Here is a 57,671-nt window from a genome sequence, read left to right on the forward strand (position 1 = left end):
GCGCGACCTGGAACAGATAGCCATCGATATTCTCGATCGTTCCGGTCGCACGGCGGGTCTGCATGCGCAGCGCAACGTCCTGGACGAGGTCGTCGACTTCGCCGATCGGTGCGCGCTTCATCAGGAAACGGCGGACCGCGCCCAGATGCCGTGACAAATCGAACGGTTGAGTCTCTGAAATAGGCAATGACATGCGTGAAGTCTGCATGGCCGTGTCTTGTCCCCCGTCCGAACCCCCGAGCCCCGCGCGACACCCTCTTCCAAATTATCCGCTGTTTTTATAATATTGCTACAATCGATCATGTTGCCAGTCGGCCGTCAAGTAGACAGTGTAGCAAAACCGTCATCAGAACGGAGGGGAGGCCACACGCCGATTGGGGGCTAATCGAAGCGTTTCATGTATGTCCGCGCCGTTCTGACCCGAATGATGGCGATCGCCGCTGCCTGTAGTGCGGGTGAAGAGGCCCTGGCGGCGAACGCTCCGCAAGATCGGATGGTGCTCGCAATACCGGCAGGACGGCTCGATATCGCGCTGCGCCAGTTTGCGATGCAGACCGGCCAGCAGATAGTGTTCGATCCGGCGATAGTCGGTCATCGCACCGTGGCTGCGTTGCATGGCCCGATCGATGCCGAGCGCGCGCTCAAGATGTTGCTCAGCGGCTCGGGGCTGGTCGCCAGACACTTGCGTCCGGGCGTGATCATCATCGTCGTCGCGCCGCCCGCGCGCCCTTCGAACGTTCCAACCGTGATCGTCCCTGCCGCTGCCCCCGATATCGTCGTGACGGCGCTCAAACGACCGACCGCTCTGGGTGACACCGAAGTCAGCATGGATGCGGTGACCGGCGCCCAGGTATCGATGCGCGGTGCCTTTGACCTGCGCAGCGCGGCCGCCCTGTTGCCGGGGCTCGTCCCGATCGCGACCGCGCCGTTGCAGCAACGGATCGCGATCCGCGGCGTGACTGGTACCGGCGAGGCGACCGTTGGCGTTTATTATGGGGAAACGCCGATCAGCGGGCCCTCGGGCACGACGTTCGATTCAGCCGCGAGTACGCCTGACATCGACTTGGTCGACGTCGAGCGGATCGAACTGCTGCGCGGACCGCAGGGTACGCTGTACGGGGCGAGTTCGATGGGCGGGACGTTGCGCGTCCTGTTCAATCAGCCCGACGCGACGCGGTGGACGGGGCATGTCGATGCCGGGCTGTCGGCAGTGCAGGGCGGCGGAATGGGGGGCAATATCGCCGCCGTTCTCAACGCGCCGATCGTGCGGGACACGCTCGCCGCGCGCATCGTCGTGCACCGCCGGACGATCGGGGGCTATGTGGACAATGATCGTCTGGGAATTGCCAACACCGGCGGTATCGTACGCGAGGGCATTCGCCTGGGCGTGGGCTGGACCCCATCGTCGAGGCTGCGGATCGATGCGCTGGCGTTGCACCAGGATACGCGGATCGACGATGCCGGGTTCTGGTATCCCGATCTCGGCCGCTACCGCAACGACCAGCCGGTACGCACGCCCAACCGCGAGCGGCTCGACCTGGCGAGCGTCACCGCGCACTGGACTCCGGGCGACGTGGCCGTCGTGGCGACCGGATCGCATTATCGCTGGACGATCGTGAAGGAAGGCGACTTCACGCAGGTGCTGGCGCGTCAGGCGACAAGCGAAGCGAGTTGCCAACGCTTTGCGATGCTGATCAGTCCCACGAACTGCACCCCAGACCAGCGCAGCGCGTTTCAGGCGTATCTTCAGACGCGCTTGCCGGGCATCCTGTACCAGCCGTTTCGGGTCGAAAGTTCGACCGCCGAACTGCGACTGTCGTCCGCCGGCTCGGGTACGCTCGCCTGGACGATCGGCGCGTTCGTCGAGCGACGGCGTGATACCGCCGAAAGCTATACGGTGCGCGCCGATGCGACGAGCGGGCGCAAGGTGGAGCCGTTCGACATCACAGGTCTGCGGTTGCTTGCCAGCGCGCTCGACCAACAAGCGCTGTTCGCCGAAACCACCTGGACGGCGACGCCGCGGCTGTCCGGAACCCTTGGCTTGCGGTATTTCCATTACGCACGGACCGCGTCGGGATCGGTGCCGATCCCCAATATCATCACCGGCACGGGCGCCGTCGGAACCGGGCGGTACCGCCGTGCGGACGACGGCACCAACCTGAAGGCCGAACTGGCCTATCGCCTGCCCGACGAGACGCTCGTCTATGTCATCGCCTCTGAAGGATTCCGCCCGGGTGGCGTCAACATCACCCCCGATCTGACCGAGCAGGAACGAAGCTACGACGCCGATCATGTCTGGAGCTACGAACTGGGTGCCAAGACCAAGGTCGCGGGCGGACGGCTCGGCCTGGAGGGCGCGGTGTACCATATCGACTGGTCGGACACGGTCTACGCAGCGTCGAGCGCGAATGGCGCGTTTGTCTACAATACCAATATCGGTGCGGTGCGGATCGACGGGCTGGAGGTGAAAGCCAGCCTTACCCTTGGCGGCATACGGCTGACGGGCTCGGCGAATTATACGGATGCGCGGCTGAGCAAAGACCAGCTGCTCAGTACCACGGACGGCGCCGGCAAGCGCGGCGATCCGTTACCTAACGTACCCCGGCTTGCTTATGCCCTCGGCGCGCAGACCAGCGTTGTCGTCGCGGGCGGCAAGGTCGCGACGTTCGGCGTGGACGCGGTGGGCGCGACGCGGACGCCGACTGCGTTCAACGATCTCGCCACCTATTACGAGGAAACATCGGCCCGGTTCGTGATCGATGCAAACGCCGACATCCGGCTGGCGCAGTGGCGCGCTGGCATCGGCATACGCAATGTGCTGAACGCGGTCGGCGCGACCCGACTGACGTCGAGCGCGTTCGGGGAGCGCCAACTCTATAGCAGTGCACCGCGCACGCTCATGCTATCAATCGACCGGGATTTCTGAGGCATCGGCGCGCCGAGGCTGAGGGGACGGCGGTCGCTTGCGTCTTGATAGGGCAGGGTGACGTGCCCGGGTTTCCAACGATGGGTGTAAAGATGACTAAGACCATGCTGGGCCTGCTCGCGGGCTGTACGATGATAATGACGACGGGCGCGGCGTGGGCTGACCCGGCCGCTGACCGGACCGCGATCGATGCGCAGATCGAACGGAATTATGCGGGTCTCGATGCGCTCTACCGCGACATCCATGCGCATCCGGAGATCGGCATGCAGGAGACGCGGACCGCAGCCCTGTTGGCGAGCAGGATGAAGGCTATGGGCTTCACGGTTACCGAGAAGGTCGGCGGTACGGGCCTAGTCGCGATCTACAAGAACGGTGCGGGGCCGACCGTGATGGTGCGCACCGAGCTCGATGGTCTGCCGATGGAGGAGAAGACCAGGCTTCCCTATGCGAGCCGCGCGCAGACCGAGTTCGAAGGCAAGACGACCTTCGTCGCGCAAAGCTGTGGCCACGACGTGCACATGGCAGCCTGGATCGGCACGGCGCAGGCTTTGCTGGCGATGAAGACGCAGTGGAAGGGCACGCTGATGTTCATCGCGCAGCCCGCCGAGGAGCAGCTGAAAGGCGCGAAGGCGATGCTCGACGCCGGACTGTTCACGAAGTTCGCCAAGCCGGATTACGGGTTTGCGGCGCATGTGGGATCCGGCGAGGCGGGGACGGTTCTGGTCAAGGACGGCGTCACCAGTTCCAATTCGGACAGCCTGCAAGTGACGTTCAAGGGGCGCGGCGGGCACGGGTCGATGCCCAGCGCCACGATCGATCCGATCGTGATGGGCGCACATTTCGTCACCGACGTGCAGGCGGTGATCAGCCGCCAGAAGGATGCGAACGCGTTCGGCGTGGTTACGGTCGGCGCGTTCCAGGCCGGGACGGTCGGCAACATCATCCCCGATACAGCCGTGCTGAAGTTGAGCCTGCGCTCGTTCGACAAGGACGTGCGGCAGGTGTTGCTCGACGGGGTCAAGCACACCGCGGATGCAGCGGCGGCGATGTCGATGGCGCCGGCGCCCGAGGTGAAGTGGCTCTACGGTACGGCAGCGGTGATGAACGACCATGACCTGGCCGTGCGTGCGGCCGCGAACCTGAAGGCTGCGGGCGGCGACCGGGTGACCTATCTGCCCGCGACGGCGCCGGGCTGGTCGGCGAGTGAAGACTGGTCGGCATTCGTCGATACAGGCATACCGTCGGTGTATTTCACGATCGGCGGCTACGATGCCAAGACGCTCGCGGCGTACAAGGCGAAGGGGGAGCCCGTGCCCAGCAACCATTCGCCGTTCTTCGCGCCCGATCACGATCAGGCGATCCGTACCGGCATCCGCACCCTGAGCCTGGCCGTGCTGATGGTGACCGAGGCGAAGTGAGTTCCGCTGCTCCCGGTACGATGGAGCAGGCCCGGCGGCTGAAGGCGGCTGGCGACGTGCGCGGCGCGGCGGCGCTGTACGCACGTGCCGCGGTCGAGCGACCGGAAAGCGTGGTGGCGGAGCATAACCTGGCCTCGGCACTCGGCGATCTCGGGGACTTCGCTGGTGCGTTGGCGGCATCGCGCCGCGCGATCGCCAAGGGATCGACTGCGCCGGAAACGTGGTTGGTGCAGGCGCGGGCGTTGCAAGGCGTCGGCGATCTCGATGCGGCGGAGGCGGCGTTCCTGCAGGCCATCCGCGATCGCGTCGATTATGCGACGGCGCACCGGGATTTGGCGCAACTGCGCTGGATGCGGACGGCCGATGTCGACGCGGCGCTCGCATCGGTGGATACGGCCGGCGTGCCCGCGCTCGCATCGGTAGAGGCGCTGGTGCTGCTGAGTGCAGGCGAGCCCGCGCGTGCTGCGGTGGTGCTCGACCGCGCGATCGCCGGGGCACCCGATGCCGGGCTGCACCTGCTCGCGGCGAATGCATGGGCAGCGTCGGGGAATGCCGATCGGCATCTGGCGCATGCTGCTGCCGCGCTGCGGCTGAGCCCGTCTTCCACCGAGGCCGCCAAGGCCGTCGCCGAGGCATTGCTCCACGTCGGGCGACCGGCGGAGGCCGCGGCAATGCTGGAAAGGATCGTGACTGCCGCACCCGAGGATCAGGGCGTGATCGCGTTGCAGACTATCGCATGGCGGCTGCTCGGCGATCCGCGTGTGGCCGTGATCGCCGACGATCCGTCGCTGATATCGGCGCGCGCCATAGCGTCACCGCCGGGATGGGCTACGCTCGATCTGTTCCTCGCAGATCTCGCCCAGACCCTGCGTGAGCGACATGCGTGGCGGACGCATCCGCTCGACCAGTCGCTGCGCCACGGCAGTCAGACGCAGGACGATCTGTCCCAGGTGGAGCATCCCGTGTTGCGCGCGCTGTTCTCCGCGCTGGACGCACCGATCCGCGCGCACTTGGCGCAACTGGGGGCGGGGGGCGATCCCGTTCGGCGTCGGAACACTGGACGATATCGGTTCGCCGGAGCGTGGTCGGTGCTGTTGCGGCCCGGCGGCTATCACACCGACCACGTCCATCCGCGCGGGTGGTTGTCCTCGGCCTTCCATGTGGAACTGCCCGATGCGGTGGCGCAGGCGCCGCAGGGGTGGCTGGCCTTCGGACGGCCCGGCGTGCCGACCCAGCCGGCACTGCCGCCGATGCGGCATGTTCGTCCGGTTCCGGGGCACCTCGTCTTATTCCCCTCCTATCTTTGGCATGGGACCGAGCCGTTCACCGGCACCGCGCCACGCCTGACGCTGGCCTTCGACCTGTTGCCGGCCTGATTTATTGCGGCAGGTCGCTGAGGGACCGGTATGCGTTCGCGTCTATAGCAATACGGGGCCGGCAACGTCCGGCGGCACAAGGGGGATATCACGATGTCGAAGACCATGTTGCTGTTGGGTGCGGGACTGCTCGCGCTCGCCGGGGCCGCTACCGCGCAGCCGATCTCGCCCAAGGTCGGTGCCATCACGTCGCCCGCGGAAGCGTTCGCGCAGGAGCCGGGCAGCGATTACTTCCTTGCCAATTACGACGCGTACGAGGCCTATCTGAAGACGCTCGCGAACCAGTCGGACCGGATGAAGCTCGTCGATATCGGCAAGTCGGCGGAAGGCCGAACGATGTGGGTCGCGATCGTCAGCTCGCCCGCCAATCTCGCCAAACTGGGTCGCTACCAGGAGATCGCGCGCAAGCTTGCCAAGGCCGAGGTGAAGACCGAAGCCGAGGCGCAGGCACTCGCGAACGAGGGCAAGGCGATCGTCTGGATCGACGCCGGCATGCACGCGACCGAGACGGTGACGACGCAGAGCCAGATCCACGTCCTGTACCGCATGCTCACCGGCACCGATCACGAGACGATGCGGGTACTCAACGACGACATCGTGCTGTTCGGTCAGGACAATCCCGACGGCCTGCAACTCGTCGCCGACTGGTATATGCGCAACGCGGACAAGAAGGATCGCGAGTTCCGGACGATCCCGCGCCTGTACCAGAAGTATATCGGCCACGATAACAACCGCGACAGCTTCATGGTGCAGATGCCGGAGACCGAAGCGGTCAACGACATGCTGTTTCGCCAATGGTTTCCGCAGATCGTGTTCAACCAGCACCAGACCGGCCCGGCGGGCATGGTGGTGTTCGTGCCGCCGTTCCGCGACCCGTTCAACTACAATTATTCGCCGATCGTGATGACCGAGCTCCAGGAAGTCGGTTCGGCGATGCACAGCCGCCTCGTCTCGGAGGAGAAGGGCGGCGCGGGGATGCGTAGCGCGGCACCCTATTCGACCTGGCACAACGGCATGGAGCGGTCCGTCGCGTATTTTCACAACTCGATCGGGCTGCTGACCGAAATCATCGGCGGGCCGACGCCGGAGAAGATTCCGCTGATCGCCGATACGCAACTCGCGCGCAGCGACGAACCGCTACCGATCGCGCCGGGCGACTGGCATCTGAAGGACAGCCTGGAATATCAATGGTCTCTCGATCGCGCGGTCATGGATTACGCCTCGCGAAACCGCGAGCGCCTGCTGATGAACATCTGGCGGATGGGCGCGCAGGGCATCGCGCGCGGCAATATGGATAGCTGGACGACAACGCCGAAGCGCGTCGATGCGCTGAAGGACGCGGGCAAGAATGCCAAGGCCGACGAGGGCTATGTCGGGTATAACAGCCGCGCAAAGGAGGGCATGGTCGCCTCGTCGCTATACGCCAAGATATTGCAGGACCCGGCGAAACGCGATCCGCGCGGCTACGTGCTCGGTCCGGACCAGCGCGACATGCCGACCACGATCGCGTTCCTGAACGCCTTGATCAAGAACGGTGTCGACGTCGATCGCGCGACGGCCCCGTTCACCGCGGGCGGCAAGCGTTATCCGGCGGGATCCTATGTCGTGAAGACCGCGCAGGCCTATCGCCCGCACGTCATCGACATGTTCGAGCCACAGGATCACCCGCACGATGCAGAGTATCCCGGCGGTCCGCCCAAGGCGCCCTACGATATCACGGGCTACACGCTCGCCTACCAGATGGGCGTGAGTTTCGACCGTGTGCTCGACGGGTTCGACGGATCGTTCGAACGTGTCCCCGACCTGCTGGTGGTCGCACCGGGTCGCGTGATCGGCTCGGGCAAGGCAGGGTGGATCATCGGGCATGAGGCGAACAACAGCTTCATGCTGACCAACCGCCTGTTGAAGGCGGGCGTTCCCGTTTCGTGGGTCGAGACCGCAACGAGGGCTGGCGGCAAGGATCTGGCGCCCGGCGCGATCTGGGTTCCGGCGTCGTCGGTCGCGGGCGGCATCCTCGCCAGTTCGGTGAAGCAGCTCGGCATCGACGCCTTTGCCGCGGCGAAGGTGCCGGCGGGGACGAAGCTGGCGTTGAAGCCGGTTCGGGTCGGGCTCGTCGATCGCTATGGCGGAGTCATTCCCGCCGGCTGGACGCGCTGGTTGCTGGAGCAATATGAGTTCCCGTTCAGCGTCGTCTATCCGCAGGAACTCGACGCGGGAAACCTCAATGCGAAATACGACGTCCTGCTGTTCGCCGACGGTACGGTGCCAGCGACGCCGGGTGGGCCCTATCCGGGGGGGTATCGTTTCAACTTGCCTGACCCCAAGGATATTCCGGCAGAGTATCGCGGTTGGCTGGGCGAGGTGACGCCCGAAAAGACGCTGCCCGCCGTCGCTGCGTTCGCCAAGGCGGGCGGCACCGTGTTGACGGTCGGCAGCGCGAACCGATTGGCGACGCTGCTTGATCCACAGATCCAGCCAGCACTGGTGACGAAGAAGGCGGACGGGTCGCTGGCGGCACTCGACAAGAAACAGTTCTATATTCCCGGTGCGATCCTGTCCGCCAAGGTAGATACCCGCCAGCCGCTGGCGTACGGCATGACGTCGACGGTCGATATCTTCTTCGACGAGAGCCAGCCGTTCACCTTGTCCGGTACGGCGGCGAAGAAGATCGCCTGGTTCGAGGGAGCGACACCACTGCGCAGCGGCTGGGCGGTCGGGCAGGAAAAGCTGAACGGTACGGTGGCGGTCGCGGAGGTCGATCTGGGCAAGGGCAAGCTCTTCGCGATGGGGCCGGAGGTGACCCAGCGCGCGCAGCCCTATGCCACCTTCAAGCTGTTGTTCAACGGATTGCTCTATGGCCCGTCGGTCGCGGCCGCGCGGTAGGCGACGCCAACCGGCGGTATAGTGGACTTACCTTTCAGGGGGCGGCTGGCAATAGCCGCCCTTTTTTGCAACTTTTTTGCTGGTCGCGAGTGAGGGGGCTCGTTCCGTCCACGTCTTGGAGAGTGAGGCCGCCAACGATGTGGCCGATCCAAGGGGGACATCGATATGGTTGCACGGGGTATTACGCGCGCGTTCTTGATCGGGGGCTGTGCTTCCATTGCCCTGATCGCGGGTGCGGCACATGCGCAGAGCACGGTGCCCACCGCGCCGCCAGCCAGCGAAGACCCTGAACAGGCGCAGGTTGCTCCGGTCGAAGAAATCACCGTCACCGGATCGCGTATCGCACGGTCCGACTATGTCGCGAACAGCCCGATCGTTTCGCTGTCGAGCGATACGCTCGAGAATACCGGGCGCGTTACGGTCGAGAGCGCGCTGTCGCAGATGCCGCAATTCGCGGGCGCCTTCGGTCAGGGGAATACCGGCAGCACGAGCACCGGGCTGAACGGGGGGCAGGCCAATGCCAGTCTTCGCGGCCTGGGGTCGAAGCGCACGTTGATCCTGATGGACGGGCGTCGCCTGCAGCCATCCAGCCCCGACGGTTCGGTCGATCTGAACACGATCGCCGAGGCGCTGATCGAGAATATCGAGGTCATCACCGGCGGTGCCTCGACCACCTATGGTTCCGACGCGACCGCCGGTGTGGTCAATTTCCGCCTGCGCCGCAACTTCAAGGGGCTGGAACTGAACGGACAGACCGGCGTCAGCGATTACGGCGACGGCAACACCTATCGCATCACCGCGACCGCGGGTTCGGCGTTCGCGGACAATCGCGGCCACGGCGTATTGTCGTTCGACTATACCCGGCGTGACCGCGCGCAGCAGAGCGAGCGCGATTACTTCACGTTTCGCACATCGACGCCGGGCCTCGCCACCATTCCGCAGGGCAACGCGATTTTCGGTGCAAACCTGCCTACTCTGGCGGCGGTCAATTCGGTTTTCGTCGGGCAATATGGCACCCGGGCGCTGACCGGCAACGCGGCGGGCCGTTATACTGGGCAGATCGGCTTCAACACCGACCAGACGTTGTTCAGCACGTCGGGCGTACCGGTACTCAACTACCGCGATCCGCAGACCGACGAAGCCTATATCGTCAACAGCGGCACCAACAGCCAGCAGGTCAATTTCGGCTATAACGGCAGCTCGATCCAGGCCGATCTCGATCGCTATTCGGTATTCGGCAAGGTCGATTACGACGTCACCGACACCATCAAGGCATTCGGCCAGTTCAGCTATACGACCTACAGCTCGGTCGGTATCACCAATCCAACGCTGGCGTCGAACGTGTACGGCCTGACCGTGCCGACGACCAACCCGTTCATCACGCCTGCCTTCCGATCGATCCTGGCATCGCGCCCGAGCCCCAATGCGCCGTTCACGTTCTACAAGGCGCTGAACATTCTCGGACCGCGCGTGCAGTCGTACAACTACGACGTGTACCAGATCACCGCGGGCTTATCCGGCAAGATCGGCGTACGCGACTGGACCTGGGAGATCTACGCCAACACCAGTCGCGCGAAGTTCGAGAACGGCCAGACGGGCGGTGCCAGCGCGAGCGCGACCGCGCGACTGCTGAACAGCCCGACCGGCGGCACCGAATTGTGCGCAGGCGGCTTCAATCCGTTCGGCAACGTCACGCCGTCGCAGGGCTGCATCGACTACATCTCGCGCCGTACGCTCAACACCAACGAACTCAAGCAGCGGACCGTCGAGGGCAACATCCAGGGCGGCATCGCGACCTTGCCGGCGGGCGAACTGCGCTTCGCACTTGGCGCCGACTACCGCGAGAACTCCTACGACTTCCAGCCGGACTCACAGCTGTCCTTGCCCGACGGCACGAGCGATATCCTCGGTTACAGCGTCCTTCGCGCGGCTGGCGGGAAGATCAAGGCGGGTGAAGCGTATGGCGAGCTGCTGGTGCCGCTGCTCCACGATATTCCGTTGATCAAGCAGTTCGATCTCGATCTCGGCTATCGCTATTCGAACTATAATTCGGTCGGCGGCGTGCATGCGTACAAGGCCGATGCCAATTGGCAGGTGTTCACCGCGCTGCGCCTGCGCGGCGGATATAACCGTGCGATCCGTGCGCCGAGTGTTGGCGAACTCTACGCTCCCGTCTCGACGGGCAGCGTCGCGATCGGCAGCCCGACTGCGACCACCTCGACCGGCGATCCGTGCGACGTCCGTTCGTCGTACCGTCTGGGCGCGAACGGCGGCCAGGTGCGCGCGCTCTGCCTTTCCCAGGGCATCCCGACCGCGATCATCGACAGCTATCAGCTGGGCACCGCGCAGGTGTTCGCGTTGACCGGCGGCAACCCCGATCTCCAAGAGGAAATCGCCGATACCTATTCGGCGGGTGGCGTCATCCAGTCGCCATTCTCGTCACCCGTGTTCCGCAACATGTCGTTGTCGATCGATTACTACCGCATCGACATCAAGGACGCGGTCGGCCCGCTCTCGATCGCGCAGGCGTTTCAGTTCTGCTTCAATTCGGGTGGCAACAATCCGCAATACGCCGCGAACAACTATTACTGCTCGCTGATATCGCGGAACTCGGCCAACGGCGTGCCGGTGAACCCACTGCAGCCGCTGCTTAACCTGGGGACGTTCAAGGTCCGCGGCGTCGACGTGCAGTTCGATTGGAAGGTGAACCTGACCGATGTCGGGCTTGGCGCCAACGCAGGCACGATCGCGCTGAATACGGCCGTCAGCTATCTGGAATCGTTCAAGATCCAGGCCCTGCCGGGTGCTCCGAGCTATGACTATGCAGGCAGCATCGGCACCGGCGTCGAGACCACGGCCGGTCTTGCGCATCCCGAATGGAAATCGGTGACGTCCTTCACCTATTCGCTGGGCGGCGCGAGCCTTGGCCTGCGGTGGCGCTACATCGACAGCATGATCTCATCGGCGAAGGTGGTGAACCCGGCGAGTACCACGCGCGGTGTGAAGGCCTACAACGTCTTCGATCTCAACGCGCGGTTCGAAGCCGGAGATACCACAGAATTCCGTATGGGCGTTACCAACCTCTTCAACAAGAAACCGCCCCAGGTCGGGGACACCGAGGCTAACTACGACGCGCAGAATTATGACGTGATCGGCCGCTACTTCTTTCTCGGCGTCACGAAGAAGTTCTGATCCGCCCCCAAACCCTTTTGCGAAAGTCACACATATGAAGACGATGATGCTCTGGGCGGCGCTGATGACGTCCGCTGCCACCCCTGCCGTCGCGCAGGAGCTTGCCGCGGCGGACCGTACCGCACTGATCGGTGCGGTCGACGCGAACGCGAAGCCGATTTCGGATACGGCGTTGCAGATCTGGAAATATGCCGAGATGGGCTATCTCGAAACGCAGAGTTCGGCGCTGTTGCAGGCGCGGCTGAAATCCGCCGGGTTCGCGGTGAAGGCCGGCGTCGCGGGCGAGCCCACGGCGTTCGTGGCGAGCTTCAAGAATGGCGCCGGCCCGGTCATCGGCGTGCTGGCCGAATATGACGCCTTGCCAGGATTGTCGCAGGCCGCCGTGCCGGTACGCACGCCTCTCGGCGGCGATGCGGGCCATGGGTGCGGCCACAATCTCTTTGGCACGGCCTCCACCTACGCGGCGATCGCGGTCAAGGAATGGATGGTGAAAAACAAGGTGCAGGGCGAGATCCGCGTCTATGGCACCCCGGCCGAGGAAGGCGGATCGGGCAAGGTCTACATGGTCCGCGACGGCTTGTTCAACGACGTCAATACCGTGCTGCACTGGCATCCGGGCAATACGAATTCCGCGTCGCAAGCACCATCGCTGGCGAACATCAGCGGCAAGTTTCGCTTCCACGGCATCTCGTCGCACGCTTCGGGGGCACCGGAGAAGGGCCGTTCGGCGCTCGACGCGGTCGAGGCGATGGACGCGATGGTCAACATGATGCGCGAACACGTCCCCGATCACACGCGCATCCACTATGTCATCACCAATGGTGGCAAGGCGCCGAACGTCGTGCCCGACGAGGCCGAGGTGTATTACTACGTCCGTGACCAGGATCCCGAGATCGTCAAATCGGTCATGGCACGCGTCAGGAAAGCGGCCGAAGGGGCCGCCATGGGCACCGAGACAACTGTCGATTTCGAACAGACCGGCGGCGTGTACAGCTTGCTCTCCAACGAAGTGCTGATGAAGGCAATGGACCGTGGACTGCACGCGGCTGGGGGTATCACCTGGACACCGGAAGAGACGGCGTTCGCTACCAAGCTGCAGGCATCGATGTCGGCAGGCGCACCTTCGCTGGCCAGCGTTGGCGAGATCCAGCCTGCCCGGCTCGAAACCAAGGCGATCGGCGGGTCCACCGACGTATCGGACGTGAGCTGGGTTACGCCGACGGTGGGGTTGTCGACTGCCACGTTCGTGCCCGGATCGGCGGGACATAGCTGGCAGAACGTCGCCGCGGCGGGTTCGAGCATCGGTGTAAAGGGAGCGATCGTCGCCACCAAGACACTGGCGCTGACGGCCGCGGAGCTCTTCCGGAACCCGGCCGAGATCGCGTCCGCAAAGGCGGAGTTCGAGACGCGGAGGGGACCGAACTTCACCTACAAGGCCATGCTCGGCGATCGAAAGCCGCCGCTCGATTATCGTAAGAATAAATCCGAGTAGGAGTGATCGGAGATATTCGGCGAACTGACAGCGAATGCGCGTGGTTCACCGAAGCTCATGATGTGCCTTAGCTGGACATCGCATAGCCCAGGGACAGGAAGGATGCGTTCCAGAGCAGACCGCTGAGAAAGGTTGCAACTAGGAACGGCGTTACGCCGATGCCAACGGTCCCCGCCGATACCGGCGTGATGTTCCGCGTGCCGGGAACCAACTGCCCGAGCAATGTCACTACGAAGTGACGTCGACGATAACTCGTTAAAAGCTCGTCGTAGCGTTCGACCGACAAGAGCATGTACCGGCCATAGCGCACGGCGAGCGCCCGCATCTTGCTCTCGTTGATGCGCCGTCCGAGGATGAAGAGGGCCAAGGCTCCTAGCGTCGAGCCGATCGTGACGGCCGCCAGCGACAATCCGACCCCGCCGGATTCGCCTCCCCCGAACATCCCAACGAAAATCAGGAACGGAAAGGATGGGAGGACCGGCAGGATCTTCTCGATGAACGCGTAGATCGCCAATCCTGACAGGCCAAAGGCCACGGCGCCGGCAAAAAGTGAGGCCTCCATGACGGGCTCCCTCTACAGTCAGATAAGGCGAACCAGATCGTCCGTCAGGGACGTTGATATCAGAACAAGGAAGCGGCGATTTTCAAGTAATATTTAGATTTATTGCGATCGACGGGGGCCTGTTCGTTTTACTACGCAAAACTGCGCTTGCTGAACAAGCGCACGATATAGCCGCTGGATAGGTCCGTGACCGAATGTTACTCGGAACTTGGACCCGTGGTGCTGGGAGATGGTTGCAGTATCGCTGCGGGCGAAGGTTCCGCACGATGACCGCCGCCGTGCAGCGCATCGATTTCGGCTTGTCTCGTGCGCAGATAGTCCGCGCGGACGGTCGAATACGGGTCGACCGCGCCGTCGAGCAGCTTGTGCATCCCCTCGTCCGCCTCGGCACGCTCGTCGATCAACCGCGCTGCGGTAGTTGGTATGGAAAACAGGGGGTCACTGAAGGGCGTCCCGACGGCGAGCGGGAGCACCGACACGTCGGCGATCCGGCCAACGAGATCACGCACCGTGGTAGGGCCCATCAGCGGGAGGTAGAGGTACGCGCCCGGCTTTACGCCGTAATAGCCGAGCGTATTGCCGAACCCGTTCATGCGGCGCGGCAGCTTGAACGGGCGCTTCTTGGCCACATCGAACAGACCGGCCGCACCGACCGTGGAGTTGATCGCAAACCGCCCCACGGTTTCGGCGCTCTTGCCGGGCTTGAGTTGCAGCAGATAGTTCACGGCCACGACGGGCTCGAACAGGTTGCTCAGGAAGTTCCGCAAGCCGCTCCGCACGGGAGACGGAATGGTTTTCCTGTAGGCGAGTGCGACCGGGCCCGTGACCGCTTCATCGATCGATTGCACGACGGCATAGGAGTGGACGTTGAGCCCTTGCAGCGGGTCGCCAGGCGCGTGGCGCGCCCGCCCCGTCACCACGATATCATTTTCTCGCCGCGTTGGCCGGGACGGCGTCGTCGTCTGCGCAGCCGGCGTAGCGTCGGTTACGCGCGCGGGTATGGCCTCCTGTTCCGCCGGCACCCGCGCGTCTTTATCTATCGCCGAGGGGCCTGACATAGCCTGATCGAGACTATTCAGTGCTAACGCTTGCTCTGTTGAGACCGGGCGTTCCGGATCGGCGGGGTGGCCCGTTCCGGCGCCTGCCTGGACGGCGATCAACTGCGCGGCGAACAGAAATACAGCAATAGCCAAGGGACCGAACCTTCCGACATGGAGCTTTGCGCCAGACGACGCCAACCGCTCGCCAATCAGAGGAACGCTACCCGCAAACAGGTCCGGTATTTCTCAAGTGATGTTAAGAGATGTTGCCTGTCAGAACTGGCCGCGCGCCATGCGACGCTCCGCCCGCAACGGTCTCGACCTTCGGCTGTACCGGGGCTGCGGCGAGCGGAGGAAGATCGACACTGACGATGAGCCCCTTCGGATCGCCGTCGAGCAGCCGGACCGTTCCCCCGTGATTGTGGACCACGTCATTAACGATCGACAGCCCGAGGCCGAACCCGCCACTCCCATTGATTGGACGCGCCGCATTCCCCTTGAAGAACGGCTCCATCACCTTGCGGCGCATCTCTGCCGGGATACCTGGTCCGTCGTCTTCGACACGGATCTGAGCCGATTCGTCCTCGTCGACAACAAGCCGGGCCGTTACCTTGCCGGCAAACTTCGTTCCGTTATCGATCAGGTTGGAGATCGCCCGCGCCATAGCCTGCGGCTTGCAGAGATAGGCGAAGCGATCCGGTCCCTCGTAATCCACCTCAAAACCCATATCCGCGAAATCGGCGCAGATGGTCTGGAGGAGGCTCGGAAGATCCACCGGCACTCGCTCCTCGCTTGAGGCATCCTTGTTGAGGAAGGTCAGCGTTTCTCGGATCATCTCATCCAGGCGCGTGATGTCTCGCAGCATGGCGACGCGTAGCTCGGGTTCGGCAGACCGCTCCGCCTTGAGCCGCAGTCTGGTTAGCGGGGTTCGCAGGTCATGGCTGATCGCGCGGACCATGCTGGTGCGGGCCGTCAGCATATCGTGAACCCGGGCGCGCATGTCGTTGAGAGAGGCGGCGAGTGTACGCATCTCCAGCGAGCCACCATCCGGAAACAGCGTGTCGGCGCCTTCATTGGGATCCATCGAATGCACCGCATCGGCAAAGCGCTTCAACGGAGCCGTAATCAGCCAGCCGGCATAGATCGATGACAATACTACCAGCAGGATGGCGATCACCGCCTTCACCAGAATGGTTACCTGCCTATCCCGGATCAGCGCATCGGGACCAGCGAGCGGGGGCGCAAACGCCAGCGCCATATGGCTGTTCACGCGTACGACTATGACGTTGGAAAGCGTGCCGCTCCGTGTCCTGTCGCGCAGGACGGCGTGGAAGGACGTGGGCAGATGTTGGCTTACGAGATCGCGTATGTCGCCGGAGGCCTGTGAGGCCTGTGAGGCCTGTGAGGCCTGTGAGGCCTGTGAGGTCTGCGGTGGGCCGCGCAGCTCGTCCGGCGATACGATCTCGACGCGAAGGCCGGCTTTGCTCGCTGCGGTCAGGGTTGCCGCAACTTGACCGTCTGGATCGTCTGCGCCTCGAGGACTGGTTCGATTGACCGCGCTTAATATCGCGTCGATCTGGCCGGGCGCACTCGCAGCCCTGACCTGTTCGACAATCGTTTCGATCTTGATTTGGGTCCTTTCCGCGTGTGACGTGCTTTCGTAGATTCCGGGTGTCAACGGCTGGGTCAGGACCGCAAGCACCGCCACAAGGATGACGGGGCAGATGGCGAGGCCGGTGATCTGCCATCTGATAGACCGCGAGGGAAACCACCCGCGCATCAGGCCGGCTCCACGTCGGGCGTAAAGACGTAGCCGCCGAGGCGGACCGTCTTGATCAGGGTCGGCTCACGCACGTTGGGCTCGATTTTCTGACGGACGCGGCTGATATGGACGTCGATGCTGCGCTCTACGGGCCCCGCAAGGCCGGCGTGGGTGAGGCCGAGCAACTGGTCGCGGGTCAGTACGCGCCCTGGATTTTGACAAAACGCCAGAAGCACATCGAACTCGGCGGTCGTCATGGTGACACGCACATTGTTAGGATCGCGCAATTGCCGCGAAACCGGATCTATCCGCCAGCCTGCAAACATCATTGGCTCGCGACGCTCACGATGCTCGGCTCCGTAGGAGGCACGACGCAACAACCCGCGAATGCGCGCGACGACTTCGCGCGAATTGAACGGCTTTGTAATGTAATCGTCGGCGCCAAGCTCGATTCCCACGATCCGGTCGACATCCTCGCCAAGCGCGGTCAGCATGATGATCGGCGTCGACGATGCCGACCGCAGACGGCGGCAAATGCTGAAGCCATCCTCCCCCGGGAGCATGGCATCGAGAATGATCAGGTTGAACGATTGGCGGCGCAGGATCGTGTCCATTTCAGTCGCTGATCCTACAGCGGCCGCCTGGAACCCGTTCTCCCGGAGCGTCTGCGCCAGCATGGCGGCGATCTCGGTATCGTCTTCGACCAGAAGCACGCGGCTTGAAGCGTCGTTGGCGGCAGATTGCGGAGAGATACTCAACGAAGCCATTCCTTTGCCAGCGCTGTCACTGAAATCGAGCCTTTGTTCATGCGATCGAACGGACCTGCCATTTCGCCTGCAGGAGCCCGCTGCGGGCCTGCGATCAAGAGGGACTCATGCGGATCAGGAGCCGATCCTTGTCCCAGAACTGATGTTTCAGCGCCGCCAGGATATGCACGATTACCAGGATTTTGAGAATTCTGAACAGCGTCCCGTGGATGCCCCCGGGCCATGTCCCGAAATCCGGCATGAAAGCGATCGGGACGAGACCGAACAACTTTACTTGCCCGACATCCGAATGACTTGCTGCGAAAGCGCCAAAGGCCAACAGGCCTGTAACCGGCACAGCGATCAACAACGCATACAACGCCCAATGCACGATATGCGAGGCTGTCGTTTGCCAGCGCGAGACCGTCCGGGAAAGCGCGGGCGGAGGATTGCCCACTCGCCAGGACAAGCGAGCGACCGCGAGCAGCAGGATCAGTATGCCGGCCGTAACGTGGGCCGAAGGACCGAAGCCCGCCAACGATCCGCCGCGCGGCACGTGCATGTAGCCCTGCCCTATGAACAGCATGAACATCATCAGCGGCACGGTTACCCAGTGCAGCAGGATGGCGGTTCGGGAGTAGCGCGATATCTCGGGCATGATGCATGCTCACAACGGTCTGGAGGGGCACAGCTCGGACGCGAGATGGTCGAGCTGGGTCCGGGTGATGCCGGCTGCAAGCGCCGCGTCGATCGCGCTTTTCGGGGCGCCTCCGCGCCTCCGCATGGCGATCACGACGACGCGCAGCGCCTCGAGGCGGGGATCGGCGAGCGGGTTTGGGGGCTTCGATCCGAACAAGAGGCATGCGATGCGGGCAAGCCGACCGCCGGGCTTGAGGAAGGGCAGTGGGTCGTGCCTGCCTATCTGTACTGCCATCGCATCCAGTTCGGTGAACGAGGGACCTTCTTCCGGCTCGCTCTCGTTTGTCCTGGCAACCGCCGTAACCGGGCTAGCCGATTGTGCAACATAAGGTCTGGAAATTGCCCCGGGGCGTGATCACCCATTCCGGCATTCCCATTTGATATAGGCCTTGGTGTCGGAGGCCCATGTTTCGTCGATCTCGACGAGAACAGCGGAGACGAGGCGCAGTAGCGCCTGGTCGTTGGGGAAGACCCGGACCTTGACGGTGCGCCGCTTGAGCTCTTGCTGGACGGCGCGCTCGATGAGGTTCGAAGTGCGCAGGCGTCGGCGATGATGCTCCGGCAGCGTGAATACAGCCAAGCCTTCGGGAACGGCGTTTTCCAGCCATGACGCGAGACTGGGGGCCGTGTCGCGGTAGCCGGCAACAAGCTCGTCGAGCGCGACCTGGGCCTTGGCGAGCGTGGCTGCGTTCCAGACGCTGCGCAGCTCCGCACCGATGCGCTCGCGGATTGCAGTGTTGGGAGCGTGGTGGACAGCGTTTGCGGCGAGATGGAATTGGCAGCGCTGCCAGGTAGCGGCACCGAGCACAGCGCGGCGGGCGGCACGCAGGCCAGCGTGGTCGTCGGAGACGATGAACTCGACGCCGCGCATGCCGCGTGCGACCAGGTCGTCGAGGAAGCCACGCCAGTGGACCTCGGCTTCCGACAGGGCGACGCTGACGCCCAGCACCCGGCGCCGTTCGTCCGGGCCGATACCGATCGCCGAGAGGACGGCTGCGTCGCGCACGACGCCGCCTGCGCGCATTTTCTCGTAGCGGGCGTCGAGGATCAGGTAGCGGATCTCACCGAGTGGGCGGTTGCGCCATGCCTCCAGCTCCTCATCGAGCAGGGCCGCGGCGCGGCTGACCTGGGATGAAGACAGATTCTCGATGCCGAATTCGCGCAGCACCGCTTCGGCCTGGCGGGTCGAGACGCCCTTCACGTACATCTCGGCCACCGCCAGCATCACCGCGCGGACCGAGCGACAGCCGCGCTCCAGTGATTGCGGGAAAAACGGCTCAGCGCCGTGGCCGGCGGTCTTGGGCACCGCCACATTCACCGTGCCCGCCGGCGTGTCGATCCGCTTGGACTTGTAGCCATTGGCATAGCCCCGCCGGTCGGTCGTGCGCTCATAGTGCCCTGCGCCCAGGAAACGTTCCCGCTCGATCCGCATCGCCATCTCGAAGGTCCGCGCGAACACTGCGGCGATGCCCTCGGGGCCGTGTTCGATCAGCTGTTCCAGTACCGCCTCAATCGCCGTATCATGCCTGCTGTCCATTCGTTCTCTCCACGGTTGTGTTGCAACTCCATGGAATGCCGAAGATGGGCAGCTGGTGCCGGGGCATGCCCCGGCACCAGCTTACAGATCCCGACCCGATCGAATTTCCAGACCTCGCGTTACACAACCGGCTAGCCGGAGTAGCTACGGCAGCATTGTCCAAGAGGATGACAAAGTGCGTACGTGACGCGAGCTTCAAATAAGGCCGCCGATTACGCATATCGGCGCGACATGCCGGCCAGGCCAAGGCCGTGGGGAGAGCATTTGCGGGCAGCAGAAGCGATGCCATCGCCCTACAACCCGAACCGGTAGATGAGGCCGAGGCCAACGGTCGCCTGATCGCGCGAACCCCGCTCCACGACGAGAGGCGACTTGGCCGCGTCACCCGACAGGCGGTCGTAACCGCCCATAAGTGCCGCACTGAGCTTGCCGGACACCGGCACAATGATAGCGGCGCCCGCGCCATAGGAAAGCAGGCCACCCTTGGCGTTGAATTCCCGCAACCCGGAGGTAGCCGACTGTGCCGCGGTTACCCCGAAATAGGCCTGGTTGTACGTATCGTCGACGATCGTCGCGCGCGGTCCGACCGAGAGTCTGACAGGCTGCTCGCCGACCGTCATGCCCATCAAGGCGGTCGTGTAGCGCGCGCCCAGGTCGGCGATCACACCGTCGTGGCCGCCGATCCCCTTGCGGACTTCGGCCCCGGCCGAGAAACCGCCCGACTGATACTGGATATATCCGCCGGCCTCCGCCGTCGATGGCACGTTGCCCAAGCCCCGCAAGGCTTCGGTCCGCTTGCCAGCAATCGTGAAGATGCCGCCATTTCCGTTCTCTCTGCGCTGCTGCTGAAACTTGACGGTCGGGCCGGCGCGAAAGCTGTCGGTCTTGATCAGGTCGAACCCCAAGCCATCGCGCACCGACAGGAAGAAGCGGTCCTTGTAGCGCACCTCGATGTCGGGACCGCCCTGGAGCTGGTAGTCCTTCGATCCGAGAAACGCCGGGCCATACAATAGCCCGGCGCCGACCCGGAACTCCCAGTCATCCTGAGGCTCGGCATCAACCGGCGCGTTGGCCAGCCGGGTCGGATCGGGATCGACCGGGGTACGGCTCTGCGCGTTCGCGACCGTCGACGAGAGCAAAGTAGCGCAGAGCAGAACGGCGACGCGCGTGAGAGTGTTGAAATGCATGAGGAATCCACTTTTGTTGATAGGATGAGCAGGCCGGCTCATGCGGGAGTCACAGACGGCGTAGGGCGATCCGGCAGTGCCGGTCGCGGCGGTCCGTCGTCGGGGGAATGTCCCCAGCCGGCGAACCAGCGGCGCAGGCGACGTTCGAACCCGTCGACGTAAGTGAACACGACCGGCACGACGAGCAGGCTGAGCGCGGTCGAGGTCAGCAGCCCACCAATCACGGCCGTCGCCATCGGCTGGCGGAAGCTGGCGTCGGCACCGAGCCCCAACGCGATGGGCATCATGCCGGCAATCATCGCGACCGTGGTCATGACGATCGGCCGGGCACGCTTGTGGCACGCGTCGATCAGCGCATCGCGGCGCGACAGGCCGCGCTCGGCAATCCCGACAACGGCATATTCGACGAGCAGGATCGAGTTCTTTGTGACGATCCCCATCAACATGATGAGGCCGATCATCGCGGGCACGTCGAGTTCGCTGCCGGCAACCAAGAGCGCAAGGAAAGCGCCGCCGGTGGATAGCGGTATCGCCGACAATATCGTGATCGGCTGCAGGAAATCCTTGAACAGGAGCACCAGCACGCAGAAAATACAGAGGATGCCAATGACCAGCGCGATGCCGAACCCGGAGGCCAGTTCGCCGGCAATTTCGCCGTCGCCGGCCTCGATCAAGGTGACGCTGGACGGCATGCCGCGCGCCGCTGGCAGTGCCATCGCAGCTTTGGTCGCCGTGCCGAGCGGCGTGCCGCCGAGGTCGGCGCTCACCGTGACGAACCGGCGTCGATCGTAGCGATCGATCTGCGATGGCCCGCTCGACAGCGCGAGGCTGGCGATGCTCGACAGCGGCACCGGTCCATCGCGTCCGTTCACGCGGATGCCCGAGATGATGTCGAGATCGCGCCTTGCGGCGTCGGCGAGCCGCAGGCGGATATAGACCTGCCGGTTATCGAGGTTGAGCCGCGCGACGTTCGAGTCGAAATCCCCGCTGGTCGCGATCCGGATCACGTCACCGATCGCCGCCGCGGTGACGCCTTGTTCTGCCGCGCGCTGCAGATCGGGATGCACCACGATTTCGGGGCGCTCCAGACTTGCGGTCGTGTTGATGTTGGACAGGCTGCCGATGCCGCGCAATTCGCGCTCCAAGGTCTGCGCCGTCGCCTTCAGCGCGACGGCATCGTCGCTTGTCAGGATCAGCTCGAGCTGGTTGCCGGGACCACCACCCAGCGCAAAGCGCGCACCGGGCACACTGGCGAGCCGCGTTCGCACTCCGGCTTCGATCTGCGACTGGCGCGGGCGCTCGCCGCGGGGCAAGAATATCAACGTCAGCGCGGCGCGACGCACCTCGCCCGCCTGCCCACCGCCACGGCCTCCCTGTTCGGCCTGGCCGACCGTCGTGAAGACGCTGCGGACTCCAGGCACGCCCTGCAGTGCGATCCGGGCGGCCTCGGCGACGCCGAGCGTTGTGTCGAGCGAACTTCCCGGCGGCAACTCGATCGAGATGCTGGTGGAGTCGCCGTCTTCGGCCGGGATCAGCCCTGTTGGGATCAGCGGAACGAGCGCGATCGAGCCGATCAGGAACGCCACCGCTGACGCAGCCGTGGTCTTGCGGTGGTCCAGGCACCAGCGGACAGCCGCCAGATACCCTGTCATGACGCGGCCGTCGGGGCGGTCCTGGCCGGGATGACCCTTCAGGAGATACGCTGCCATCATCGGCGTGAGCAGGCGCGCGACGAGCAGCGACGCGAGCACCGCGATGACGGCGGTCCACCCGAACTGCCGGAACAGCAGGCCGGGTATCCCGCCCATCAGCGTCGTCGGCACGAATACGACGACCAGCGCCAGCGTCGTTGCCGTCACTGCGAGCGCGATCTCGGTGACCGCGTCCTTGGCTGCGTCGATGATCGGCTTGCCCATCCGGCGATGCCGCTCGATATTCTCGATCTCGACGATTGCGTCGTCCACCAGAATGCCGACGATGACCGCGAGCGCCAGCAGCGTCAGCGTGTTGAGCGAATAGCCCAGCCAATACATCGCCGCGAAGGCCGGCAGGATCGACAGCGGCAATGCGGCCGCAGCGATCAGCGTCGCACGCCATTCGCGCAGGAACAGGAACACCACGAAGATCGCGAGCGCCGCGCCTTCGTAGAGCATCGCCATCGACCCTTCATATTGTTCGAGCGTATGGGCGGTCGAACCGGATACCGGCGTGATCCTCAGCGACGGATCGGCAGCACCGATGCGCACGAGAGCCTGACGGACGCCCTCGGCCACCCGCGTCTCGTCCGAGCCTTTGGCACGGTAGACGTTGAACCCGATGGCGGGTCGGCCATCGAGACGTGCGGCTTGCGTGCGCTCGGCATCGGTGTCGCGAACCGACGCGACCTGATCCAGGCGGACTTGCCGGCCGCCGATCAGGGCGATCGGAAGGGCTGCCAGGTCCGATGCCTGCACGGCGAGCGCGACGGTGCGGATCGACTGTTCGCCGCCGCCCAATTGGCTACGCCCGCCCGACGATTGCTGCTGCACGTTACGTAGCGCACGCGACAGGTCGGAGGGCGTCACGCCGAGCGCGGCCAGACGAACCGGATCGGCTTCGATCAGGACCTCGCGCTGCACCCCGCCGACGCGTTCCAGGCGATCGACGCCGGGCACCGCCAGCACCGCTTTGCTCAGCCGGTCATCGACGAACCAGGACAAGGCCTCTTCGTCCATGCGCGGCGAGGCGATGGCGTAGGTCTGGATCGGGCCCGCCGCGAACGTCGCTGCGGCAACCGTCGGCTGCAACAAGTCTTGAGGAAGGTCGGAGCGGATACCGTCGACCGCGTTCTTGGTGTCGATCAACGCATCCGACAGCGGCTTTTCCAGCACGAACTCGACACTGATCGATACGACGCCGTCCGTAATCGAGGTTTGGATGTGCTTGAGCCCACGTAACGTGGCGATCGAATCCTCGACCTTGCGCGCCACTTCGGTCTCGAGTTGCGCAGGCGCAGCCCCGGGCTGGACAAGCGTGATCGTGACGGCCGGCAGATCGAGGTCGGGCAGATCCTGGATCGGCAGACGGTTGAAGCCCCAGAACCCTGCCAGGCTTAGCAGGATGAACAGCAGGACCGAGGGTATCGGATTGCGGATCGACCAGGTTGCGAGGTTCATCGCGCAAGCCTCCGGCGTGCAACGCGGACGATATCGCCATCGTTGAGGAACCCCGCGCCGGTTCGCACGATAGTCTCGGCACCCGTGAGCCCCGTGACGATCTCGATGCCGTCGCCTTGCCTGCGCCCGGGCGTCACCAGCTTGAGCGCGACCTTGGGCGTGGCGCTCCGGTCGGCGAGCGCGACGACGTAGCTGCGCCCATCGTGAACGACGACGCTTTCGGACGGCACGATCAACGCGTCGACCTGGGCAACGACCAATTGCCCATTGGCGTACATGCCGGCGCGCGCGCGGCTTCCGGGTAAAACATCGGCATAGACCAGACCGAGCCTTGAGCTGCCGTTCAGTGTCGGCGCAGTATCGCGCACCCTCGCGGTGGCGCTGCTGCCGTCCGGCAGGGCCAGCGCCACACGCTGTCCTTCGACGACGCTAGCGAGCTGGGTGGCGGTGAGTTCGCCCCGCCACTCCAGCCTGCCGCCGCGAATGAGGCGGAACAACTCCTGGCCCGCGGGAACCACCGCGCCGAGCGTGGCGATGCGCGCGCTGATCACGCCGTCATCCGGCGCGATCGCGGCCGTATAACGGAGCTGGAGACGGTTGCTGGCGAGCTGCGCCGCCGCAACCTTGTCGGCGGTGGCGAACTGGAGCACGTCCTGATCGCTGATCGCGCCGTCCTTCTGCAGCAGCAGCGCCCGCTGGCGGTTGACCGTCGCCTGCTCGGCGTTGGCGCTGAGCTGCACCTCCTGCGCGCGCAACAGCGCCGGATCGAGCCGTGCCAATACCTGGCTACGACGGACTTGATCGCCGACGTTCACCAGCACCTGGGTAAGCTGATATCCGCCTACCTGCGTACCGACACTCGCCTCCTGCCAAGGCTCGATCGAGCCGGACGCGGCAAGCACGACTGGCCAGACGACGTGCTGCGGCGTTGCCGTCGTTACGGTAAGCGCTGGCACCCGCCGCACCGGCAGCGTCGCTTCGACGGCCTGCGTGGTCAGGAAGTACCAGCCACCCAGAAGCAGGCCGAGCACCAACAGGGTCAGCGCGATGGTTCGGATGCGCCGTGAGGCCAGACGCGACGTGACAGGAGGCTCGGGATTGATGTCAGTGTGCCTTGTGCGGGTCATGAAATTCATCGGAGGTGGTCCGCAGTGCGGGCGGAAAGGTTCGCGGGAGCCGCGGTCCCGGCCGCACGGCCCGCGTCCAGGATCGAGCCCGACCGCCGGATAAGTTCGACCCATGCCTGCGCGCGGTCGCGCGCCGCGCCGATCGCGTTTTCCTGCGCGCGGTTGAACAGGCGCCGGGAGTCTTCGAGTTCGAACGCGCCGATCGAGCCGGCACGACGGCGCGCCTCGTTGCCGCGCAGCGTCAGGCGCGCCGCCGAAATCGCGGTCCGCGATGCCTCGACCCGGCGCACCGCCGAATCCTGCGCGACCAACCCGTCCTCGATGTCCTGGACCGCCTGACGTAGCGTGACCTCGAGTGTCGCTACAGCCTCGCGGTACAGCGCGCCGGCACGAACGACTTCCGCTCGCCCTGCGCCGCCATCGATCAGTGGCCCGGACACGCCGGCGCCGATAGATCCGGTGATGAACGTCGCGGACGTACCGAGCGCGCTGATCCACTGCCCGGTGAGAAGTGCTGACAGGCTGAGCTGCGGCAGGCGTTCCGCCCGAGCGACCCCGATCTCCGACCAGCGCGCCGCGACCTCACGTTCCGCCGCGACCACGCTGGGATGCGCCAGCAGCACCGTCGCCGGCAGGCCGGGAACGATCGCAGGCGCGATCGGCATCGACGCGGCAAGATCGCGCGACGCATAAGCGGGCGGAGAGGATATGATCTCATCGGCTGCAAGCGGCGCACCCACGATCGAGCGGACCTCAGCGGCGGGCCGGCCGCTCAGTGCGACGAGGACGTTGACGGTCTGGCGAGACACCTGTTCCTGCGAAATGCGGTCGATCCGCACAGCCGCAAGATTGCTCTCCGCGGTTGCCGCATCCGCTGGCGCGAGACTGCCAAGACGGACGCGGACACGGAAGATGAGCAGTTCGTTTTCGCGTGATGCGATATCGGCGTCTCGCACCAGCAGCAGTAGATCCGACGCGCGGAGCATGAGAACGCCGTCGGCAACCTGCGCGGCGATCGACAGACGGGCGTCGGCCGCGTCTGCATCGCGGGCCTGCAGGCGGCTTCGCGCTGCCCGACTGGTCTCCTTGATGCGGCCCCACAGGTCGATTTCCCAAGACAGGCTCGGGCCGACCGCAGCGGAATTCTGGTTGATCGTGCCCGCAGCACCGGGTTGAGCCCCGGCACTGCCGACACGAGCCCGCTGTACCGATGCCGCCACGCCGACTTGCGGCCTGCCTTGAGCGCGCCCGATCGTGACAGCCGCCCGGGCCTGATCGACGCGCGCCGCCGCCTCGGCGAGCGTCGGGTTGTCGGTCAGCGCCGCCGTGACGAGCCCGTCGATCGCCGGATCGTGCAGCCCGGTCCACCACGCGTCGCCATCGACCACGTTGGAGACATGTACCGGACGCGTGATGCCTTCGCCCAAATTCGTCCATGCCGGCAGCAGTCCGGTCGTCGGCCGATCATACGGCCCCTGCGTCGCGCATGCCGACGTCAGCAGCACGATGGCAAAGACCGAAAGATGCCGAGCGACCACCCTGTCAGCTCCGCCGAACGGCGGGGGAGGACGAGCCGGGTGCCAGCATCGCCGTCAAGACCAAGGCGACCAGACATGCGCCGACCAGCCCGATCAGCCAGGAATCGATCTGGGTCGCGATCACGCTGGCCAGCAGGTAGAACGCCAGCGCTGCGGCTGCCAAGGACGTCACGGTTCTCGCCACTCTTGCCCATCGCAATGGGCGACCGACGTTGGGGTCGATGATCCTTGTGTGACACGTCACTGCTGAAACTCCTGATCGATGAGCGGACGGTAGAACCGGTCCCAGGGAACCTGGTCGGCACGGTCCTTGTGTCCTCGATCGATCGAGAGCGGGGTGTGGATATGTTTAGTTATGTTGCAGGCGGCGGCAGACACGGCACGCCGAGTCGACGGCTACGGTCGCAAGGCTGGAGCGTCTTATCGAGAATTGTCACCCGCAAGCGCCATCCTTGCACCCCGCAAGGCGAACAATCGCTCGCTGGCGTCATCCGCAAGCCGATCCCATGCGGAAACGGTTCGCTCGGCTGCTCCATCGATCCACATGTGCATCGCTTGCGCCGACAGCTCCCGCTCGGTCGGCTCAAGCCCGGTCGCGATGCAGTCGATCAGTTGTCGAGGAATGAATGGCCTGACCGCAACCAACCCTTTCCTCGCCTTTTCGCCCCCCCGCTTCCACTTCACCCAAGACCAGAGTGATGACGCCGACGCGACACCGGCGATGATCGAGAAGGCCGAAGATCGTTGAAGGCATGGCATTTGCGCAAACTCCCAAGAGAAGAGAGGCAACCAGCCACATAAGCGAGAGAGGTCCGGCACCGTCTCTATTCTGCTCGCATGCCGACCCCGGCGGGGTTCGATTTGATTAAGTTACATTACGGTCCGATCGCTGCCCCCGGAACTCAGGTGGGGGTCGATGGAATGCCACTCCCCCATCCCGTGACGAGCGATCCGCTGAAGGTTGCGGTGGGCGCACGGACTCGCCGAGCCGCCATAGCTGGTCATCGTCCAGCGGGATCTGAATGGCTGCGATATTGCTCTCCAGCGGCGCCATCGCTCAGCCGAGCGCCACTTGCGCCACCAGCCGACCGAGTTCCTTCGCGACCGCCAGGACGTCGCATTTGTGCGCGGCGCCGCCGGGACGTCCGGACCCCTCTGCATATCGCCGTCGCGGATCAGGAACGCGGCCGCCGACGAGGAAGGCCCGTCCCTTGTCGCGCGGGACCGGCGCAGTGTCGGGGTCTTCGTGGAATGGGTCAGTGACGGGCATGGTAAAAAGCGGGATGGTCCGGGCAGCTCAACCATCGGCGTTCCAGCCGGACCAGCCGCGGTCGATCGAGGCGGCGATCGCGTTGAGAAGGGTGGCGTCGCCTGTTGTACGGTCGAGGATGTGGTCGCCGTGGCGCTCGGCGGCGTGGACCAGCGCAGGCGAGGGGACGGTCCCGTCGAGCAGGATCGCTTTGCCACGCCAACCAGTTGCGCGCATAGCGTGGAGGGTTTCCATCCCGCTGCCGTCCACGCTTTCGATGTCCACGATTATACACGGGAAATCACGCGAGCGCGGATCGGAAAGCAGCGCTGCGCCGGTCGCGTAGGAGCGCACGTCGTAGCGTTCTGACAGCAACATGATCTGGCGCGCGCGGCGGATCGTGGGATCGCCGTCGACCAGCGAAACGCCGATGCCGTCATGGGATTGGGTAGAATGGTCGGTCATCGGGCGGTCCTCGTTGCGACCTTCGATGACATGCGTGCAGTCCCGCGTCTGTACGTAGAAGACGAGGGGCGTGGAGGGCGCTCAGGCCGGTTCGGCGGTTCGCCCAACCCGGTCGAAAACGCGATGCGCAGGTCGTCCGACAGGCTGCGTACGGCGAGCTTTTTCCATCAAATTGACGCGGTGGACTTCGACGGCGCGGGTGGCGATGTCGAGGTCGTAGGCAATCAGCTTATTAGGGCGGCCCAGCACCACGCCGTCGAGCACGTCGCGTTCGTACCGGGTGAGGGCGGCAAGCCGGACGAGCGCATCCGCGGCGGAGCGCGCATTCTCCGCGACGACGTGCGCGAGGTTGGCGAGCGTCGGGATCGATCGCCATTCCAACGTGTGCCGCGCGAGCCGCTCATGCGCGTGGAACTCGGTCTTGCGCGGTCCCCCTCTTTCGCTGAGTTGTCGGCGTTCGGGCGACCCTGGGTAAGGATCGAGAACCACGCATAAGCGCCGGCTGCGTAGTTCCCGACACTGTCGGCGAACGGCTGCCGCGATAGTTTGCGGTCATCGGCTCGGGCCTTTCCGCGCTGTCTCCAGGAGAGTGTCATGTCCCACGACGCCAGATTGCAGAAAGCCGTACTCGCCGAACTCAACTGGGATCCGAGCGTCCCCGCCGGACATATCGGTGTCACCGCGAACAACGGCGTCGTTACGCTGAGCGGCCACGCCGGCAGCTATGCCGCGAAATACGCCGCCGAACGCGCCGCAGCGCGGGTCGATGGCGTGAGAGCGGTCGCAGAGAAGATCGAGGTGCAGCTGGAGGATCGCTTCAAGCGCGGGGACGAGGCGATTGCCAGCGCGATCGTCGAGCGCCTGTCCTGGGACACCATTGTGCCGCACGACTGCATCAAGGCGCAGGTCGAGGATGGCTGGGTGAACCTGCGCGGCGAAGTGCGTTGGCATTTCCAGAAGGACGCGGCCGAGGCGGCGGTACGGCCGCTCGCGGGCGTCGTCGGCGTCATCAACCATATCACGCTGAAACCGCGCGTTGACGTGACCGACGTCAGCAACGACATTCGCACGGCGCTGCATCGTTCGTGGTTCTTCGACGGCGACACGATCAAGGTGTCGGTCGACGGCGGCACCGTGCGGCTGACCGGATCGGTCGACTCCCCGCATGACCGGATGGTCGCCGAGCGTACAGCCTGGGCGGCGCCGGGCGCGGTGAAGGTCGAGAACATGCTCGAGATCGCCTGACATGGGGGCGCGGTCGTCGCACCGTGAACGTCACGTCGCCGACCGGATCGGCTGGCTGCGGGCGGCGGTGCTCGGCGCCAATGACGGGATCGTGTCGACCGCGAGCCTGATCATCGGCGTTGCGGCGGCGTCCGCCCATGCTGTCGGCGGCACGAGCGCCCCGACTAATGCTATCGTCATCGCGGGAACGGCCGGATTGGTCGCGGGCGCGATGTCGATGGCGGCGGGCGAATATGTCTCGGTCAGCGCGCAGGCGGATACCGAGAATGCAGAACTCGCGCGCGAACGACGCGAGCTGGTCGACGACCCGCGCGGCGAGCTGGCCGAACTCGCGGCGATCTACGTTGCGCGTGGGGTGGACGCCGCCACCGCCACGACGGTCGCGGCGCAACTGATGGCGAAGGATGCGATCGGCGCGCACGCCCGCGACGAGCTGGACATCACACTGGGTGCGCGGGCGCGTCCGGTCCAGGCCGCGTTCGCGTCGGCGGCGAGTTTCACGGTTGGCGCGGCGCTGCCCTTGCTGACCGTGCTCGTCGTGCCGCCAGGGTCGCTTCTCTGGGCGGTTGCGGGCGGATCGTTGGTGTTCCTGGCGTTGCTCGGTGCAGTCGGCGCGAAGACCGGCGGCGCGGTCGTCTGGCGCGGCACGGTCCGCGTCGCCTTCTGGGGCGCGTTCGCGATGGCGGCGACTGCGGCGATCGGACGCCTGATCGGTGGCGCGGTGTGATTTGGGTTGTGTCGAACGGCGAGACCTAACGATCCTCCCCCGCCAGGGGGAGGTGGCGCCGAAGGTGACGGAGGGGGAGGACACACAACAGCGGTTTTCCTTACCGCCCCCTCCGTCAGGCAAGTGCCTGCCACCTCCCCCTGGCGGGGGAGGATCGTAGATTTGATGCGTAGTTTCCGATGGTGATGCCAGCACGGCGCGATTGATAGCGTCTGGTCGATCGCCCTGTACGGCGACACCTCTTCGATCGGAACCGACCATGACGACGCGCCGCCTGACGTGCAGCCTCGCGCTCGCCCTTATGTCTGCGACTAATTTAGCTGGGGCGGCTTCGGCACAAATGCCGCCGAGCATCGATGGCCGGATCGAACAACTCAAGCCCGGCGAGTACCTATGGGCGCCCGAGATCGCGCCTGCGGGCCCGGTCACGGTGATCGTCAGCCTCGCCACGCAAAAGGCCTATGCCTACCGTAACGGCGTGCCGATCGGTGTCTCGACCGTGTCCACCGGCAGCGATGGCCATGCGACGCCGACCGGAGTCTTCACCGTGCTCCAGAAGGACGCGGATCACGTGTCCAATATCTACAAGGACGCAGCGATGCCGTTCATGCAGCGGCTCACCTGGGGCGGGATCGCGATGCATGCGGGCAACCTGCCGGGCTATCCCGCGTCGCATGGCTGTATCCGCCTGCCGCCAGCCTTCGCTAAACTGCTGTTCGGGATCACCCGGCTGGGGATCACCGTCGTCATCACGCAGGACGCGCGCGTTCCGGTGGTCGCGTCGACGCCGGGTATATTGGCGGCGACGGGGGTGGGGACGGGGACGGGGCCGGCAACCGGGGAAGGCGACTATGTCTGGAACCCTGCGCTGTCGCCCAAGGGGCCGGTGTCGATCGTGGTCAGCGGGCGGGACCGACGCATGGTCGTCCTGCGCAACGGTATCGAGATCGGATCGAGCGGTATCGCGGTCGACGCACCGATAGACCGGACCTCGGCATTCACGTTGCAGGCGATCGACGCGGGCGGTGAGCATTGGTTGCGCCTGCCGCTGCCGGGCGACGTGCAGACCGGTGAACTGAGCGCCGAGGACCGCGCCAAAGGGCATCTCCCGGCAGGCTTCCGCACCGCGCTCGCGACCGTGATGACCCTCGGCACGACGCTGCTGGTGACGCGCGAGACGCTGGCGAGCGCCGGCACCGGCACGCCCGTGACGATCATAGAGGCGACCGACCAGTGATCGCCGAGCGACCGATCGATAAGGTATTTCCGCGCCCGACGGCATGGCATGCGACATCGATCGAGCGCGTGGCGGCGTTGCTCGATACTGGCAAAAGAGGGCTGAGCGCGAAGGCCGCTGCGGCGCGCCTGATCGTGGACGGTCCGAACGCGCTTGCGCCGCCGCCGGTGCCGTCCGTCCTGCTGCTGTTCGTGCGGCAGTTCAACAGTCCGCTGATCTACCTGCTGATCGCGGCGGCGGCGATCTCGCTCGGGCTCGGGCATCGTACGGATGCGGGGTTCATCGGGGTCGTCCTGCTCGTCAACGCTGCGATCGGCACGGTGCAGGAGAGCAAGGCGGCGAGCAGCCTCGCGGCGCTCGGGCGGATGATCGGCCAGACTGCGATGGTCCGGCGCGACGATGCGGTATCGGTGATCGATGCGCGCGATATCGTCGTCGGCGATGTCGTCGAACTCGAAAGCGGCATGGCCGTGCCCGCCGACATTCGCTTGTCGTCGAGCAGCGCGCTTAGCGTCGATCAGTCGACCTTTACCGGCGAATCCGTCGCGGTCTTCAAGGATCATGCGGGCCTAGTCCCCGATCGGACACCGCCGGGTGAGCGCGCGACGATGGCGCTGGCGGGGACGATGATCGAGCAGGGGCGCGGCGTTGGCATCGTCGTCGCGACCGGGGCGGACACGGCACTCGGCGCGATTGACGCGTCGTTGCGGACTGCGAAGGCGACGCCGCCGCCGCTGGTGATCCGGCTCGATCGGCTGGCGCGGCAGATCAGCATCGCGACAATCGCGCTGATTATCCCGTTCGCGCTCGTCCTGCTGATGCAGGGTCGTCCGGGCGACCAGATCCTGCTGCTCGCGGTGGCGCTGGCGGTGTCGGCGATCCCCGAGGGACTGTCGATCGCGGTGACGGTCGCGCTGGCGGCGGGGACGCGGCGGATGGCGGCGCGGAACGTGATCGTCCGCTCGCTGCCCGCGGTCGAGGGGCTCGGCGCGTGCACGATCATCGCCAGCGACAAGACGGGGACGCTGACGCGGAACGTGCTGTCGGTGGAGAAAATGGTCTTGGCTGATGGTCGCGCGTTCGCGAGTGCGGACTGGCCTACGGATGGTCTGGCCGGAATGCGTCAGGCCGCCGCGCTGTGCAACGAGGGATCGATCGGACCCGATGGCGGGCTGGTCGGGGACTCAGTTGATGTTGCCTTGCTGCGGTTCGCCAGAGATGGCGGCGCGAATCTGGCCGCGCTGCACGCGATTGGGCGGACTGCGGCGCAGCCGTACGAACCGGTCCGCAAATTCTCGACCGTCGCGATCGCGGAAGGGGCTGGCGTGCGGGTGTTCGCCAAGGGTGCGCCCGAGATCATCGAGCGGATGTGTCGCGCGATCGACCCCGTCGCGTTTGCCGCCGCGACCGCGATGGCGGGCGAAGGCTACCGCGTGATCGCCGTCGCCGCGTCCGAGGGTGCAACGACGACCGATCCGATGGCACCGGGCGACCTCGTGCTGCTCGGCTGGATCGGCCTGATCGACCCGGTCCGTCCCGAAGTTCCCGCCGCGATCGCGCGTTGTGCCGAGGCGGGAATCGGCGTGCGGATGGTAACCGGCGATCATCCGGGCACCGCGCTCACCATTGCGCGCGGGCTGGGGCTTGAGGTTGCCGCGGATCAGGTCGTCACGGGTTCGCAGATGACGGATCTCGCGGACCAGCCCGGTCGGCTCGCGGCGCTCATCCTCGGCGGACGCGTGTTCGCGCGGATCGAACCGGTGCAGAAGCTTGAGATCGTCCGCATCCTAGCCGCCAGCGGCGAACTCGTCGCGGTGACTGGCGACGGCGTCAACGACGCGCCCGCGCTCCAGGCGGCGCATATCGGCGTAGCGATGGGCATCGCCGGCACCGACGTCGCGCGCGGCGCCGCCAACTTGGTGCTCGCCGACGACAATTTCGCGTCGATCGTCGCTGGCGTCGAGGAGGGGCGCGTGACCTATGCGAACGTCCGGCGGATCGTCATCATCCTGCTCGCCACCGGGGTCGCGGAGATCGGCATGTTCATCGGCGCGGTCGTGCTGGGGCTGCCGATGCCGCTGACTGCGGTGCAACTGCTGTGGCTCAATCTCGTCACGAACGGCGCGCAGGACGTGATGCTCGGCTTCGGTCGCGGCGAGGGCGACGAACTGCGTCAGCCGCCCCGCCCGCCGAGCGCTCCGATCCTCGACCGGAGTGCGATCGCCCTGATGATCCCGCCAGCGCTGTTGATGACCGGGCTTGCGCTGTATCTCGTCACGGGCATGCAGCGCGATGGACGGCCGCTCGCCGAAATCCAGAACGCGGTGCTGTTGATGACGGTGCTATTCCAGAACGCCTATGTGCTGTGCATGCGGAGCGAGCGCCGCTCGATTTTCCGCGAGCCGCTGCTGTCGAATGCGTGGTTGCTGCTCGGTGTCGGCATCGCGCTGGCGTTGCAGGCACTGGCGATGTTCTGGCCGCCGCTCGGCAGCGTACTCGGGACGGCGCCGGTTTCGGCTGCGGCATTGCGGTTCTGCGTTGCCGCCGTGGTCGGAACGGTGGTGGTCACCGAGGCGACCAAACAGGCGGTCGCTCTCTGGCAGCGACGCTCGTGACCGCTTTTAATCCCGAAGATCGTCACGACGACGCGCGAGGGTTATTCGCTCGCCACCTTTCGCGCCGATGCGATCGCTGGCGCGACGGTCGCGGTCGTCGCTCTGCCCTTGGCGATGGCGCTGGGCATCGCGAGCGGCGCGTCGCCCGACAAGGGGCTCGTCACCGCGATCGTCGCGGGCTTCCTCGTGTCGGCACTAGGCGGATCGCGCGTCCAGATCGGCGGCCCCACCGGCGCGTTCGTCGTCGTGGTATTCACCGTCGTCGCGCGGCACGGCTATGACGGCCTGATCCTGGCGACGTTGCTCGCCGGCATCATCCTGATCGTCGCTGGCTATGCGCGGTTGGGGGCGTTGATCCGGTTCATCCCCTATACCGTCGTCACGGGCTTTACTGCTGGCATCGCGGTGATCATCGCGTCGAGCCAGGTCCGTGACTTTCTCGGGCTCGGCATGGCTGCGGTTCCAGTCGATTTCGTGTCGAAATGGCTAGCCTATGCCGGGGCGATCCGAACCATCGACGCCCCGACGGTCGCGGTCGGAGCGGGCGCGCTCGCCGTCATTCTGATCCTGAAGCTGGTCGCACCGCGCGTGCCGGGGTTCCTCGTCGCGGTCTTGCTCGCCTCGATCGTCGTCGTCGCCAGCGGCGCGCACGTCGCGACGATCGGCTCGCGCTTTCCGGCCATGCCGAGCGGGATCGCGATGCCGGCTTTCCCCGTGTGGACGCTGGCGAAGCTTCAGGCGGTGCTGCCATCGGCGTTCACGATCGCGTTTCTCGCGGGCGTCGAGGCGCTGCTATCCGCCGTCGTCGCGGACGGGATGATCGGATCGCGTCACCGATCGAACCAGGAACTGGTCGCGCAGGGTGTCGCCAACATCGCCTCGGCGCTGTTTGGCGGGCTGCCCGCGACCGGCGCGCGGACCCCGGTCGCGGGCATGCTCCATGCGGTGTTCGTGCTGCTGTTCGTCGTGTTCGGCGGAGGGCTGATGGCGTTCGTGCCGATGGCGGCGCTGGCGGCGATCCTGTTCGTCGTCGCATGGGGGTTGAGCGAACAGGAGCGGTTCGTCGACCTGTTGCGGATGCCCAATGGCGATCGCGCGGTATTACTGCTGACCTTTGGCCTGACGGTGCTCGTCGACCTGACGGTGGCGATCGGCGTCGGCGTGACGCTCGCCGCGCTGCTGTTCATGGCGCGGATGAGCGAGACGGTCGCGATCACCGGCTCCGAGGACGAGTCGCTCACTGAACGCGGCGCGCTGCCCGAGGACGTCGAAATGTTCCGCATCGACGGTCCGTTCTTCTTCGGAGTCGCGGCGGGGTTGATGGACACCTACCGCCAATTGGGCAGCGTGCCGCGCGTCCTGATCCTGCGGCTGGAGCGCGTGCCGATGCTCGATGCGAGCGGCGTGGCCGCCATTGCCGAACTGCTGCGCCGCGCCGAGACCACGCATACCCGCGTGATCCTGTGCGGCATGGCCGCGCAACCCGCCGCGATGCTCGCCCGCGCCCGGCTCCGGCCGATGGCCAGCACCGCGACCTATGCCGAGGCGCTGGCCCAAGCGCGGGCGATATCAGGCTGACAGCGTCATCCGCAGCATCATCGAAGCCGGATCGCCCGGACAGGCGGACGCGATCCAGCCGCGTTCGCGTTCCAGGTCGATCGCCTGGTGATTGTCGCGGCTCTCGATCGATTCGAGCGTCGTGATCCCCTTGCTGCGGGCGAACGCCGCGACATGATCAAGCAGGGTCCAGCTTATCCCGCGGCGTTTGAAGTCGGTGCGGATCGCGATGGCGACTTCGGCGCGGGTCAGGCTCTCGTCGGCGGCCAGCATCGCGGTCGCGACGATCCGGTTAGTGGCGGGATCGAAGGCGAGGAAGTTCTCGGTATGCTCGTGATCGACCGAAACCAGCGCGAGAAGCTGGTCGTGGCCGACCTTGTGGATCGCGCTGAGGAAACGGAACCGCAAATCCTCCTTGTCGACATGCTCGAAGAACTCGCCAAGCGCCGGCTCGTCGGCAGGCGATGCAGGGCGGACGTGGAAGACATAGCCGTCGCGCGTCGTCAGGTCGGCGCTCCACGACACGGCCGATGATGTTTGCGTGGCGCCTGCACGCTCGCTGACGAGTTCGGCCATCTTGATGTCCTTTGCGATTGCGCGCCACCGATGGCGATGCACGCCGTGCCTAGTCGCAAAGCAGTCGTCCCCGCAGCGTCGGGAAACACGTAGTTTCCGACGCTACCTACGCAATCTGCGCACGCTAGGCTGACTTCGAAGGGCGATCTCCGCCCGTCGAGGAGACCGCATGACGATCGACATCCAGCGGATGCAGGATCTGGCACACGAGATCGTCCGTCTGTTGTAACCACGGACGCCCGTCACATCCGCATCGTACCCGTATCGAGGAACCGTTGGTGCCACGACAACGCCTCGCCCGGTAAAGTCGGCGTTTGCTGCCCGTACGAGCCTTCGCGTGCCCGTCGGTAATAATCCGCTAGAGCAGGTCGGTAATCGGGATGCGCGCAATTCTCGATGATGACTTGCGCACGCTGTTTCGGGCTCAGACCGCGCAGGTCGGCGAGGCCTTGCTCGGTGACGAGCACCTGCACGTCCTGGCTGATATGGTCGACATGGCTCGCCTGGGGCACGATCGCGGAAATGTCGCCGTTCTTCGCGGTCGACGGCGTCATGAAGATCGACACATAGGCGTTGCGCGCAAAATCGCCCGAGCCGCCGATGCCGTTCTGGATCCGTGACCCCATGATGTGCGTCGAATTGACGTTGCCGTAGATATCCGCCTCGATCAGCCCGTTCATCGCCAGGCAGCCGAGCCGCCGGATCAGTTCGGGATGGTTGCTGATCTCCTGTGGGCGCAGGATCATGCGATCGCGATAGGCATTCATATCGGCATTCAGCCGGGCCGCAGCCTCGGGGCTTAGCGAGAACGCTGTCGCGGATGCCATCCGCAACTTGCCGGAATCGAGCAGGTCGAGCATCCCGTCCTGAATGACCTCGGTATAGGAGGTCATGTCGTCGAACGGCCCGGTGACGAGGCCCGTCAGCACCGCGTTGGCGATGTTGCCGACGCCCGACTGCAACGGCAGCAGAGAGGCGGGCAGGCGTCCGCGTGCGACCTCGTGGCGGAAGAACTCTATGAGATGGCCGGCGATCGCGTGGGCGCTCGCATCGGGCGCGGCGAACGGCAGGTTGCGGTCGGGTGCCTCGGTCTCGACGATCGCGACGATCTTGGCGGGATCGACCCGGAAATAGGCCTCGCCGATCCGGTCGTCCGGTCGCACGAGCGGGATCGGCACGCGGTGCGGCGGCAGCGCAGTGCCGTAATAGATGTCGTGCATCCCCTCCAACGCGGGGTTCTGCCAGCGATTGACCTCGAGGATGATCTGGTCGGCGCGATCGAGCCAGGTCTTGTTGTTGCCGACCGACGAGGACGGGATCAGCGAACCGTCGGCGCGGATGCCCGACACTTCGACTACCGCGGTATCGAGCGGCCCGAGAAAGCCCTGCCACGCCATCGGCGCGACCTGGCTCAGGTGCATGTCGAAATACTCCATCTCGCCGCGATTGATCTTCTCGCGTGCAATCGGATCGGAGTTGTACGGCAGGCGGAATTCGATGCCGTCGGCCTTGGCGAGCGCGCCGTCGAGTTCGGGCCCGGTCGACGCGCCGGTCCAGACACGGATGCGGAACGGGTTGCCTGCGGCATGCTCCGCCTCGATCCGGGCGGCGAGTGCCATCGGCACGGCCTTGGGGTAACCCGAGCCGGTGAACCCGCTCAGCCCGACCGTCGATCCCGACGTGATCAGCGCCGCAGCGTCGTCGGCACTCATGATCCTGTCGCGCAGGCTGTCGTTCGAAATTCGGCTCATGAGGTTCCTGTCATCCTGTTGCGCTTCGATCGTTCGCGGTCGGCTTTTACGGCGTCTGGGTGCCAACTTTCCACCCGGCACCGCCAGTAGACGATATCCTTCGCTGGGAGACTCCACGCGACCTCCGCCGCCATCGGCAGCCAGATCGTATCGACCAGCCGATAGTCGGAGAACCAACCATGCCAAGGGGTCGGCAGTATCGGAGGCGTTGCCGAGCGCGCCAGTCGAACGCGCAACGGTGCGTCGCGATCGTTTGGCAGGCCTTGAACGTCATCCAGGAGCCGGATTCGAGCGTTCGTTTCATTTCCCCAGTTTGTGTCAGGCTGACGCGCGGCGGATCGGCCGCTGGCTGCACGCCCAGGCGCATGGCGAGATCGACGACGGCAGCGGGGAAGGTCCCGGCCCGGCTCATGGCACGATCACCGCATCCACGGGTCGCCGCAACGACCAAGGCAGCGTCGGGCCATAGCCGAACCGCATCACGATGTCCGGACGCCGGCCGGGCGCGCCGATCAGCGCCGCCAGATCGGGGCGTAGTGGCGGAACCTCGACCGGCTGGTTGATGAACGCGTGCTTCAAACCGAGCGCGGTCGCCTGCAGCGCAAAGCGTTGGCAGGCGCGTCCTACCGCCACCCAATCTGCAGGGGTTTCTCCCGCTCCGACGAACACCGCCACTCCCGCCGACGATCGCAGCTGGGCGGCATAGGCTTGATTCTCCGACCGCGCCGTCGATACCCAGTCGAACGCGTGAGGTCCGAGCCAGTCGGGTAGCGCGGGATTGCCGCTCGCGACGCTGTACAGCCCATCGCCGGTCCGCAGCGCTGCTCTCGGATTGAACCGGATCCATGATTTCAGCTCGCGGACGAAGGTGTCGTCGGTCCTTTGCAGGGTGTTGCCGGCGAGGACGAGGTCGCTCAGGCGATCGACCCGATGCCGATCGGTGAGCAGGACGAGATCGACACCGGGGACGGCCGCGGCCTTCACCAGCGTGTCGAGGTCTCTCGCGGGGACAGCCCGACCGTCATACTCGGCGCGGGTCGATTGACGCTTGGTTATGGCTTCGAACAGCAGGGAAGGGGCCGGGCGTGCCGTCTCGAAATGGACTGCGACCGATCCCTGGTTCCGCGGATCGAAGGCGATGCTGCCGGGCATACCGCGTGCCGCCGACGCCAACGACAAAGTCTCTGCCGCCGCTCCGAGGCTGACGAACAGATGGTGGTCGTCCGGATCCACGACCGCGGTCCGTCTCGAAAAGTCGGGCAAGATGTCGATCCGCCGTTCGCCGATGCGAAAGCGCCAAGGCTGGGTGTTGTGGCCGTTCGGCGCGAGTGTTGCATAGCGAATGAGATCATGCGCAGACGGCTCATCAGCCAACGGCACGCGCAGGGCGGTAGCTCGATCAGCGTAGTTCGACGAGGCGCCCGCTTCTTCATTCAGAAGATAGACTACCTCGCCGCCAACCAAGGCGGTCGCTCCCGCACCAATCAGCACTTGCCGTCGGTTCACCGTCAGTCCCCAATATCACGGACGCACCGACGCTCCCGATGAGGCAGCCTGCTACTTTCCATCGCGACCGAGAACCGACGTGAATTACGTAGACGCGCCGGCCTCTGCGTAGTTTCCGATGCTGCCCGGCGCCGGCGGGCGGCTTCTAAAGACAGGCAGCCGGATCGTTCGCTGCGACGATCGGCTCTGGCGGCGTCCGGCGTTGCCCGATCCTCGGATTCAGAGACGCCCGCTCATGAAAGCCCTTGTGTATCACGGCCCTGGCCAGAAGGCCTTCGAAGAGCATGCCAAACCGGAGCTGATCGATCCGACCGACGCAATCATCCGCATCACCAAGACGACGATCTGCGGCACCGACCTGCATATTCTCAAGGGCGACGTCGCGAGTTGCACACCCGGCCGGATCCTCGGGCATGAAGGCGTGGGCATCGTCGACGCGGTCGGTGCCGCAGTCACTGCGTTCAAGCCCGGCGATGCCGTCCTGATCTCCTGCGTCAGCGCCTGCGGGAAATGCGATTATTGCCGCAAGGGCATGTTCTCGCATTGCACCATCGGTGGCTGGATCCTTGGCAACACGATCGACGGGACGCAGGCCGAATTCGTCCGCACCCCACATGCCGACACCAGCCTCTATCCCATTCCGGCGGGCGCCGACGAGGAAGCTTTGGTCATGCTCAGCGACATCCTGCCGACCGGCTTCGAATGCGGTGTGCTCAACGGCAAGGTCGCGCCGGGCAGCATCGTCGCGATCGTCGGATCGGGGCCGGTCGGTCTCGCGGCCCTGCTCACCGCGCAGTTCTACTCGCCGGCCGAGATCATCATGATCGATCTCGACGACAACCGGCTCGAGGTCGCGAGGCGCTTCGGTGCCACCGCGACCATCAACAGCGCCGATGGCAAGGCGGTGGAAACGGTGATGGCGATGACCGGCAATCGCGGCGTCGACACCGCGATCGAGGCGGTCGGCGTGCCCGCCACGTTCGAACTGTGCGAGGAGATCATCGCGCCCGGCGGGATCATCGCCAATGTCGGGGTACACGGCACCGCCGTCAGCCTGCATCTCGAAAAGCTGTGGGATCGCAATATCGCGATCACCACGCGCCTCGTCGACACGTCGAGCACGCCGATGCTGCTCAAGCTGCTCGGCTCGAACAAGGTCGACGCCAAACGACTGATTACGCACCGCTTCAGGCTCGACCAGATTCTCGACGCCTACGAGACCTTTGGCAACGCGGCGGAGACGCACGCGCTGAAAGTCATTCTCGAAGCCTGATCGCATTGTTTCAAAAGGACAGCCCCATGACCTACCAGAGCCTCAGCCCGTTCGACGGCACGCTCCTCGAGACCTTCGACGAGATCGGCGACGCGGCGGTCGAAGCCAAGCTCGCGACCGCGCAAAGCTGCTATGAGATCTGGCGCGACACGAGCTATGCCGACCGCGCGGTGATCATCGGCAAGGCGGCCGACCTGCTCCACGAACAGGCCGACGCGCTTGCCCGGATCATGACCCTCGAAATGGGCAAGCGCATCGGCGAAGCTCGCGCCGAAGTCGAGTTCAGCGCGAGGATCATGCGCTATTACGCGACCAACGCCGAACGCTTCCTCGCACCGGTGACGCTCAACCCCGACGTCGGCGAGGCGCATATGGAGAGCAGCCCGATCGGCGCGATCTTCTGCGTGGAGCCCTGGAACTTCCCTTATTATCAGCTCGCCCGCATCGCCGGCCCGCATCTGATGGCGGGCAACGTGCTGGTGGTGAAGCATGCCGCGATCGTGCCGCGCTGTGCGATCGCCTTCGAAGCACTGCTGACCGAGGCTGGGGCTCCGGCCGGGCTCTACACCAATCTGCTGATCTCGCATGCGCAGTCCGACCGGATCATCGACGATCCGCGCGTGAAAGGTGTCGCGCTCACTGGAAGCGTCGTCGCCGGGCAAAGCATCGCGGCGCGCGCCGGCCGCAATCTCAAGGTCTCCTCGATGGAACTCGGCGGCAGCGACGCGTTCATCGTGCTCGACGATGCCGACCTCGATCACACCGTACCCTGGGCGGTGTGGGGCAGGATGTACAACACCGGACAGACGTGTTGCGCGGCCAAGCGCTTCATCGTCGTCGACTCGGTTGCGGATGCATTCCTCGCCAGGTTCCGGGCCGGGCTCGAAGCATTGACCGCCGGCGATCCACTCGACCCGGCGACCACGCTCGGGCCGTTGTCCAGCGAGCCGGCATTGTTGCAATTGCTCGATCAGGTCGACGCGGCAGTAGCTGCCGGGGCAACGCTGCTGATCGGCGGCAAGCGGATTGACCGGCCGGGCTCGTTCATGCAGCCGACCATCCTCACCGACGTAGCGCCCGACAATCCCGCCTTCCGCGACGAGTTCTTCGGCCCTGTCGCGATGGTGTTCCGCGTCGAGGACGAGGCGGCAGCAATCGCGCTCGCCAACGATTCCGACTTCGGCCTCGGTGGGTCGGTCTGGACGCGGGACCTCGCGCGCGGCCGGCGCGTCGCCAGCCGCGTCGAGACCGGCATGATGTTCATCAACACCATCGACTGGTCCGATGCCGAGCTGCCGTTCGGTGGCATTAAGAATTCGGGATATGGTCGCGAGCTCGGCGACTTGGGCATCCAGCAGTTCGTCAACAAGAAGCTGGTCCGCACCGCGTCGATGGCTGCACCGCTCTGATACCGTCCACGTGGCGCTGTCGAAGGCGCCCGACCGGCTCAACGTCAGTATCGATAGCAGCCCATACTAAATGGCGGCTTTGAAAAACGCCCTGATCTCAAAAGGGAAACGCAACCGGAAGATAAAACAGAATTCGAACGAATGGCCGAAGCCGGGTAGCCGATAATGGCTCGCGAACGTCCATAAGTCCGTCTGGTCAGACTAGGGCCGCGTTGATGCGGACGCGGTCACCGCAGCTGACTGTCCTTGCTGCCCCGCCGATTGAACGCTGTGGCTAGTGGCCGGTCGCGGCCGCTCTGGCACGCCACGCAGGTACGCACACCCGGCACAGCACGGCGTCGACCTTCGGGGATGTCATCGCCGCAGATTGCACAGAACGGTTCACTCGTTCCGCTTGGCATGCTTACACGAGCGGCTAGAACTGCGTCTGCCACTGAATCGTCGATCTGATCCTGAACCGCGCCATCGCGTGTCCAACCACCGGCCATCTGCCTCTCCTTACTTTAGGCATATGGGGAGCGGAGAGGGCCTGTTCCACGGCTAATGTGCAAACCGATGTCCGCTTCCGGGCGGTCGTTCACCTCACGCAGTCGGCACTTCCGCGTCCTCAGTCACAAGAATTATAACATGGGCCAGTAGCGGATAAGCCGTGGTTTTTGGGAACCTTGCCCAAACCCACACGGCTTATCCGCACGCTATCGAACCTTAAGTCGCCTGGTTGGACGATACAGGCTTTGCCGTGACGTCGAAACGGTCGGCATTCATGACCTTGACCCAGGCACGGATGAAGTCGCGAACGAACTTTTCCTCGTGACCGTTCTCGGCATAGACTTCCGCCGTCGCACGCAGCTGCGAGTTCGAGCCGAAGATCAGGTCGGTGCGAGTCGCCTGCCACTTCCTCTCGCGACCGCCACGATCGTAACCGATGAACTTCTCGTCGCTCGACGTGTCGACCAGATCCCAGAACGTGTCGTTGTCGAGCAGGTTGACGAAGAAGTCGTTCGTAAGCTGCCCCGGACGCGTGGTCAGGACGCCTTCGGGCGCATCGCCGAAGTTTGCGCCGAGTACGCGCAAGCCACCGACCAGCACGGTCATCTCCGGCGCGGACAGCCCGAGCAGCGAAGCCTTGTCGAGCAACAGCTCCTCGGTCTTCACCGGGTGACGCGTCTTCAGGTAGTTGCGGAACCCGTCGGCCTGCGGCTCCATCCACACGAAGCTCTCGACGTCGGTCCAATCCTGCGTCGCATCGCCGCGCCCGCCGAGGAACGGCACCGACACGTCGTGGCCGGCATCGCGTGCTGCCTTCTCGACCGCTGCCGAACCCGCAAGCACGATCGCGTCGGCCAGCGATATATCGCCACGCAGCTCGTTCAGCTTTGCCAGTACCTTGCTCAGCTGCTCGGGCTCGTTGACCGGCCAGTCCTTCTGCGGTGCGAGCGCGATACGTGCACCGTTCGCACCACCGCGGTGGTCCGACCGGCGATAGCTCGACGCCGACGCCCAGGCGGTCTTGACCAGCTGCCCGATCGTCAGCCCGCTCGACAGCACGGCGTCCTTGAACGCAGCGACGTCGGCGTCCGACGGCGCGGTGCCTTCGGGAACCGGATCCTGCCAGATCAGCGTCTCCTCCGGAACCTCAGGCCCGAGGTAGCGAATCCGTGGCCCCATGTCGCGGTGAGTCAGCTTGAACCAAGCGCGCGCGAACGCGTCGTCGAGCGCCGACTGATCTTCACGGAAGCGCAGCGCGATTTCGCGGAACTCCGGGTCCACCTTCAACGCCATGTCGGCGGTGGTCATCATCGTCGGTACACGCTTGTTGGGGTCGCGCGCGTCGGGTGCCATGTCCTCCGGCTCAGGATTGACCGGCTGCCACTGCTTCGCGCCGGCCGGGCTTTCGGTCAGCTCATAGTCGTACTTGAACAGCAGGCGCAGGTAATCGCCGGTCCACTTGGTCGGGTTGTTCGACCACGCGCCCTCGATGCCCGAGGTGGTGATGTGGCCCTGGCCGATCTCCTCGCTGTCGGTCAGCCAGCCAAGACCCTGCATGTGCACGGCTTCCGAAGACGGGCTCTTGAAATGCGGTGCGGGCTTGGCGCCGTGAGCCTTGCCGAACGCGTGGCCGCCTGCGGTCAAGGCGACGGTTTCCTCGGAATTCATCGCCATCCGCTGGAACGTCGCCTTCATGTCGCGCGCCGACATGAGGGGGTCGGGATCACCACCCGGGCCTTCTGGGTTGACGTAGATGAGACCCATCTGGATCGCAGCGAGCGGTCCTTCGAGCTCGGGCAGGTCTTCGCTGATACGCGTCTGCGCGCCCTCGTTGACCCAAAGCTCCTCGGCACCCCAGAACGTGTCGCCCTCGGAGGCGAAGACGTCCTTACGGCCGCCGGCGAAACCGAAGATTGGTCCGCCCATGCTCTCGATCGCGACGTTGCCGGCGAGGATGAACAGGTCGGCCCAGCTGATGTTCTTGCCGTACTTCTGCTTGAGCGGCCACAACAGGCGGCGTGCCTTGTCGAGGTTGCCGTTGTCCGGCCACGAGTTGAGCGGCTCGAAACGCTGCTGACCCGACGACGACCCACCACGCCCGTCGGTGACCCGGTAGGTACCGGCGGCGTGCCACGCCATGCGGATTATAAACGGGCCATAATGACCATAGTCAGCAGGCCACCAGGCCTTGCTGTCGGTCATCAGCGCGGTCAGGTCCGCCTTGAGCGCAGCATAGTCGAGCTGCTTGAACGACTCGGCATAGTCGAACTCGTCGCCCATCGGGTCGGGGGAGACGCCGTGCTGGTGCAACATGTCGATCGGCAGCGCATCGGGCCACCAATCCTTGTTCGTGCGACCGAGCAGCGAGCGGGCCTTAACCTCGCCGCCACCCTGGGGGCTCATTGGGCAACCGCTGCTCTTGGGCTGTTCGTAATCGGCCATCTCGGCGTCCTCTCTCGATAGGTGTAACCGCTTGATCTCTAAGATGCAGGATTTGATGGACATTTGTCCAATCGATTATTCGGGGGAGATAGATTACATCAGTCGATCACAGGGGGCGGCAACGCGGGTAGCCTAAAGTGGCGATCGATCGACGAGCCATACGGATCAGAAATGCAACGATCCAGTCTGCTCCTCGTTAACCTTGCTCCCCAGTCTACAGCGAAGGACCGATATGTTCGGGCATACGAAGAAGGTGCGCTACGCCGTCGTCGGCGGCGGCCAGATCTCGCAGCAGGCGTTCATGCCGGGTATAGGTCGTACCGACAATTCGGAGCTGACGGCGCTCGTCACCGGCGACCCCGTGAAGGCCGACAAGCTCGCGAAACTCTATGGCATCAAGGCTTGGTCGTATGAGCAATATGGTGACCTGCTGAAATCCGGCGAGATCGACGCGGTCTATGTCGCGACGCCGAATTTCCTGCATCTGCAGTATGCCGTTCCCGCCCTGGAAGCCGGCATACACGTCCTGCTCGAAAAGCCGATGGCCTCCAGTGTGGACGAGGCCGAGCAGATTATCGCTGCGCAAAAGAAGAGCGGTGCCAAGCTGATGATCGCGTACCGGCTCCATCACGAACCGGGCACCGTCGAGATGATCACGCGCGCGCGGGCAGGGGAGTTCGGCGAATTGCGAAGCTTCGCGTCCGTGTTTGCGCAGAACGTCGCGGAAGCCAATTCGCGTGGCCATAATGGCTATTGGGGTGGCCCTGTCCCCGATATGGGGACGTATCCGCTGAACGCAGTGCGCAACCTGTTCGGTCAGGAGCCTATCGCCGTCCATGCGGTCGGTACGAAAACGCCCGACCGTGGCTTCAATTTTCATGACACGGTGGCGGTTACGCTGCGCTTTCCCGGAGAGCGCGTCGCGCAATTCACGGTCAGCTACGCCACGGCATCGTCGGAGTTCTTCGAACTGGTGGGCACGAAAGCCAGCATTCATGCGTCGCCGTCGTTCATGTTCGGCCCGAAGGTCGGCATTGCCTACGTCGAAAAGACGAGCGCCGGCAGCAAGGAGCACAGCTTTGATCCGGTCGAGCAGTTCGGCAACGAGACGCAGTATTTCTCGAAATGCATTCTCGACGACCTTCAGCCAGAAGCTGATGGCAAGGAAGGCTTGCTCGATATGCGCGTGCTCGCCGCAATCGAAAAGTCGCTCGACACAGGCGAGACCGTGATGCTGGATCCCCGGTCGCGAACCGGTCAGGTTCAGCCGGATCAGGCGCTCGAACTCAAACCCGCGAAGGAACCCGCGGAGGATGACATGATCAGCATCATACCCCAGTCGGCGTGATGGCTGGGTTCGGATCGCAACTGCGACCGGTTCAGCGCCAGAAAGAAGCGTGAGAGGCGGTCATGCGGTCGGGCGGTATCGTGCGCGCGCTAGCCGGTATCGATAAGCGCCCGGCCGCTATCCGTCTCGATCAAAAGGCAGTGGCATACCGGTGGGCGGAGCCCCCGGTGCTGTAGCCGTCGAACAGGCGTCCGCCGACGGGGCGGCACGTGCCACAATCGAGATGGCGACCCTTCATGCCTGTCCTCTCAATAAATGCCGGCCCATTTAGCTAGCCCGTTTTAGCGGTTGTGCGGCACCCGGCTTGAATGTCTGGATAGTCTAATAATCGCAGCCGCTTGTGCGGAGCGATTTTTGAACTGGTAATGCTCGACGGACGGCAGCCGATATCTGGCGCTCTTCCTGCCGAGCCCCCGAAAAACGCGTTAACACACGTTAAAACGTCCGATTAATGGGAAACCGACGAGGCAAGCGGCGTTGAAGATGACGTTCATCGAAAGCCCATCACCTTGGAGTGCGCCATGTATTATCATGACAAACGACTGCAATACCCAGTCCAGGTCACGAACCCCGATCCCGCGTTTGCGCGCATGCTTCAGCAGGCGATCGGCGGCGTCGAAGGCGAGATCCGGGTCTGCATGCAGTATTTCTTCCAGGCTTGGGGCAACCGCGCGCCGACCACGAAATATCGCGACATGCTGCTGCACACGGCGACCGAGGAAATCGGCCATATCGAGATGCTGGCAACGGCGGTCGCGCTGAACCTCGACAAGGCGCCCGCGCATCTTCAGGAAGAGGGCGTCAAGGACAGCATCGTTGGCGCGGTAATGGGCGGCGAGAACCCCCGTCAGAGTATCGAGGGCATCATCCACAAGAACCTGCTCTCGAGCGGGATGGCAGCGATGCCGATGGATTCCGACGGCGTACCGTTCGACATGAGCCACATCTACGCGAGCGGGAATGTCGCGGCGGATATGTATTGCAACGTCGCCGCCGAAAGCACCGGGCGTGTTCTTGCAGTCCGGCTGTTCAATGCCGCGCATGACGAGGGCATGAAGAAGATGCTCCACTACATGATCGCGCGCGACACGATGCACCAGCAGCAGTGGCTCGCCGTCATCGAGGAACTCGGCGCCGAACCCATGAACCTGCCGATCCCCAACAGCTTCCCGCAGGACATGGAAGACCAGCAGAACAACTATAACTTCTACGCGACCTCGGTCGACGGAACGTTCCCGGAAGGTCGCTGGACGGCGGGTCCCTCGATGGACGGCAAGGGCGAGTTCACCGTGTTCCGCAACGAACCGCTCGGCGACGAACCGGTGATGGGACCGGCACGCCCCGATAGCGGCGCGCAAAACCAGCAGATCGGCTGAAACGGAGAGGAGGGGGCACATGCTCCCTCCTCGATCCGCGAGCGGCTGCACCGCGCGCGCTTTGAAGACGGCATGGGTAGGTAGCATGATTGAGAACGGTAAAAAGGGTCGATCACGCCCGACCATCATCGCCGCGGTGGTGATGATCCTGATCGTGGCGATCATCGTCATGACCTTCGTCGGGCTCAATAGCCATGACGTCAAGAACGCGGCGGAAAACAATATGATGGCCGAAGAAACGGGGTGACGACGATCGTGTCCATCACCCCGTCTGTCCAATTCTTGTTCTGGAAGGATTAAATATGAGCACGTCACCCGATACGCTGAAGACCCTCTTCGTCACCGGCGCCGTCAATCTTCACGCGGTCGAAAAGCAGGCGCTCTCGATCATGACGCCGCAGGTCGCCCGCATCGAACATTATCCCGAGATCGCCGAGCGGTTGCGCGAGCATATCGAGGAGACCAACGCGCAGATCGCCCGGCTAGACGAAATCCTCGCGACGTTCGACACGAGCGGTTCGGCGCTGAAGGATGCAGGCCTGAGCTTTACCGGCAGCATGGCGGCGATTACGCACAGCGTGGCCGGCGACGAGATCCTCAAGAACAGCTTCGCCAATTACGCGTTCGAGCATTTCGAGATCGCAGCCTACAAATCGCTGCTGACGCTGGCCGAGGATGGCGGGATCACCCAGGCGACGGCGTTGTTGCAGCAATCCCTGCGTGAAGAGCAGAGCATGGCGCAGTGGATCGACGAAGCGTTGCCGATGGTGACCCGTCGTTACGCATCGCTCTACGCTGACGGCGGCGCAAGCACGGCCAAGGTTTGAGCGGACCACCATGGCGACGATCAGCAAAATGCCCGACGACGCCGTCAGCCCATATCTCCTGGGCTTGCGTCAATTCGGGCAAAATCCCGTTCCCAAGCCCAAGGCGACATTCGCCACGGGCGAGCTGGACGTCGCAGTTCACGCTACCGACGATTCGGTCATGGTGGTGGTTCGGCGGGAGGGCAGGGGAGGCGTAGCCCTCCGCGCTGCCTATCTCGCGGGACCGTTCATTTGCAAGGCGGTCAAGCCCGGGCCGGGGGAAACGGCCAGACTGACCGTCAGCAGCGCGCTCGGCCAGCACCTCGTGATCCTGCGCGCGGGGACCAATGCGCTCGAAAACCTGCGCGTGACGGTGCGGTTCACGCCTGCTGCACCCATGGTGATCCCGTTCATGCCCCGCGACCTGTATCCGCTGGACGAGGCGGGCGACCCGCTCGGTGCCACCGGCAGTGTCGAGGCCACTCAGCGTGGCCTGAACGTCGGCGTGCTGTATCTCCATATCGATCGCCCGCGCTTTGGCGACGTGCTGTACGTGCAGAACCTGACCGCCTTGAACGACTATTACCGCGCGACGGGCACGACCCCGGATGGCGCAGTCGGCGGGACATGGCCCGAGCTCGGCTATCTCATGCCTACCCCGAAGCCGGGCACCGACACGGCGTCCGGTGCGCTGGACGCGGATGTCGAAGTCACGCTGTCCGATGCCATTCTCGTCTTCCGTCACGACGCCCCGCCGCATGAGCGCGAAACGGCACGGCGTTTTCTCCAGATGCTCGGCGTCGCCTACAGGGCGATCGATCTTCCCCAGGTCGAGTTCCGCGACTGGGTCGATCGCGCCGAGCGGACCCTGCGCGATCTCGACCAGGCGCCGGAAGCCACGATCGAGCATTACGGCCATCGGTACGTTCACCCCTACACCAACGCGGAATACCCCGACATCATGGTGCAGATGTCGATCGTCGCGGCGATCCATGACTGGGGAAAATGGAACGGCGCGCCACATCCGCTGGAGGCCGAGTTCAAGGCGGGCCTCGAGAAGTTCTACGATCCCAAATTGAAGTCGCTTCGGCGATACCTGCCCAACGTCGGCGACGACAAGGACGCCGACGCGGTCGACAGCTGGTATCTCTACCACCCGATGCTCAACCTCGGCATCCTGGCGCTCGACGGCGACGAGGCGGCGAAGTCGCTGTTGCTCAAGTCGCTCGACTTCGGGATCAAGGCGGCACGGCATTTCGAGTATAAATGGCCGGTCCAGTACAAGGTCACCGATTTCAGCGTCATCACAGACGTCGCGGATGCCGACGATCGCGGGCAGACCGATGTCGGCGGAATCTATGCCTGGGTGATGTTGCAGGCGTTCGAGCTGACCGACGACAAGCAATATCTGGACGAGGCGCGGGCTGCGATCGAGGCGGCGATCGGCTTGCGGTTCAACGTCAACTATCAGGCGAACCTCACCGCCTGGGGCGCGGCCGCCTGCATGCGATTGTGGCGGATTACCAACCGATCGGTCTACCTCGATCAAAGCTACGTCTATCTCGCGAGCTTCTTCCACAACTGCGTCATCTGGGAGAGCGAGATCGGGCACGCGGCGGACTACAGGAACTTCTTGGGCGTGACCTGTCTTCAGGACGCGCCCTACATGGCGATCTACGAATGCTTCGATTCCTTCGTCGCGTTCCAGCGCTATCTCGGTGACAGCGGCCCGAACCTCGAACCGGCGGCGCGCATGTTGGTGTCGGAATATTGCAGATATGCGCTGGACCGCGCCTGGTTCTTTTATCCCGACGCCCTGCCGCCTGAAGCGCTTTCGCCCAAGCAGCGCGAGACCAACGGCCATATCGACCGGACGCTCTCGTTCCCCGTCGAGGATCTCTACGCCGACGGTCAGCCCGCCGGGCAGGTGGGGCAGGAGGTCTATGGCGCGGGCGCCGCGATGATATTCGCGACGCGCAGCGTACACCGGATTGAGAATGCACCGTTCGACGTCTTCTGCGATCATTTCATCCAGTCGATGGAACGGACGGGCGACCGCGCGCTGACGATCACGTTCGACGGCGGCGAGACGTGCACCGCCGGTCTCAGCATCGTGCGCCGAAAGCGGCGGAAGCTCGGCAAGGTCACCGTCACGACGGCGGGCAGCGATATCATCCGCCCGTACCAGACCACCGCCGACCGCATCAATTATAACGTCTCGGCCAGCGGCCAACTCATACTTACGTGGGAATGATCATGACTGACAGGACCGACCTAGCCGGCAAGCGTATCCTCGTGACCGGCGGCACCACCGGCATCGGCCTCGCGACGGTCGCGCAACTCGTCCAGCACGGCACCCGCGTGCTGACGTTCGGCCGCCACCAGGACAGCCTCGACCATGCGCTCGAACAGGCGGGGTCTGGACCCGGCAGCGTCGACGGCATCGTCGCCGATGCTGCGACGAAGGAGGGGATCGACGCGGTCTTCGCGCATATGGACGAAACGCTGGGCGGCATCGACATCCTCGTGACGTGCGCCGCGCTGGGTGCGGAGCCGATCCATGAGATGGAGGAGGATGCCTGGCGTTATGTCGTCGAAACCAACCTGATCGGCACGCTCGCCAGCGCGCGCCGGGCGATCCTGCGGATGGATGCGCAGGGCGGGGGGCATTTGCTGTTCGTCGGATCGATCAGCACCGAGATCAAGGCGGTCGGCGAAAGCGTCTACGCCGCGACCAAGGCTGGCATTCAGGCGTTCGCGGAAACGCTGCGCAAGGAGGTCGCCGAGAAGAACATCAAGGTCAGCGTGATCCAGCCGGGCTCCGTCTCGACCCCCATGCAGGAGTGCAGCGACGATCAGAAGGAACAGGCGATCGCCGATCACGAGATGCTCTACGCCGACGAGATCGCCGAAACGATCGTCTTCGCGCTGACCCGCTCCGAACGCGCGGACATCGTCAATCTTCGCATCGAACCGCGCGTGCAGAAGACGAGCTGAAGGATCCCCCATGAAGGCCGCATTGAAGACCGCCGAAGGGCGTTTCGAAATCGCCGAAGTCGAGCGGCCGATCATCCCGACCAGCGATTTCGTACTTGCACGGGTCCGCGTCGCTGGCATCTGCGGTACCGATCTGCGTCACTGGAACAAGGCCGAACCCGAACTCGAATGCCATATCGTCGGCCATGAACTCGCCGGCGAAGTCGTCGAGGTCGGCGAAGACGTGACCGATCTGAAGCCCGGCGACCGCGTCGTGATCGAGACCGTCATGGGCGACGAGGTCTGCGACTATTGCAGGATCCAGCGCTACAATATCTGTGAACATCTCTACGACGTCCGCACCAAATACGTATCGCGCGCGTACGGCGAGTTCGTCTGCGGGCCGCAGCGGAAATTCTACAAGCTTCCCGATCACGTCAGCTTCGAGGAAGCGGCGCTGATCGACACGTTCTCCGTGTGCCTGCATGCGCATCACCGCGGCAATGTCGGGGTCAACCAGAAGATCGCGATCATCGGCGCAGGACCGATCGGGCTGGGACAATTGCAACTCGCCAAAATGAGCGGCGCCGACGTGCTGATTATCGACCGTGTCGGCAGTTCGCTCGATCTGGCCAAGGACCTCGGCGCCGACGCCATCGTCGACAGCGCCCAGGAGGACGTGGTTGCCCGCGTCATGGAATTTACCGGTGGGCGTGGGGCCGATGTCTGTTTCGAATGCGCCGGCGGCCTGTCGATGCCGGAAACACTGCCACTCGCGACCAAGCTCGTCCGGCGCGGCGGCAAGGTCGTCGTGGTCGGCGGCTTCGACGCGGGTGAGATCGCCATCCGGCTCGAATGGCAGCGCATCCAGATGTCCGAGATCGAGATCATCATGAGCGCCAGCTTCGCCTATCGCGACATCTATCCCGAACAGGGCATGGTGCTGGACCTGCTGGCCAAGGGAAAGCTCGACGCGAAGAGCCTGATCACGCACCGCTTCGACCTGAACGATATCAACCAGGCGTTCGAAACCGCCGACGCCAAGGAAGAGACGGGGGCGGTGTTCGTGGCGATCACGATATCGTGATGCCGCCGATTTTCGTTGGCACCTACGCGGAGAGCGGCGGCCCGGGACTTCAACGGCTGGGCTTTCATGCAACCCATGGGTGGGCGTGCGAAGACGCTTTCCCAGGTGCGCGAAACGCGTCGTTCGGGGCCTATTCCGCCCGTCACGATCTTCATTACCTAGTCGACGAGCACCGCACCGGCACGGTCGGCATGTTCCGGGAAACCACAGACGGCTGGCGAGAAGTCGGGCGCGTGGCGACCGGGGGCGCCGACCCGTGCTATGTCGTGCTCGACGCGGACGAGGGCAGGCTGGCAGTCGCAAATTACGGCAGCGGCAGCATCGCGATGTTCCGGCTCGATCCTGCAACCGGACTGCCATGCGACGATCCGGACGTTCGTGCGAATACAGGCTGCGGGCCCGTGAAGGATCGTCAGGAAGGCCCGCATGCGCACTGCGTTCGCTTCGGACCCGACGGCCAATGGCTCTTCCACGTCGATCTCGGAACGGATGAGATACTCGCCTATCCGCTCGATCCGACGACCGGCCGCCTTGGCGAACGACATCTGGCGTACGCTGCGCCGGCCGGATCGGGTCCGAGGCATCTGGTTTTCCACCCGACCCTGCCGCTGGCCATCCTCGCGAGCGAACTTGCCAGCACGCTGACGCTGTTGCGCGTCGAAGGCGGAAGCCTGACCGCGATCCACGCGGTCTCGACCCTGCCCGATGGTTTCGAGGGTAAGAGCATCGCCGGCCACCTGTCGCTGGATCGTTCAGGCGCGCGCATCTACGTCACCAACCGCGGTCATGACAGCGTCGCCGTGTTCGACTGGAGCGACGGCCATATTCCGCATCTGCTCCAGCACGTGCCGAGTGGCGGAGCTTCGCCGCGTGCGTTCTTGCTACTCGAAAACGAACGTCTCCTTGTCCTGGCGAACGAAGAAGGAAATACGGTTACCGTATTCGACGTACGGAAAGCCGGTATGCTGGCGCCGCACCACCAGACAATCGCCGTACAGGCCCCGGTATTCGTCTTCGCGGGGAGCCCCTCGCCCGAATGATCACGCTCGATCCGCAACCTCATGTAACCGAGCAGGAGCGTGAGCGCGGGCTATCGCTGCTGATCGTCGAGGCCGCGTTTTCCGGTGGCGCCGCCGCGCTGACGAGCGGCGTGATCCTCACGGCCTTCGCACTGCATCTCGGCGCCTCCAATCTCATGATCGGGATCCTCGCGAGCGCACCGTTCCTCGCCCAGTTGCTCCAACTCCCGGCGATCCTGCTGGTCGAACGCCGGCGCACGCGAAAACGCATCTCAGTCCTCACCAGTATCGCCGGGCGTCTCATGCTGGGCGTCATGGCGGCAACCGCCTTCTTTACCGGTACCGGCGCGTTGTTCACGTTTCTTGGCGCGCAGTGGATACTCTGCGGACTGGGAGCCATCGGCACGTGCGCGTGGAATTCGTGGCTCCGCGATCTGGCGCCGGAAAACCGGCTCGGGCAGATATTCGCCAGGCGCACCATCTGGCTGACCGCGATCAGCCTCGCCCTGGGACTTGCCGCGGCGTTTGCGCTCGACCTGACCACCGAGCATTCGCGCGCGCGCAACCTGGTATTCGCCAGCATGTTCGCGATCGGTTGTATCACCGGCCTGATGAGCGCCCGGGTCGTCAGCGCGATGCCGGAACCGATGATGCCGGTGCCGATCGGCGACGTGCGATTGACCGAGCTGCTTCGCCAACCGCTTCGCGACGGCAATTTCCGGCGGCTATTGGTGTTCGTCGGCAGCTGGCAATTTGCGGTGAACTTGGCGACGCCGTTCTTTACCGTGTTCATCGTCCGACAACTTCACTTCAACGTCAGCTTCGTGCTGGTGCTGAGCGTGGTCAGCCAGATCGCGAACATCGGTGCGCTGCGCTATTGGGGAATGCTCAGCGATCGCTTCGCCAACAAATCGGTCCTGGCGGTCTGCGCACCCGCGTACATCGTTTCGATCGTCGGCATGATCGGTGCATCGCAAATCGGCGACCGCGATCTGGTGAAGCTGTGGCTGATCGCACTGCATCTTCTGATGGGCGCGTCCGTCGCCGGGGTCACGCTCACCGCCACCAACATCGCGCTCAAATTGTCGCCAAGAGGTAGCGCCACCGCCTATGTAGCGGCAAGCGCGACCGTGACCGCGGTCGCGGCGGGGATGGCGCCGATCATAGGCGGTTTGCTGGCGGACTTCTTCGCAAAGCGGAAACTCGAGGTCCTGGTCCGCTGGTCGAACCCGGAACGCAGCTTCGGCCTACCGCTCGTACTGACAAGCTGGGAGTTCTATTTCCTGATCGCCGGATTGATCGGTCTCTACGCCATGCACCGGCTGTCGCTCGTGCAGGAACAAGGCGAGATTGAGCCACGGGAACTGATGGGCAAGATGCTCGACGACACCCGCCGCGGTATCCGCAACATCTCGAGCGTCGCAGGTTTGCGAAGCGCGACGGCAATCCCCGTCTCTCTCCTGCGCGACGCGCGGGTGCGGCGGCGTTTGCGGCGAGCAGAATCGTTGGACTGACGGATATCGTCCGCACCGCACCTTGGGCAAGCGCCGATCGGTCGGAATACTGCCTCGTAGGCGTATTCGTGACTTGAGTAAGCGCCGATCAAGCGCCGCTGTTGGGCCGATATGCCCTCGACGAACCGCCGCAACACCTCACGCTCTGTCATTTGCCATCCTTGTTGCGCTTTGAAGGCCGGCGCGGTTTCTTGGCGGACGGTTCAGCCGCCAACCGTATCCAGGTCGGCGCATGGTCGCTGGTTTTCTCCCAGCCACGCACCTGACGATCGACCTGCGCATCTTGAAGTCGATCGGCAAGCGATGGGCTGAGCAGTAGATGGTCGATCCGAAGACCCGCGTCCCGCCCGTACGCGTTCCGGAAATAGTCCCAGAAGGTGTAGATCGTCTCGTCGGGGTGAAGCGTGCGGAGCGAGTCCGTCCAGCCTTGTGCGATAAGCCGCGCATACAGCGCCCGGACCTCGGGCGCGAACAGGGCGTCCTTGGTCCAGCGTTCCGGTTTGTAGACATCGGCTTCCGTGGGCATGACGTTGAAGTCGCCCGCGAGCACGACCGGCAGGCCGCTCTCCAGCAGCGTCGCTGCGTGCCCGATGAGCGTCTCGAACCATGCGAGCTTGTAATCGAACTTGGGGCCGGGGCGTGGATTGCCATTGGGCAGGTAAAGCCCGCCGATGATGATGCCGTTGACCGCGGCCTCGATGTAGCGGCTCTGCGATGGGTCGGGATCATCCGGCAGCTCGCGCCTCGTCTCGTGGATCTCGCCGACCCGGCTGAGGATGGCGACGCCGTTCCAGCTCTTCTGGCCGTGCCAGATCGCGTCGTAGCCGAGATCACGGATCGCGGTGGCCGGAAACTTCTCCTGCGGTGCTTTCAGCTCCTGCAAGCAGACGATGTCGGGCTTCTCCTCCTCCAGCCAGCGCAGCAGCACGGGCAGGCGGCCGTTGACGCCGTTCACATTGTAGGTGGCGATCTTCATGGACGTTCAGAGATCCGGCAGGACCTGGTCGGCGCGTCCCCAGCCGGCGAGCGCCTTTGAGCCTGCGCGCTTCACGAGTTCGGCAGCGTCACCGACATGCCAGTGCGCCGGCGTGTCGATCGTCTCCATTTCCTTCCAGGTGATCGGCACGGCGACGGGAGCGCCGGCGCGCGCGCGAACGGCGTAAGGCATGACTGCGGTCGCACCACGCTGATTGCGCAGATAATCGACGAAGATGCGGCCTTTGCGCTGCGCCTTCGGCAAGGCCGCTGTGAAGTTGTCCGGGTCTTTCTGCGCCACCGCCATCGCAAGGCGGTGCGCGAAGTCTTTCACCTCTGGCCATTCGGCTTGGGGCGTGAGCGGAGCGATGACGTGAACGCCCTTGCCGCCGGTGACCATCGGGAAGGTCTCCAGGCCGATCTCCTTGAGGAGGTCGCGGAATTGGAACGCGGCCCGTCGTACCGCCTCGAAGTCGAGGCCCTCGTCCGGATCGAGGTCGAAGACTAGGCGATCGGCCTTCTCGACGTCCTCGATGCGAGCGCCCCAGCCGTGGAACTCGATCGTCCCCATCTGCACGCAGGTGAGAAGGCCATCGGGTGTATCGATATAGAGATACGGCTCCTCATGGCCGTCCTTTTCGAGAATGGCGACATGATGCACGTTGGTCCCGAAGGTGCCGGCGTCGTGCTTCTGGAAGAAGCACTTCTTCGCCCGGCCCTGTGGGCAGCGGACAAGGCTGATCGGCCTGCTGCCGACCCAGGGAAGCATGATTGGAGCAAGGGCCGCGTAATGATCCGCGAGCTGGCCCTTGGTGATGCCGCCGTCGGGATCGATGACGCGGTCGCGGTTTGTGATGACGACGCTGGACGCAGCTTCGGCAGCCACACTTGCCACCGGCGCCTCCGTCTCGAGCACGACGGCTTCCGCCTTCTTGTCGGCACGCAGGCCGAGGTAGCTCGGATGGCGAAGCGTGCCCTCGTTCGTCATCTCGGTGTAGGCTATCTCCGCCACCAGCACCGGCCTGATCCAATGCGCACCTTTGACGGCCGCGCGCGGCGCATCCACCGGCGCCTTGCCGCTGGCGAGCGGCTCCATCAGTTCACCGAGCTTCAGGATCTCGTCGTTGTCGAAACCAGTGCCGACCTTGCCGGCATAGCGCAGCTTGCCATTTTCATGGACGCCTAGCAGTAGCGAGCGGAAACCCCGGCCCTTGTCGGACGACGTCCAACCGACGATCACGAACTCCTGCCGCTTGATGCACTTGGTCTTGAGCCAGGTGCCAGCTCGGGAGCCGACATAGGGTGCATCGGCTCGCTTCGAGATGACGCCCTCGAGCCCCGCTCCGCAGAACTTCTCGAACAATGCCTCGCCCTTGCCGACGATGTGAT

At 64.6% G+C, this 57,671-nt stretch carries 47 protein-coding genes (2 of these 47 only partly in view); 23 read left to right on the forward strand and 24 right to left on the reverse strand.

The window, feature by feature from the left end:
- On the reverse strand, window positions 1-157 hold the start of the coding sequence (locus tag AC1MLZ_RS18230) for an RNA polymerase sigma factor (protein ID WP_480959722.1). Its footprint begins 308 nt before the window's first position; only the first 157 of its 465 coding nucleotides appear in the window; the start codon lies at window positions 155-157; the stop codon falls past the left edge of the window.
- A 240-nt stretch (window positions 158-397) separates the two neighbouring features.
- Here AC1MLZ_RS18230 and AC1MLZ_RS18235 point away from each other — a divergent pair, with 240 nt between their 5' ends.
- From AC1MLZ_RS18235 to AC1MLZ_RS18260, 6 genes are all read left to right on the forward strand, one after another.
- Entirely contained in the window at window positions 398-2,926 is a 2,529-nt protein-coding gene (locus tag AC1MLZ_RS18235) for a TonB-dependent receptor (RefSeq protein WP_480959723.1), read from the forward strand.
- A gap of 92 nt (window positions 2,927-3,018) precedes the next feature.
- Window positions 3,019-4,344: an amidohydrolase gene (locus AC1MLZ_RS18240; RefSeq protein ID WP_480959724.1), complete on the forward strand. Its 1,326-nt coding sequence runs from the start codon at window positions 3,019-3,021 to the stop codon at window positions 4,342-4,344.
- A complete protein-coding gene (locus AC1MLZ_RS18245; RefSeq protein ID WP_480959725.1) occupies window positions 4,341-5,720 on the forward strand; it encodes a putative 2OG-Fe(II) oxygenase in 1,380 nt (459 codons plus the stop codon). Before AC1MLZ_RS18240 ends, AC1MLZ_RS18245 begins: the two co-directional genes overlap by 4 nt.
- A gap of 93 nt (window positions 5,721-5,813) precedes the next feature.
- Window positions 5,814-8,603: a M14 family metallopeptidase gene (locus AC1MLZ_RS18250; RefSeq protein WP_480959726.1), complete on the forward strand. Its 2,790-nt coding sequence runs from the start codon at window positions 5,814-5,816 to the stop codon at window positions 8,601-8,603.
- A 195-nt stretch (window positions 8,604-8,798) separates the two neighbouring features.
- Window positions 8,799-11,795 carry a TonB-dependent receptor domain-containing protein gene (locus tag AC1MLZ_RS18255; RefSeq protein ID WP_480959727.1) on the forward strand — a complete coding sequence of 999 codons (2,997 nt, stop codon included), beginning with the start codon at window positions 8,799-8,801 and terminating at the stop codon, window positions 11,793-11,795.
- Between the two features lie 34 nt (window positions 11,796-11,829).
- On the forward strand, window positions 11,830-13,287 hold the full coding sequence (locus tag AC1MLZ_RS18260; RefSeq protein ID WP_480959728.1) for an amidohydrolase: 1,458 nt from the start codon (window positions 11,830-11,832) through the stop codon (window positions 13,285-13,287).
- A 67-nt stretch (window positions 13,288-13,354) separates the two neighbouring features.
- Here AC1MLZ_RS18260 and AC1MLZ_RS18265 read toward each other — a convergent pair whose 3' ends face one another.
- The 12 genes from AC1MLZ_RS18265 to AC1MLZ_RS18320 form a co-directional block, all read right to left on the reverse strand.
- Window positions 13,355-13,849 (reverse strand): DedA family protein, encoded by a 495-nt coding sequence (locus tag AC1MLZ_RS18265; RefSeq protein ID WP_480959729.1) that lies wholly within the window; start codon window positions 13,847-13,849, stop codon window positions 13,355-13,357.
- A gap of 197 nt (window positions 13,850-14,046) precedes the next feature.
- A complete protein-coding gene (locus tag AC1MLZ_RS18270; protein ID WP_480959730.1) occupies window positions 14,047-15,042 on the reverse strand; it encodes an MlaA family lipoprotein in 996 nt (331 codons plus the stop codon).
- A gap of 103 nt (window positions 15,043-15,145) precedes the next feature.
- The gene (locus tag AC1MLZ_RS18275; RefSeq protein WP_480959731.1) at window positions 15,146-16,669 is read right to left on the reverse strand and encodes a sensor histidine kinase; all 1,524 of its coding nucleotides are present in this window, start codon (window positions 16,667-16,669) and stop codon (window positions 15,146-15,148) included.
- Entirely contained in the window at window positions 16,669-17,328 is a 660-nt protein-coding gene (locus AC1MLZ_RS18280; protein WP_480959732.1) for a response regulator, read from the reverse strand. The genes AC1MLZ_RS18275 and AC1MLZ_RS18280 overlap by 1 nt, the downstream gene beginning before the upstream one ends.
- Before the next feature lie 184 nt (window positions 17,329-17,512).
- Complete coding sequence (locus AC1MLZ_RS18285; protein ID WP_480959733.1) at window positions 17,513-18,055, reverse strand: cytochrome b; 543 nt, start codon at window positions 18,053-18,055, stop codon at window positions 17,513-17,515.
- Between the two features lie 9 nt (window positions 18,056-18,064).
- Window positions 18,065-18,331: a hypothetical protein gene (locus AC1MLZ_RS18290; protein WP_480959734.1), complete on the reverse strand. Its 267-nt coding sequence runs from the start codon at window positions 18,329-18,331 to the stop codon at window positions 18,065-18,067.
- 120 nt (window positions 18,332-18,451) lie between these two features.
- Window positions 18,452-19,633, reverse strand: a complete 1,182-nt coding sequence (locus AC1MLZ_RS18295; RefSeq protein WP_480959735.1) for an IS256 family transposase — start codon at window positions 19,631-19,633, stop codon at window positions 18,452-18,454.
- Between the two features lie 293 nt (window positions 19,634-19,926).
- A complete protein-coding gene (locus AC1MLZ_RS18300; RefSeq protein ID WP_480959736.1) occupies window positions 19,927-20,820 on the reverse strand; it encodes a MipA/OmpV family protein in 894 nt (297 codons plus the stop codon).
- A 38-nt stretch (window positions 20,821-20,858) separates the two neighbouring features.
- Window positions 20,859-23,975, reverse strand: coding sequence for an efflux RND transporter permease subunit (locus AC1MLZ_RS18305; protein ID WP_480959737.1), 3,117 nt, complete (start codon window positions 23,973-23,975; stop codon window positions 20,859-20,861).
- Window positions 23,972-25,102: an efflux RND transporter periplasmic adaptor subunit gene (locus tag AC1MLZ_RS18310; RefSeq protein ID WP_480959738.1), complete on the reverse strand. Its 1,131-nt coding sequence runs from the start codon at window positions 25,100-25,102 to the stop codon at window positions 23,972-23,974. The genes AC1MLZ_RS18305 and AC1MLZ_RS18310 overlap by 4 nt, the downstream gene beginning before the upstream one ends.
- Window positions 25,103-25,107: 5 nt before the next feature.
- Window positions 25,108-26,640 (reverse strand): efflux transporter outer membrane subunit, encoded by a 1,533-nt coding sequence (locus AC1MLZ_RS18315; RefSeq protein ID WP_480959739.1) that lies wholly within the window; start codon window positions 26,638-26,640, stop codon window positions 25,108-25,110.
- Between the two features lie 4 nt (window positions 26,641-26,644).
- Complete coding sequence (locus AC1MLZ_RS18320; protein ID WP_480959740.1) at window positions 26,645-26,812, reverse strand: hypothetical protein; 168 nt, start codon at window positions 26,810-26,812, stop codon at window positions 26,645-26,647.
- 183 nt (window positions 26,813-26,995) lie between these two features.
- Here AC1MLZ_RS18320 and AC1MLZ_RS18325 point away from each other — a divergent pair, with 183 nt between their 5' ends.
- Window positions 26,996-27,388: a hypothetical protein gene (locus AC1MLZ_RS18325; protein WP_480959741.1), complete on the forward strand. Its 393-nt coding sequence runs from the start codon at window positions 26,996-26,998 to the stop codon at window positions 27,386-27,388.
- A 309-nt stretch (window positions 27,389-27,697) separates the two neighbouring features.
- Here the strand turns inward: AC1MLZ_RS18325 and AC1MLZ_RS18330 are convergent, their stop codons facing one another.
- The 3 genes from AC1MLZ_RS18330 to AC1MLZ_RS18340 form a co-directional block, all read right to left on the reverse strand.
- Window positions 27,698-27,910: a hypothetical protein gene (locus AC1MLZ_RS18330; RefSeq protein WP_480959742.1), complete on the reverse strand. Its 213-nt coding sequence runs from the start codon at window positions 27,908-27,910 to the stop codon at window positions 27,698-27,700.
- Window positions 27,911-27,937: 27 nt separating this feature from the next.
- Window positions 27,938-28,354 (reverse strand): response regulator, encoded by a 417-nt coding sequence (locus AC1MLZ_RS18335; protein ID WP_480959743.1) that lies wholly within the window; start codon window positions 28,352-28,354, stop codon window positions 27,938-27,940.
- A gap of 81 nt (window positions 28,355-28,435) precedes the next feature.
- Window positions 28,436-28,843: a LuxR C-terminal-related transcriptional regulator gene (locus AC1MLZ_RS18340; RefSeq protein WP_480959744.1), complete on the reverse strand. Its 408-nt coding sequence runs from the start codon at window positions 28,841-28,843 to the stop codon at window positions 28,436-28,438.
- A 105-nt stretch (window positions 28,844-28,948) separates the two neighbouring features.
- Here AC1MLZ_RS18340 and AC1MLZ_RS18345 point away from each other — a divergent pair, with 105 nt between their 5' ends.
- The 5 genes from AC1MLZ_RS18345 to AC1MLZ_RS18365 all read left to right on the forward strand — a co-directional run bounded on the left by AC1MLZ_RS18345 (window position 28,949) and on the right by AC1MLZ_RS18365 (window position 35,756).
- Window positions 28,949-29,599: a BON domain-containing protein gene (locus AC1MLZ_RS18345; RefSeq protein WP_480959745.1), complete on the forward strand. Its 651-nt coding sequence runs from the start codon at window positions 28,949-28,951 to the stop codon at window positions 29,597-29,599.
- Window position 29,600: 1 nt separating this feature from the next.
- Window positions 29,601-30,326, forward strand: coding sequence for a VIT1/CCC1 transporter family protein (locus AC1MLZ_RS18350; RefSeq protein ID WP_480959746.1), 726 nt, complete (start codon window positions 29,601-29,603; stop codon window positions 30,324-30,326).
- Between the two features lie 259 nt (window positions 30,327-30,585).
- Window positions 30,586-31,563 carry a L,D-transpeptidase gene (locus tag AC1MLZ_RS18355; RefSeq protein WP_480959747.1) on the forward strand — a complete coding sequence of 326 codons (978 nt, stop codon included), beginning with the start codon at window positions 30,586-30,588 and terminating at the stop codon, window positions 31,561-31,563.
- Entirely contained in the window at window positions 31,560-34,178 is a 2,619-nt protein-coding gene (locus AC1MLZ_RS18360) for a cation-translocating P-type ATPase (RefSeq protein WP_480959748.1), read from the forward strand. Before AC1MLZ_RS18355 ends, AC1MLZ_RS18360 begins: the two co-directional genes overlap by 4 nt.
- Window positions 34,179-34,292: 114 nt before the next feature.
- Window positions 34,293-35,756, forward strand: coding sequence for a SulP family inorganic anion transporter (locus AC1MLZ_RS18365; protein WP_480961603.1), 1,464 nt, complete (start codon window positions 34,293-34,295; stop codon window positions 35,754-35,756).
- Here the strand turns inward: AC1MLZ_RS18365 and AC1MLZ_RS18370 are convergent.
- From AC1MLZ_RS18370 to AC1MLZ_RS18385, 4 genes are all read right to left on the reverse strand, one after another.
- A complete protein-coding gene (locus AC1MLZ_RS18370; protein ID WP_480959749.1) occupies window positions 35,748-36,311 on the reverse strand; it encodes an N-acetyltransferase family protein in 564 nt (187 codons plus the stop codon). The two genes, AC1MLZ_RS18365 and AC1MLZ_RS18370, sit on opposite strands and share 9 nt — an antisense overlap.
- A gap of 242 nt (window positions 36,312-36,553) precedes the next feature.
- Window positions 36,554-38,062 (reverse strand): acetyl-CoA hydrolase/transferase family protein, encoded by a 1,509-nt coding sequence (locus AC1MLZ_RS18375; protein WP_480959750.1) that lies wholly within the window; start codon window positions 38,060-38,062, stop codon window positions 36,554-36,556.
- Window positions 38,059-38,298 (reverse strand): DUF6920 family protein, encoded by a 240-nt coding sequence (locus AC1MLZ_RS18380; RefSeq protein WP_480959751.1) that lies wholly within the window; start codon window positions 38,296-38,298, stop codon window positions 38,059-38,061. The genes AC1MLZ_RS18375 and AC1MLZ_RS18380 overlap by 4 nt, the downstream gene beginning before the upstream one ends.
- A 172-nt stretch (window positions 38,299-38,470) precedes the next feature.
- Window positions 38,471-39,568: an Acg family FMN-binding oxidoreductase gene (locus tag AC1MLZ_RS18385; RefSeq protein WP_480959752.1), complete on the reverse strand. Its 1,098-nt coding sequence runs from the start codon at window positions 39,566-39,568 to the stop codon at window positions 38,471-38,473.
- 235 nt (window positions 39,569-39,803) lie between these two features.
- Between AC1MLZ_RS18385 and AC1MLZ_RS18390 the strand changes: the two genes are divergently transcribed.
- Entirely contained in the window at window positions 39,804-40,841 is a 1,038-nt protein-coding gene (locus AC1MLZ_RS18390) for a zinc-dependent alcohol dehydrogenase family protein (RefSeq protein WP_480959753.1), read from the forward strand.
- A 26-nt stretch (window positions 40,842-40,867) separates the two neighbouring features.
- On the forward strand, window positions 40,868-42,250 hold the full coding sequence (locus AC1MLZ_RS18395; protein ID WP_480959754.1) for an NAD-dependent succinate-semialdehyde dehydrogenase: 1,383 nt from the start codon (window positions 40,868-40,870) through the stop codon (window positions 42,248-42,250).
- A 227-nt stretch (window positions 42,251-42,477) separates the two neighbouring features.
- Here the strand turns inward: AC1MLZ_RS18395 and AC1MLZ_RS18400 are convergent, their stop codons facing one another.
- Window positions 42,478-42,738: a DksA/TraR family C4-type zinc finger protein gene (locus tag AC1MLZ_RS18400; RefSeq protein WP_480959755.1), complete on the reverse strand. Its 261-nt coding sequence runs from the start codon at window positions 42,736-42,738 to the stop codon at window positions 42,478-42,480.
- A gap of 217 nt (window positions 42,739-42,955) precedes the next feature.
- The gene (katG, locus tag AC1MLZ_RS18405; RefSeq protein ID WP_480959756.1) at window positions 42,956-45,181 is read right to left on the reverse strand and encodes a catalase/peroxidase HPI; all 2,226 of its coding nucleotides are present in this window, start codon (window positions 45,179-45,181) and stop codon (window positions 42,956-42,958) included.
- 232 nt (window positions 45,182-45,413) lie between these two features.
- Here katG and AC1MLZ_RS18410 point away from each other — a divergent pair, with 232 nt between their 5' ends.
- The 9 genes from AC1MLZ_RS18410 to AC1MLZ_RS18450 all read left to right on the forward strand — a co-directional run bounded on the left by AC1MLZ_RS18410 (window position 45,414) and on the right by AC1MLZ_RS18450 (window position 55,307).
- The gene (locus tag AC1MLZ_RS18410; RefSeq protein WP_480959757.1) at window positions 45,414-46,529 is read left to right on the forward strand and encodes a Gfo/Idh/MocA family protein; all 1,116 of its coding nucleotides are present in this window, start codon (window positions 45,414-45,416) and stop codon (window positions 46,527-46,529) included.
- 521 nt (window positions 46,530-47,050) lie between these two features.
- Entirely contained in the window at window positions 47,051-47,905 is an 855-nt protein-coding gene (locus AC1MLZ_RS18415; protein ID WP_480959758.1) for a manganese catalase family protein, read from the forward strand.
- A gap of 61 nt (window positions 47,906-47,966) precedes the next feature.
- Complete coding sequence (locus AC1MLZ_RS18420) at window positions 47,967-48,152, forward strand: hypothetical protein (RefSeq protein WP_480959759.1); 186 nt, start codon at window positions 47,967-47,969, stop codon at window positions 48,150-48,152.
- 55 nt (window positions 48,153-48,207) lie between these two features.
- Window positions 48,208-48,732, forward strand: coding sequence for a ferritin-like domain-containing protein (locus AC1MLZ_RS18425; RefSeq protein ID WP_480959760.1), 525 nt, complete (start codon window positions 48,208-48,210; stop codon window positions 48,730-48,732).
- A gap of 10 nt (window positions 48,733-48,742) precedes the next feature.
- Window positions 48,743-50,965 (forward strand): hypothetical protein, encoded by a 2,223-nt coding sequence (locus tag AC1MLZ_RS18430; protein ID WP_480959761.1) that lies wholly within the window; start codon window positions 48,743-48,745, stop codon window positions 50,963-50,965.
- Between the two features lie 2 nt (window positions 50,966-50,967).
- Window positions 50,968-51,708, forward strand: coding sequence for an SDR family oxidoreductase (locus AC1MLZ_RS18435; RefSeq protein ID WP_480959762.1), 741 nt, complete (start codon window positions 50,968-50,970; stop codon window positions 51,706-51,708).
- 10 nt (window positions 51,709-51,718) lie between these two features.
- Entirely contained in the window at window positions 51,719-52,774 is a 1,056-nt protein-coding gene (locus AC1MLZ_RS18440; protein WP_480959763.1) for a zinc-dependent alcohol dehydrogenase, read from the forward strand.
- On the forward strand, window positions 52,774-53,814 hold the full coding sequence (locus AC1MLZ_RS18445) for a lactonase family protein (protein ID WP_480959764.1): 1,041 nt from the start codon (window positions 52,774-52,776) through the stop codon (window positions 53,812-53,814). The genes AC1MLZ_RS18440 and AC1MLZ_RS18445 overlap by 1 nt, the downstream gene beginning before the upstream one ends.
- Window positions 53,811-55,307, forward strand: a complete 1,497-nt coding sequence (locus tag AC1MLZ_RS18450; RefSeq protein WP_480959765.1) for an MFS transporter — start codon at window positions 53,811-53,813, stop codon at window positions 55,305-55,307. Before AC1MLZ_RS18445 ends, AC1MLZ_RS18450 begins: the two co-directional genes overlap by 4 nt.
- Before the next feature lie 148 nt (window positions 55,308-55,455).
- Here AC1MLZ_RS18450 and xth read toward each other — a convergent pair whose 3' ends face one another.
- Together xth and ligD are read right to left on the reverse strand one after the other, a co-directional pair.
- Window positions 55,456-56,283, reverse strand: coding sequence for an exodeoxyribonuclease III (gene xth, locus AC1MLZ_RS18455; RefSeq protein ID WP_480959766.1), 828 nt, complete (start codon window positions 56,281-56,283; stop codon window positions 55,456-55,458).
- 6 nt (window positions 56,284-56,289) lie between these two features.
- On the reverse strand, window positions 56,290-57,671 hold the 3' portion of the coding sequence (gene ligD / locus AC1MLZ_RS18460; RefSeq protein WP_480959767.1) for a DNA ligase D. It continues 394 nt past the right edge of the window; the window shows 1,382 of its 1,776 coding nt (coding positions 395-1,776); its start codon lies beyond the right edge, outside the window — the gene reads right to left on this strand; the stop codon is at window positions 56,290-56,292.

It is taken from the genome of Sphingomonas sp. PEI4, from assembly GCF_056679955.1.

Excerpts from the sequence above, each read along its gene's own strand:
- AC1MLZ_RS18235 (WP_480959723.1), top strand. The coding sequence starts at position 398 with ATGTATGTCCGCGCCGTTCTGACCCGAATGATGGCGATCGCCGCTGCC.
- AC1MLZ_RS18240 (WP_480959724.1), top strand. The coding sequence starts at position 3,019 with ATGACTAAGACCATGCTGGGCCTGCTCGCGGGCTGTACGATGATAATG.
- AC1MLZ_RS18250 (WP_480959726.1), top strand. The coding sequence starts at position 5,814 with ATGTCGAAGACCATGTTGCTGTTGGGTGCGGGACTGCTCGCGCTCGCC.
- AC1MLZ_RS18260 (WP_480959728.1), top strand. The coding sequence starts at position 11,830 with ATGAAGACGATGATGCTCTGGGCGGCGCTGATGACGTCCGCTGCCACC.
- AC1MLZ_RS18265 (WP_480959729.1), bottom strand. The coding sequence starts at position 13,849 with ATGGAGGCCTCACTTTTTGCCGGCGCCGTGGCCTTTGGCCTGTCAGGA.
- AC1MLZ_RS18275 (WP_480959731.1), bottom strand. The coding sequence starts at position 16,669 with ATGCGCGGGTGGTTTCCCTCGCGGTCTATCAGATGGCAGATCACCGGC.
- AC1MLZ_RS18280 (WP_480959732.1), bottom strand. The coding sequence starts at position 17,328 with ATGCTGGCGCAGACGCTCCGGGAGAACGGGTTCCAGGCGGCCGCTGTA.
- AC1MLZ_RS18285 (WP_480959733.1), bottom strand. The coding sequence starts at position 18,055 with ATGCCCGAGATATCGCGCTACTCCCGAACCGCCATCCTGCTGCACTGG.
- AC1MLZ_RS18290 (WP_480959734.1), bottom strand. The coding sequence starts at position 18,331 with ATGGCAGTACAGATAGGCAGGCACGACCCACTGCCCTTCCTCAAGCCC.
- AC1MLZ_RS18295 (WP_480959735.1), bottom strand. The coding sequence starts at position 19,633 with ATGGACAGCAGGCATGATACGGCGATTGAGGCGGTACTGGAACAGCTG.
- AC1MLZ_RS18300 (WP_480959736.1), bottom strand. The coding sequence starts at position 20,820 with ATGCATTTCAACACTCTCACGCGCGTCGCCGTTCTGCTCTGCGCTACT.
- AC1MLZ_RS18305 (WP_480959737.1), bottom strand. The coding sequence starts at position 23,975 with ATGAACCTCGCAACCTGGTCGATCCGCAATCCGATACCCTCGGTCCTG.
- AC1MLZ_RS18310 (WP_480959738.1), bottom strand. The coding sequence starts at position 25,102 with ATGACCCGCACAAGGCACACTGACATCAATCCCGAGCCTCCTGTCACG.
- AC1MLZ_RS18325 (WP_480959741.1), top strand. The coding sequence starts at position 26,996 with ATGTTGCAGGCGGCGGCAGACACGGCACGCCGAGTCGACGGCTACGGT.
- AC1MLZ_RS18330 (WP_480959742.1), bottom strand. The coding sequence starts at position 27,910 with ATGCCCGTCACTGACCCATTCCACGAAGACCCCGACACTGCGCCGGTC.
- AC1MLZ_RS18335 (WP_480959743.1), bottom strand. The coding sequence starts at position 28,354 with ATGACCGACCATTCTACCCAATCCCATGACGGCATCGGCGTTTCGCTG.
- AC1MLZ_RS18345 (WP_480959745.1), top strand. The coding sequence starts at position 28,949 with ATGTCCCACGACGCCAGATTGCAGAAAGCCGTACTCGCCGAACTCAAC.
- AC1MLZ_RS18350 (WP_480959746.1), top strand. The coding sequence starts at position 29,601 with ATGGGGGCGCGGTCGTCGCACCGTGAACGTCACGTCGCCGACCGGATC.
- AC1MLZ_RS18355 (WP_480959747.1), top strand. The coding sequence starts at position 30,586 with ATGACGACGCGCCGCCTGACGTGCAGCCTCGCGCTCGCCCTTATGTCT.
- AC1MLZ_RS18365 (WP_480961603.1), top strand. The coding sequence starts at position 34,293 with ATGGCGCTGGGCATCGCGAGCGGCGCGTCGCCCGACAAGGGGCTCGTC.
- AC1MLZ_RS18370 (WP_480959749.1), bottom strand. The coding sequence starts at position 36,311 with ATGGCCGAACTCGTCAGCGAGCGTGCAGGCGCCACGCAAACATCATCG.
- AC1MLZ_RS18375 (WP_480959750.1), bottom strand. The coding sequence starts at position 38,062 with ATGAGCCGAATTTCGAACGACAGCCTGCGCGACAGGATCATGAGTGCC.
- AC1MLZ_RS18390 (WP_480959753.1), top strand. The coding sequence starts at position 39,804 with ATGAAAGCCCTTGTGTATCACGGCCCTGGCCAGAAGGCCTTCGAAGAG.
- AC1MLZ_RS18395 (WP_480959754.1), top strand. The coding sequence starts at position 40,868 with ATGACCTACCAGAGCCTCAGCCCGTTCGACGGCACGCTCCTCGAGACC.
- AC1MLZ_RS18400 (WP_480959755.1), bottom strand. The coding sequence starts at position 42,738 with ATGGCCGGTGGTTGGACACGCGATGGCGCGGTTCAGGATCAGATCGAC.
- katG (WP_480959756.1), bottom strand. The coding sequence starts at position 45,181 with ATGGCCGATTACGAACAGCCCAAGAGCAGCGGTTGCCCAATGAGCCCC.
- AC1MLZ_RS18410 (WP_480959757.1), top strand. The coding sequence starts at position 45,414 with ATGTTCGGGCATACGAAGAAGGTGCGCTACGCCGTCGTCGGCGGCGGC.
- AC1MLZ_RS18415 (WP_480959758.1), top strand. The coding sequence starts at position 47,051 with ATGTATTATCATGACAAACGACTGCAATACCCAGTCCAGGTCACGAAC.
- AC1MLZ_RS18425 (WP_480959760.1), top strand. The coding sequence starts at position 48,208 with ATGAGCACGTCACCCGATACGCTGAAGACCCTCTTCGTCACCGGCGCC.
- AC1MLZ_RS18430 (WP_480959761.1), top strand. The coding sequence starts at position 48,743 with ATGGCGACGATCAGCAAAATGCCCGACGACGCCGTCAGCCCATATCTC.
- AC1MLZ_RS18435 (WP_480959762.1), top strand. The coding sequence starts at position 50,968 with ATGACTGACAGGACCGACCTAGCCGGCAAGCGTATCCTCGTGACCGGC.
- AC1MLZ_RS18440 (WP_480959763.1), top strand. The coding sequence starts at position 51,719 with ATGAAGGCCGCATTGAAGACCGCCGAAGGGCGTTTCGAAATCGCCGAA.
- AC1MLZ_RS18445 (WP_480959764.1), top strand. The coding sequence starts at position 52,774 with ATGCCGCCGATTTTCGTTGGCACCTACGCGGAGAGCGGCGGCCCGGGA.
- AC1MLZ_RS18450 (WP_480959765.1), top strand. The coding sequence starts at position 53,811 with ATGATCACGCTCGATCCGCAACCTCATGTAACCGAGCAGGAGCGTGAG.
- xth (WP_480959766.1), bottom strand. The coding sequence starts at position 56,283 with ATGAAGATCGCCACCTACAATGTGAACGGCGTCAACGGCCGCCTGCCC.